Source organism: Janthinobacterium sp. 1_2014MBL_MicDiv (genome assembly GCF_001865675.1).
Lineage (GTDB): Bacteria > Pseudomonadota > Gammaproteobacteria > Burkholderiales > Burkholderiaceae_D > Janthinobacterium.
In genome coordinates, this window is the sequence record NZ_CP011319.1 from 228705 (window position 1) to 285238 (window position 56534).

Consider the following 56534-nt stretch of genomic DNA (forward strand, 5'->3'; position numbering starts at 1 on the left):
TGTCAGAACTCGGTGCTTTCCCGATGGAAGCAAGGTACGCAATATTCACGCATATTCCAATAAGATGCTCTGTTTTTAGATTGGCTACAATTTCATTATTCATTGTTACCCGTTCCATTGTCGAGCTCGAGGCCGCGCGCGCGCTAGCCTTCACGCGCGCTTTCAAGGCCAAACGCGCTTCGGCGAATTCATTATAGGCTCCGACAACGTGGTTTTCATGGGTACGCTTCAGATGCTCCTGAAGTTCTCTCTTAACCGTTGCGTGGTCTAATCCTCTGTTGGCATGACTCTTTCTGAAACTATTCGACCCGAGGTCGCTTATCCCGATGGCCAAGAGTTCTTCCTCTGGCACTACAGCAAATAAGCCATAGGCTGTGCTGTAAAGCGAATCGCCTTTGTGTATCAACGACAGGCTGCATACTTCGTACCCAGTCTTACTGGCGATCAAATTAAGGTCATACTTCCATGCATCTTTTTTATCTCCTGGCAAACGCGGAATCATGTGCACCAATAGTTTGCCGCTTTTAAACGCATTGGAAACTGAAATACGGCCAGGGAGCGTTACCACAATTGTCGGCGCGGGTGGCGGACGCATGCGGCGCCGTATTTCATCCGCAGCCAACCGCGCAAAAAGGTACTTGTGCTCGACCGGACCTTCAACCATGTCCATGAAATGCTCAAAAGCGGTCACAATCGCCGGGCTGGATATGTCGCGCAACTCGTTGCGTACTAAGTGCCAAGCATCGAGATGGTCGATCTCTCCGATCCGCAGTACGCGTGCTACGACTACGTTCCTTGTGACTAAATTTACCGTCATGTACTTCCCCAAATATTGAGAACGATGTATGTTCGACCATACCGCTTTCGTATACGGGTCACGGGTTTCGTCTAAAGCAAGTTGTCCGACCAACTGCAATAACGGTTTTGTATTACGATACTGAATCGCTCTTGAGTAACACAAGTAACAATTATCGTAGCCGCGCTACCTTGGGTGAGAGATTGGTGCAATCAGTTAAGGCTGGCACTACCGAGACACTCAAGGTTGTTGCAAATGAAGTATTGAGTGCCCTGGTAAAGTCTGTCACCCTCCTGTAATTCGTCACTCCGAAGCTAGGGAAGTCGTCTCCGCCGGTTTCCAAGGTTCTTCGCTGTTCTCCCGAATGATTTCGCGCACTTCCTTTATGTGATCCGACGCCAGTTTCGCGGCCCGCTTGGTTCCGCTCTTGCTTTTGTAAAGATGCCCCAGCGTCTTGAGCGTACCCGTGGCACCTGCCTGCTCCTGCTCCGCCTTTTTCTTCTTCGCCGCCACGTCCTTCCACTTGGCCACTACGCCGGTAATGCCTTCGTCCGGGTCTTTCTCGTCCTCGCGCTCCGCCTCCACTGCTTCCGTCTTCGTTTCAAACTCCACCCGCGTGGTAAAGCCGTTGCCGCCCAGGCTGTGCGTGACCTTGACGGATAGCCACTCGGGGGCGTTGATTCAAGACGCGCATGGTCTTGATAGCCAAAAACATCATCCGCAAGGGCAGGCTGGAATTTGACGCCGGCTGGACGGACATCGCGCAGTCCTTCATGGCCATCCACAAGACCCTGACCCCCAGCGGGCGTAATGTCACTTACGTGGCAGGGCGCACCGATGAAACCGGCTACGCCGACCTGGCGTGGGCCTGCATGTACGCCCTCGACCACGAGCCATTCGAGGGCGCCACCGAAAACAACCAATCTCTCATGGAGATTTATTCTTGAGTAAAGCACGACACTTGCGCGCGTGCGGCCGCTAGGCCAGCTCCGTCCCAGCTTTCTCTGCCACGGCGCCGGCCGCCGACGGCATCGAGGCGTTTTCCTTCGGCGCCCCCATGCCAGTACTCGAGCACGCCGACATTCTCGACTGCTTCGAATACTGGAAGAATGGCCGCTGGTACGAGCCGCCCGTCAACCTGGCCGGCCTGGCCAAGTCCTTCAATGCCGGCGTGCATCACTCCAACGCGATCCACTTCAAGGCCAATGTGCTGGCGTTCACGCTGATGCCCAGCAAATACCTGTCGTGCGACGCCTTTAAACGCCTGGCGCTCGACTTCCTGACGTTTGGCAACTGCTATCTGGAAGACCGGCCCAGCCGCAGCGGGCGCCCGCTGACGTTCGCGCACGCGCTGGCCAAGTACATGCGGCGCGGCATCGACTGGGACACGTATTTTTTCGTGACCAATCACGGCACGGCGCACCAGTTCGAAACGGGCCGCGTGTTCCATTTGATGGAACCGGACGTGAATCAGGAGCTGTACGGCGTGCCGCAGTACCTGAGCGCGCTGCAATCGGCCTGGCTCAACGAGGTGGCCACCCTGTTCCGCCGCAAGTATTACAAGAACGGCTCTCACGCCGGTTTCGTGTTCTACATGACGGACGCGGCTGCCAACACGCAGGACGTGGACAAACTGCGCCAGGCCATGCGCGACAGCAAGGGGCCGGGCAACTTCCGCAACCTGTTCATGTATGCGCCGAACGGCAAGAAGGATGGCATCCAGATTCTGCCCGTGTCGGACGTGGCTGCCAAGGACGAGTTTTTCAACATCAAGAGCGTCACGCGCGACGACCAGCTGGCCGCCCACCGCGTGCCGCCGCAGCTCATGGGTATCCTGCCGAACAATGCCGGTGGCTTCGGCGCCGTCGAGCCTGCCGCGCGCGTTTTCGCCCGCAATGAGCTGGTGCCGCTGCAGGCGCAGTTCGAAGCGATCAACGAGTGGGCCGGCGTGGAAGTAGTGCGCTTCGCCCCGTATGACCTGGCCACAGGCGGGGAGGGCGCGCAATGAGCGATCACGTGGACAACACCGACAAGCTCATCTTTGCCGAAGTGGCGCGCGGCCTGGCCGCCGTGCGCGGACGGCCCGCCCTGGTGTCGCACGGCGCCTGCCACTACTGCGACGAGCCGCTGGCGCCCAGCCTGCCGTTCTGCAACGTCGATTGCCGCGACGACTACGAGAAGGAGCAGGCGGCGAAGGCGCGCGCCGGCCGTCCAGCATGACCGCCACGCCGCGTTGATCGGCAGGGCGGGGCTGCGACAGCCCAGCCGCGCCAGAGCGCCCCAGCCATCGCACAGGCCGCCCATGAGGCGGCTTTTTCACGTCCCGATGATTGGTATTGTCATGGAAGCAAGAAAAAGCCCCATTTCGGCCCGGCGCGCGCAGTTGTCCCCCCTCCACACCTGCCCGCTATATAGGGGTCTTTTGACTCAAATGTGCGCCATGGCCGAAGGCGCATGAGGACTGGCGCGGCGGGGCGAAGAGGGGGTATGCGATTTGACGCATTTTGACGCACTTTGTACAGCTTTCTGTGTGCGGCGGATTGCGTGGAAATTTGCCTTGCGATGTCTTCTTCAAGTGCTGAAGGAGGAACACAAAACGTGATGTTGGCAGCACACTTTTAAATTCATGTACAATAATTGTGCAGTGTGGCGTCAGGAGTAGCGATGAGCCACATCGCTGTGAGAATGCAAAAAACACTATTTTTTTAGCGTTTTTGTGCGATTTGTCACAATTTGATGCATCTTTTTTGCGCAGGAGAAGTTTTTTTTTATATACTTTCAGACGTAGCATGCATCGAAGTGTTGTCCCCATCGATTCGCTCACTCACTAGGACTAGGAGATTAATATGAAAAATTTACCACAAGAAGGCAAAGGTCTTGCTTAAGATTTGCTACCGTATATGTGGAAGACCCAGCTGGATGCTGGGTCTTTTTGCATTTTGGGACCGATTCTTTTTATGGCTGTTCAGTCCGCGTCGTTTGCTCCTGTTGATGCTGATCATGCTGCTACTTTGTTTCGGCGTTTTTGTTGCATTTGATAGAGGATCGTTCGACAACTATCCAGCGCTTAAGGCCCTCAAGCCTGGCATGGCTAAAGAGAACTGGTTAATTGCCTTGGGGATTTTAGCGGCTGCGACGGGCTGGATCGTATCTAGTATTGTGACTATCAGAAATTCAGTAAAGCAACATACCATCAATACTTTGCTTCAAACTCGCCTGTCCGTTACCTACATGAAGCAGGCAGAGCACGTGAATGACTTTTTGATTGGGCAAGGATACTCTTCCACCAAGCCAGCACCGATCACGTTAGTCACAGGAACCCCCGCAAACCTGGTTGCGGTTGACTACATATTGAATTTTCTTGAGTTCTTGGCTGTTGGAATCCGTCATGGAGACCTACACGAAAAAGTTCTTAAAGATTCGATGAGAGGCATTGTCGTAGGATTGGCTAAAACTGTCGAAGAATATCTGGACGACTGCCGTGGTGTGAAGAACGGCAAGGCGGCACATCCCAGGGTATACGAAAATCTGATCTGGCTACGTGACCGCTGGGATCACTGACGGATATTGCTCTTCCACGAAGAGCTTAAAACGTGGCGGGAAAAATCTTTACCGTGACCTTGAAAAGCTATTCTAGCGGGGGTAGGTTGTCGACCTACATGATTAGGCTACCCTCGCATTCTCATTGAGTGCCTATTCATGTGATAGGAACTTTCGCCCCACAAACGTAAAATACACCGCATGGATGGCCGCTTGTGCGGCTGCTATAATGTCAGCTTTGCGGAGCAGAAACGGGCCGTAAGCCCGCATGGTTGTTGAGTTCCTTGTCGAGCTTCCCAAGCTTACGACGAGGGTTCGATTCCCTTCACCCGCTCCATTTTCCTCTGGCGCCTGGCTTTGTATGGCGCGGCTATTTATTTCTTCACTTCCATGTCCTCTGATACCCCAGCAAACGGCCCGGTGCGGCCGATGATGTACGATCCGACCGAACACCGCATCCGCAGTTTCGTGACCCGCGCGGGACGGCTGTCCGTGGCGCAGGCGCGCGCGCTTGAGACGCTGGGGCCGCAATTCCTGTTGCCTTTCGCCAAAGAATCCATGGATTTCGAGCAGGTCTTCGGCCGCAAGGCGCCTGTCATCCTGGAAATCGGCTTTGGCATGGGCGCGACCACGGCGCATATCGCCAAGGCCATGCCGGAGAAGGATTTCATCGGCGTCGAGGTGCATACGCCCGGCGTGGGCAGTTTGCTCAAGCTGATCGGCGAAGAGTCGCTGACGAACCTGTGCTTGCTGCAGCACGATGCCGTGGAAGTGCTCACGCACATGATTCCCGCCAATTCGCTGGCTGGTATCCACGTCTTCTTCCCCGATCCATGGCACAAGGCGCGTCACAACAAGCGCCGGCTGATCCAGTCGCCATTCGTCAAGCAATTGACCGATCGCCTGGCGCCGGGCGGCTACCTGCATTGCGCGACCGACTGGGAAGACTACGCGGTGCAGATGCTGGAAGTGCTGGGTGCCGAGCCGCAATTGCAGAACAGCGCGGAAGGCTATGCGCCCCAGCCAGCGTATCGTCCGCTGACCAAGTTCGAGAACCGCGGCTTGAAGCTGGGCCATGGCGTGTGGGACCTGGTGTTCATCAAGAAATAAACCGCCGACTGCCGGCCCGGTTACCCGCGCCGTTTGTCCGGGAATCAGCCTGCTGCGGTGACGTTGCAGGCTGTTTTCATTCCTGCGGCGTATATTTCCTGTGCCAACCGTGTGCCGGCTTGGCAAGGCAGGCGAATTCGGGTAGTCTTGTATTTTTTGCATTGATTGACATTATGACCAAGAAAATACTCGTGACGGGGGCGTCCGGCTTCATCGGTTCGCATACCTGTGTCGAATTGCTGGCCGCGGGCTTTGACGTGGTCGCAGTGGACAATCTGTGCAACAGCGCGCGCGAAGCGATGACGCGGGTCGAGCGCATTTCCGGCAAGAGCATTCCATTTTATGAAGCAGACGTGCGCGACCGTGCCGCCATGGCCGCCGTCCTGCGCGAGCATGCGATCGATGCCGTGATCCATTTCGCGGGGCTGAAGGCGGTAGGTGAATCGGTCGCCCAGCCATTGATGTACATGGACAACAACGTGACGGGCACAGTGGCCCTGCTCGAAGTGCTGGCGGCCGCGAATGTGAAGCGTTTTGTCTTCAGCTCGTCGGCCACCGTGTATGGCGATCCGGAAGCCTTGCCTATCCTGGAAACGTCGCGCCTGTCCGTGACCAACCCGTATGGACGCTCGAAGCTGATGGTCGAGCAGATCCTGGCCGACCTCGTGCATGCCGATGCGCAGTGGCAGGTGGGCGTGCTGCGCTATTTCAACCCGGTGGGGGCGCATGCCAGCGGCCTGATCGGCGAGGATCCTGCCGGCATTCCGAACAACCTGATGCCGTTCATCGCGCAGGTGGCCGTCGGCCGCCGCGAGCGCCTGGCCGTCTTCGGCAACGACTACCCGACGCCGGACGGCACGGGCGTGCGCGATTACATCCACGTGGTCGACCTGGCGCTGGGCCATGTGGCCGCGCTGAACCGCCTGTTTTCCACCGAGGGCGGCTTCACCGTCAACCTGGGCACGGGCCACGGCTACAGTGTGCTCGATACCGTGCGCGCCTTCGAGGCCGCCAGCGGCCGCGCGGTGCCGTACGACATCGTGCCGCGCCGCCCTGGCGACATCGCCAGCTGCTACGCCTCGGCCGACAAGGCGCGCGAGCTGCTGGGCTGGCAAGCGCAAAAGAACATCGACGACATGTGCGCCGACCACTGGCGCTGGCAACACCAGAATCCGCAGGGCTATGGGGCTTGACGGTGACTGGGCGGCGCGAGCTGGCCGCCTGCGGTTTGTCGACGAAGTGACGGGATGGGACGATGCTGGCACCGCCGTTCAAATGGAATGGCGGGCAGTCATGCCTGCATTGTCAATCCAATATGGAGTCCTGGCACAACCATAGCGCATCTTGCCATTGCGGCAAGCCACAGAAGGTGTCGAGCAGGCGTTGCGATGACAGCTGCGAATTGGCAGGACGTTTCGCCGGCGCGGCGTAGTCTTGCGCCAGTATCGCCCGTAAACGGGGCTTTTTTATGACCGACGGGTGCGCCATGATCGCTTCGGCAAAGCCGAACCATGTGGTTGTCCCCTGTGCCGTCAAATGATACAGGCCCGAGCGGGCGTCCCACCAGCTGCGCTGGTCGGCAGCGGCCAGCGACTGGGCCACGATGCGGGCCGTGGTATCGGCGATCGTGCGGCTCCAGGTCGGCGCGCCATGCTGGTCCGAGACGATGGCCAGTTCTTCGCGCTCCTGTGCCAGGCGGCACATGGTCAACAGGAAGTTTTTGCCATGCGTGCCGTAGACCCAGCTGGTGCGCAGGATCAGATGGGGAATGCCCGCTGCCTGGATGGCTATTTCCCCCGCCAATTTGCTGCTGCCGTAGACATTGATCGGGCACGCCGGATCGGTTTCTGTGTAGGGTCCTGCTTTTGAGCCATCGAAGACATAGTCGGTGCTGTAATGTATCAATGCGGCGCCCAGCCTTCCGGCTTCTGCCGCCATCACGCCAGGTGCTTCGCCATTGACGCGCAGTGCAAGGGCCGGCTCGCTTTCGGCCTGGTCGACCGCGGTGTATGCCGCGGCGTTGACGATCAGGGTCGGCTGGATGCGCCGGATCGCATCGCGCACCTGGTCGAGGTCGGCCAGATCCATCTGCTGGCGGTCGAGGGCGATGACTTCTCCCAGGCCTTGCAAGCTACGCTCAAGTTCGTAGCCGACCTGGCCGGTTTTTCCGGATATGAGAATGCGGCTCATGCAATGTTTTCATTCATGTTGAAACAGCCAGTGGTGCACCGGTGTGCCTGGCGTCAGGCGAATACATCGGCGTCGGCCAGCAAGGTTCCCAGCTTGTCTTTGTTCGACAGCAAGGGCTCGCCATCGAGCGGCCAGTCTATGCCGATTTGCGGATCGTTCCACAGGATGCTGCGCTCAAATTCCGGTGCCCAATAGTCCGCCGTCTTGTACTGGAATTCGGCGCTGTCGCTGGTGACAAGATAGCCGTGGGCGAAGCCTTCCGGTATCCATAACTGGCGCTTGTTGGCAGCGGACAATTCAACACCGACCCATTGACCGAAGCTGGGCGAGCCTTTGCGCAAGTCGACGCTGACGTCGAATACGGCACCGACAGTGCAATGCACGAGCTTGCCCTGCGCCTGCTGGATCTGGTAATGCATGCCGCGCAACACGCCCTTACTGGACCTGGAATGGTTGTCCTGGACGAATGTACGGTCAATTCCGGTGAGTTCCGTAAAGCGTTTCTGGTTGTAGCTTTCATAGAAAAAGCCACGTTCATCACCGAACACCGTTGGTTCGATGATCAGGACATCCGGTATGGCGGTGGAGTGGATTTTCATGGCATTGTTTCAGCTAAGTAATGAACAGATTGGCATGCTAGAAAACGGTGTCATCGAGCAAGCGCAGCAAGTATTGTCCATAGGTGTTTTTTTTCAAGGGCTGCGCCAGGCTTTCCAGTTTTTCCGCGTCAATATAGCCTTTGCGATAGGCGATCTCTTCCGGACAAGCGATTTTCAAGCCCTGGCGTTTTTCGATGGTGGAGATGAATTGTCCCGCCTCCAGCAAGGATTCATGCGTGCCGGTATCGAGCCAGGCCATGCCGCGGCACATGATCTCGACGTTTAACTGATTGCGCTCAAGATAAGTGCGATTGACGTCGGTAATTTCCAGTTCGCCGCGCGCGGAGGGCACGATGCCGGCGGCGATATCGCACACCTGATTATCGTAGAAATACAGGCCGGTCACGGCATAGTTGGATTTTGGGCTGAGGGGTTTTTCCTCGATGCTGACGGCGCGTCGCTGGGCATCGAATTCGACCACGCCGTAGCGTTCCGGCGATTGCACATGGTAGGCGAAAACGGTCGAGCCGCTGGTGCGCGTCGAGGCGAGGCGCAACTGCGCTTCGAAGTTGTTGCCGTAATAGATGTTATCGCCGAGGATCAGTGCCGATGGCGCATCGCCAAGAAAGGCGCGGCCGATGATGAACGCCTGTGCCAGGCCCTCCGGCGCCGCTTGCACGGCATAGCTCAATTTGATGCCCCATTGGCTGCCATCGCCGAGCAGTTCCTCGAAACGCGGCGTATCTTGCGGCGTTGAAATGATCAGGATGTCGCGTATCCCTGCCAGCATCAAGGTGGTCAGCGGATAGTAAATCATCGGCTTGTCATATACCGGCAACAATTGTTTCGATATCGACATGGTCACGGGATACAGGCGGGTACCCGAGCCACCGGCCAGGATGATGCCTTTGCGTTCAATCGGAAAGTTCATGCTGTCGTTCCCTTGGTATCGTTGCGTTCTGCATAGTTTTTCTGTACCCAGCTCAGGTAGTCACCGGACTGGACGTCGCGGACCCATGCTTGATTGTCCAGGTACCATTGAATCGTCTTGCGTATCCCCGTCTCGAATGTTTCGGCCGGTTTCCAGCCCAGTTCGCGTTCGAGCTTGCGCGCATCGATGGCATAGCGGCGGTCGTGGCCGGGGCGATCCTGCACGTGGATGATTTGCTCCCGGTAGCTGCCGGACGCCTTTGGATCGAGGGTGTCGAGGATATCGCATAAGGTGTATACGACATCGAGGTTGGTCATTTCGTTCCAGCCCCCCACGTTATAAACCTCGCCTGGACAGCCCGCTTCGAGTACGCGGCGGATCGCCGAGCAATGGTCGCCCACATACAGCCAGTCGCGTACCTGCAGGCCATCGCCATACACCGGCAGCGCCTTGCCGGCGCGCGCATTGCTGATGATGAGCGGAATCAGCTTTTCCGGGAAATGGAAGGGGCCATAGTTGTTCGAGCAATTTGTCGTCAGCACGGGCATGGCATAGGTATGGAAATAGGCGCGGACCAGATGGTCGGAGGCCGCTTTCGAGGCCGAGTACGGGCTATTTGGCGCATATGGCGTCATTTCGTGAAAGGGGGGATCCTGTGGCCCCAGGGTGCCATACACCTCATCGGTTGAGATGTGCAGGAAACGAAAATCGGCCTTGCGTTCGCCGCTCAGGCCGGACCAGTAGGCGCGTGCCGCTTCCAGCAGGCTGAAGGTGCCATTGACGTTGGTCGCAATGAATTCACCCGGGCTGTGGATGGAGCGGTCGACATGGCTTTCCGCCGCAAAATGCACGATGGCCCGCGGCTTGTATTCTGCCAGCAGGCGGGAGAGATGGTCGGTATCGCAAATGTCGCCACGCACAAAAATATGCCGCGGGTCGTGTTCCAGACTGGCCAGATTACTGAGATTGCCCGCATACGTCAGTTTGTCAAAGTTAATGACGGACTCATCGTTGAGCGCCAGCCAATCCCTTACAAAGTTGGAGCCGATGAACCCAGCTCCGCCAGTCACTACAATCATATCGCCATCCTATCGTTTGTTTCTTGGGCAGTGCTGAACTCGCTATTGCGCCTGGAGGAGCTCTGCAGGGGCATGGTGGATTTTTAGATATACCATTATTGTTCTTTTTTTTCGCTACGCAAGTAGTGCTTATGCGGCTTTGACCTGCCGCGTCATGCTGCCGGCAGGCGCCAGATTCAAGGACGACATCAGGTGGATGAATAATGCCGAACCCTGTTCAACGTGACGCGAGATGCTGAGTATAAACGACGGCTGGCATGCCGATAGGCTACTTGTGGGGATGGCCTTGCTGAGGCTTGCGCCCGCTGCACGGTCTCGCGTCGATGAAGGGAGGCGGGGAGAGCAGGTGGCGGGCGAAAGTGCCTAGTGGCGAGCTTGGCAAGCGCCCCTTGAAAAGGGCAATGCGGCGCAGACAAAAAAATCCCGCTCACACGAAATGTGGCGGGATTTTTTAAAGCGCCAGCAACCCAATGGCGCCTGAAAAATGCCCAGGGCCAGGCGCCGCCCCGAAGACAGTACGCGAGTACGGCGAGACGAAGCAACAACGCCCGGGACAATTTTTCAGGCAGCCATCGGGCGCAGACAAAAAAATCCCGCTCACACGCAGTGTGGCGGGATTTTTTAAAGCGCCAGCAACCCAATGGCGCCTGAAAAATGCCCAGGGCCAGGCGCCGCCCCGAAGACAGTACGCGAGTACGGCGAGACGAAGCAACAACGCCCGGGACAATTTTTCAGGCAGCCATCGGGCGCAGACAAAAAAATCCCGCTCACACGAAATGTGGCGGGATTTTTTAAAGCGCCAGCAACCCAATGGCGCCTGAAAAATGCCCAGGGCCAGGCGTCGCCCCGACGACAGTACGCGAGTACGGCGAGACGAAGCAACAACGCCCGGGACAATTTTTCAGGTAGCCATCGGGCGCAGACAAAAAAAAACCCGCTCACACGAAATGTGGCGGGATTTTTTAAAGCGCCAGCAACCCAATGGCGCCTGAAAAATGCCCAGGGCTAGGCGCCGCCCCGACGACAGTACGCGAGTACGGCGAGGGGCAGGCAACAACGCCCTGGGCTTTTTCTCAGGCAGCCATTATGGGTACAGGCCGCGCACTTCGCGGGCTTGCAGCACGCGCGTGCACGCCAGGATGAAGGTGGCGGTACGCATCGAGACTTTCTTCTCTTGCGACACTTGCCATACCGCGTCGAAGGCTTCGCGCATGATGCGGGTCAGGCGGCTGTTGATTTCCTCTTCCGTCCAGAAGAAGCTCGAGAAGTTCTGCGCCCATTCGAAGTAGCTGACGGTCACGCCGCCGGCGTTGGCCAGCACGTCCGGCACGATCAATACGCCGCGGTCGGTCAGGATATCGTCCGCTGCCGGCAGGGTCGGGCCGTTGGCGCCTTCCAGGATGATCTTGGCGCGGATCACTTGTGCGCGCTCGGCCGTGATCTGCTGTTCCAGTGCGGCCGGGATCAGGATGTCGCAATCGATGCCCCAGAAATCTTCGCGTGGCACGAATGCCTCGGCGCCCGGGAAGCCTTCGACGCTGCCCACTTCGGCCACGTGTGCCAGCAGTTGCGGGATGTTCAGGCCGCCGGCGTGCACGACGGTGGTCTTGTGGTCCTGTACCGCGACGACTTTCGAGCCGGCTTCAGCGAACATGCGGGCAGCGACGCCGCCCACGTTGCCGAAACCTTGCACGATGACTTTCGCGCCTTCGAGCGACATGCCGACCTTGGCGGCCGCATCGCAACCGACGACGAACACGCCGCGGCCCGTCGCATCGCGGCGACCCAGGCTGCCGCCCAGCGAAATCGGCTTGCCCGTCACTACGCCGGTCGACATATTGCCGCCGATCATGGCATAGCTGTCCATCATCCACGCCATGACTTGTTCATTCGTGTTGACGTCCGGCGCCGGAATATCCTTGTTCGGTCCGATGATCATGCTGATCTCGCTCGTGTAGCGGCGCGTCAGGCGCTGCAGCTCGTTGCGCGACAGGGTCTTCGGATCGACACGGATACCACCCTTGGCGCCGCCGTATGGCACGTTGACCGCCGCGTTCTTGACCGTCATCCAGGCCGACAGGGCCATCACTTCCGACAGGGTCACGTCCTGGTGGAAGCGCACGCCGCCCTTGCCCGGGCCGCGCGACAGGTTGTGCTGCACGCGGTAGCCTTCGTAGTGGGCAATGGTGCCGTCGTCGCGCTCGATAGGCACGTCGACCGTCAGGATGCGCTTTGGACGCTTCAGCGTTTCCACCCAGCGCGACAGGTTGCCCAGGTACGGCGTAACGCGGTCGATCTGCTCGAGGTAGACGCCCCATGGGCCAAGGTCTTCAGGATTCAGGTAGGAAGGAAGTGCGTGCTTGCTGGTCATGCTTGATAAGCTCCTGGACAAAACGGTGATGTAACGCCAAAAAATCTGCAGAGCATCGCGATGATTTTTCGGCGTTCAAAAATGCTGTGGTAGGCGCACCTTGAGGTTGCGCGCAGCGGAACCGCATCGTAGGCGATAGCCTCATGCCCCGGCCAATGCTTTGTGCGCATCCGGTTATGCATTTATTGCATAGTTGTATTATCAGGATTGCCAGTCAGGATTTGACGGCTTCGATGGCGCGCCTGCGGCGCTTGCCGGTGCGGGCCTTGCCTTCCTGCGACTGCACCAGGTATTGCCACAGGCTTTCGACGATCTGCTTGCCGGGACGCAGGCTGGACGGACGCTCGCGGTACAAACGGATTTCCAGCTCGATTTCCCAGCCTGGCGCACCGCCGTCGGCGCGCGCCAGGTGCTTGTACTTGACGTCGCGCATGACGGCCGATTCCGGCAGGAAGGCGATGCCGCGCCCTTCCAGTGCCATCATTTTCAGCCCTTCGGCCATGTCCGTCTCGTAGCAGGTGTCGAGGAACAGGGGAGCCTTGGCATCGGCCACCAGCAATTCCACCATGCGTCCCAGGTAGGCATTGTTGGTATAGGAGAGGAAGGGCAGCGGCTCCTTGGCGCTGCCGGGCAGGACGAAATCCGGCACCCGGTCCTGGCCGCAGCGCGCATACGCGCGCAGGGTTTCGCGGCCCATCACCAGCATGTCGTAGCGGCCCGGGTCCAGCTGCACCGGCTGGCGCGGATGGTGGTAGCACAGCAGCAGGTCGCAGCCGCCGTCGACCAGTTGCAGCACGGCGTCGTGCACGTTCAGCGCCATCAGGCGGCTGTTGATCGGCGCAAAGCCCTCTTCCAGCGCCGTCAGCCATTTCGGCATGAAGGTCAGCGACAGGGTGTGGGGCACGGCGAAGTCGACGCTCGTCTGCGTGGCCGCCCGCTTGCCGCGCAACAGGGCGCGCACGCCGTTGATCTGCCCCAGCATTTCCAGCGCCTGTTCGTAGAACACGGCGCCGGCCGGCGTCAGCCGCGTGGGATACGAGGTGCGGTCGACCAGGTCGATGCCGAGCCAGTTTTCCAGCGACTGGATGCGCCGCGAAAAGGCGGGCTGGGTGACGTGGCGCAGGGCCGCGGAACGGCTGAAATTATGCGTTTCAGCAAGCGAGATGAAGTCTTCCAGCCATTTGGTTTCCATCGCGGGACCGTTCTCTGATCAAGGGCGCATGCAAGGTAGGGAGGTCAGGCCGTGCCCGTCGATGCCGCCGGCTGGTACAGGGCGGCGGGCAGGCCAAAGAAGGATGGCGGGCCCAGAGTCGTCCCCTTGAGCGAGCCGCCCGCATTCAAGCCCTTGTTGATGGCCGACAGCAGGGAGCTGCGGTCGGCCAGGTTTTGCATCAGCGCGCGCGGGCCGTTGTGGAAGGTGTGCTGGGCGATGTCCACGGCGACGACAAAGATCGGTTCGCGGCGCATGGGGAACTCCACCCACTCGCCGTCCTCGTCCTGGGCGCAGAAGGTATCGGGCAGGGTCATGGTATCGGCGTCGGGCAGGTGCGACGCCAGCACCAGGCCGAAGGCTTCCGGCACCACGTCGGCCAGGCGGCGCACGGTGAGGTCGTCCTGCACCAGTAACCGTACTTGCGCTTCCACCGCGTCTTCGGCGTCGGGCTGGGCGCCGAGGATTTTCACGGCCTGGTAAATCAGGTCGGACGAGAGTGCTTCCATCAAATCTTGCATCAAATCATCTCCAGGATCATGGCGACGATTTCGTCGCCGTACGAGGCCAGTTTTTTCTCGCCCACGCCGCTCACGCCGCGCATCTGCTCGAGCGAAGTGGGCTTGGCCTTGGCGATTTCGCGCAGGGTGGCGTCGACGAAAATCACGTAGGCCGGCACGTTGTGCGTGCGTGCCGTCTCCACGCGCCACCAGCGCAGCTTGTCGAAGATCGCTTGCTCGCTGGTCGACAGGTCCGTCTCGACATAGCCTTTCGCCACGCTGGTGCTGCGCTTGCTGGTTTTCACCGGTTTCTGGTACTGGCGCAGCTGCACTTTCTGGCCGCCCTTGAGCACGGGGCGCGAGGCGTCCGTCAGTTTCAGCGAGCTGTATTGTTCATGGTCAACCGAGACGAGGCCCAGCGCGATGGCCTGGCGCAGGATCGACTTCCACTCCGCTTCGCCCAGGTCCGAGCCGATGCCGAACACGGACAGCGTATCGTGGTGCCAGGTCTTGATGCGTTCGGACTCCACGCCGCGCAGCACGTCGATCACGTGGCCGCCGGCGAAGCGCTGGTCGACGCGGTAGATGGCCGACAGCAGTTTTTGCACTGGCACCGTGCCGTCGAACGACACGGGCGGCACCAGGCAGGTGTCGCAATTGCCGCAGGGCGAAGCCGGTTCGCCGAAGTATTCGAGCAGGCGCATGCGGCGGCAGCTCAGCGTTTCGCACAGGCCCAGCATGGCATCGAGCTTGACGCCGAGCACGCGCTTGAAGGTGTCGTCCGCTTCCGATTCGTCGATCATGCGCCGCTGCAGCACCACGTCCTGCAAACCATACGCCATCCAGGCGTTGGCGGCCATGCCGTCGCGTCCCGCGCGTCCCGTTTCCTGATAATAGCCCTCGATGCTTTTCGGCAGATCCAGATGCGCGACGAAGCGCACGTCGGGCTTGTCGATGCCCATGCCGAAGGCGATGGTGGCGACCATGACGATGTTTTCCTCACGCAGGAAGCGTGCCTGGTTGGCGCTGCGCTTGGCGTACTCCATGCCGGCGTGATAGGGCAGGGCGCGGATGCCGCTCTGGTTCAGGAATTCCGCCGTTTCCTCGACTTTTTTGCGCGACAGGCAGTAGACGATGCCGCAGTCGCCCGTGTGTTCCGTGTTGATGAAGTCGAGCAGCTGCTTGCGGCCGTTGGCCTTTTCCACGATCTGGTAGCGGATGTTCGGACGGTCGAACGACGAGACGAACTGGCGCGCATCGTCGAGCTGCAGGCGCAGGGCGATTTCGGCGCGCGTCTGCGGGTCGGCGGTGGCCGTCAGGGCGATGCGCGGCACGTCGGGGAACTGCTCGTGCAGCACCGACAGCTTGATGTATTCGGGACGGAAGTCGTGGCCCCACTGGGCCACGCAATGGGCTTCGTCGATGGCGAACAGGGCGATCTTGGAGGCCTGGAACAGGTCCAGGCAGCGCTGCGTCATCAGCCGCTCCGGCGCCACGTAGACCAGGTCGATCTGGCCCGTGCGTACCAGGCGCTCGATGCGGCTGGCCTCTTCGTAGGTCTGGGTGGAATTGAGGAAGGCGGCGCGCACGCCGACTTCGGCCAGCGCGTCGACCTGGTCCTGCATCAGCGCGATCAGCGGCGAGATGACGACGCCGACGCCATCGCGCAGCAGCGCGGGTATCTGATAGCACAGCGACTTGCCGCCGCCGGTGGGCATCAGTACCAGCGCGTCGCCGCCGTGGCTGACGTGGTCGACGATGTCGGCTTGCTGGCCACGGAAGGCCGGGTAGCCGAAAACGGTCTGCAGCAGGTCGAGCGCGCGCTGGTTAAGATCTTGATTCATAGTGCCTTATTCTGCCCAAACAACCCAGCCGTAGTGGGCGCTGGCCAACACCAGCAGGCCAAACACGATGCGGTACCAGGCAAAAAACGTGAAGTCGTGCGAGCTGATGTAGCGCAACAGCCAGCGCACGCACAGGAAGGCGGAGACAAAGGCGGCCACGGTGCCCAGGCCAAACAGGGGCACGTCGGTGGCCGACAGGATGTCGCGCGCTTTGTATAGCGAATAGAAGGTGGCGGCCAGCAGGGTGGGGATCGCCAGGAAGAACGAGAATTCGGTGGCCGTCTTGCGCGACAGGCCCAGCAGCATGCCGCCGATGATGGTCGAACCGGAGCGGCTGGTGCCGGGTATCAGCGCGAACGCCTGCGCGCAGCCCACTTTCAGGGCGTCGAACGGCGTCATTTCATCGACCGAGTTGACGCGCACGGTGACCGGGTTGGTGCGCGCGCGGCGTTCCACCAGCAAAATCACGATGCCGCCGATGATGAAGGCCATGGCGACGGGCACGGGCTTGAACAGCGCGTGCTTGATCATCTTGCCGATGGCCAGGCCGATGATGGCCAGCGGAAGGAAGGCGATGGCGACGTTCAGCACGAACTTGCGCGATTTTGCCTCGCTGCCGAAGGTGGTCAGCACGCTGCCGATGCGCTGGCGGTATTCCCAGCAGACGGCCAGGATGGCGCCGGCCTGGATGGCGATCTCGAAGACATCCATGACCTCTTTCGATACATCCTTGGTAAAGTCGAGCAGGCTGCCGGCCAGGATCAGGTGTCCGGTGGAAGAAATCGGCAAGAATTCGGTAAAGCCTTCGACCAGCCCCATGATGATGGCTTTTAACGCAAGAATGAGATCCATAGATGTATAAATGGGTATAAGTGACAGGATGGGGTGACCGCGTGACGCCAGCAATGCGCGCGGGGTCGAAGCTTACCACGAGAGAGGCCCGTGCTCCGGGTTTGGCTGCTGGCGGGCGGCGGTTTTTTAGCGTCGCCGCCAGGCGAGGGGAGGGGTCAGGCGCTCTGTTTGGCAGGCGCGGCCAGGCGCGCGCTGGCGGCCACCAGCAGCAGGGCGGCGCCCAGCATGCTGAAGGCGATATTCAGGCTGGTGGCATGGGCGACGAAGCCGATCACGGCCGGACCGGCCAGGATGCCCGCATAGCCGATGGTGGTGATGGCCGCCACGGCCAGGCTGGCCGGCATGGCGCTCTGGTTGCCGGCCGCCGTAAACAGGATGGGCACGATGTTCGCCGCGCCCAGGCCGATCAGCACGAAGCCGGCCATGGCCAGGCTGGCATGCGGCGCCAGCACGGCCAGGAAGAAGCCGCTGGCCGCGCACAGGCCGCCGAAAGTAAGCACACGCTTGCCGCCAAAGCGGCTGACTACCTTGTCGCCCGTGAAGCGGCCCACCGTCATGGCGATGGCGAAGGCGGCGTAGCCGAGACCGCCCTTGGCTTCTTCCACGCCGCGCGTGGTGGTGAGGAACAGGGCGCTCCAGTCGAGGATGGCGCCTTCGGCCAGGAAGACGATAAAGCACAGCAGGCCGATGAAGATGACGGCGCCGTGCGGCATGACGAACAGCGGCGTCTTTTCGCCCGTGGCCGAGGCGGTCGGCAGCAAGTGGCCCTGGGCCGCGCCCAGCACGCCGCACAGCAGCAGCATCACCACCACGCACGACCAGGCGGGCGTCAGGCCCAGCCACAGCAGCAGGGCCATGCAGGCGGCGCCGGCGAAGCCGCCCACGCTGAACAGCGCATGAAAGCCCGACATCATGGCGCCGCCATTGGCTTTTTCGATGATCACGGCCTGGATATTGATGGCCACGTCGAAGGTGCCCATGGCCGCGCCGAAGACCAGCAGCACCAGGCCCAGTTGCAGCGGGCTGGCGGCCAGCGCCAGGCCGGGCAGGATGGCGGTCAGGAGCAGGCCGGCGCTGACGATGACCTTGCGGCAGCCGAAGCGCGCCGACAGCATGCCCGTAAACGGCATCGCGCACAGCGAGCCGGCGCCCAGGCACAGCAGCAAGATGCCCAAGGTGGCTTCATCGAGGCCCAGGCGCGACTTGGCGTAGGGCACCAGCGGCGCCCAGGCGGCCATGCCGAGGCCGGCGGCAAAGAAGACCAGGCGCGTGGCGCGTTGTTGCAGGGTACCGGTAAGGTGCATGGGAGTGTTTCCAGAGTCAGGTGTGAATAAATGTCAGGCGCGGGCGCGCAGTACCTGCACGCCCAGCCGCTCAAAGGCGGCCGCGTGGGCCGCGTCGGCATCCGCTTCCAGCACCAGGTGCTGCAGCAAGCCCGTGGCCAGCACGCCAAATGGCGCGGCCGTGCCCAGCTTGTCGCTGGTGACGGCCACGACGACGGCCTTGCTGGCGCCGGCGATGCTGCGCTTGAATTCGGCCTCGTCGTAATTGAACGCCGTCACGCCCGCGCCCGCATCGGCGCCGCAAGCACCGAGGAAGCACAGGTCGGGATGCATGCGCTCCACGGTGCGCAGTGCCTGCGGACCCAGGCTGGCGCCGGCGCGGCGGTCGACGCGGCCGCCAGCCATGATCAGCTCGATCTCGGGGCGCTCCATCAGCAGCATGGCGATGGCCGGAGCGTTGGTGACGACAGTGAGCGCCAACTCTGGCAAGGCGCCGGCGATGGCCAGGTTGGTCGACCCCGCATCCAGGAACAGCACCTGGCCGGCGCGCACGAGGGACACGGCGGCCTGCGCCAGCCGTTCCTTGCGCTCGGGCGCTGCCTGCTTGCGCTGCGTCAGGCTGCCGCCGTCGGGCGCCAGTGGCAGGGCGCCGCCATACACGCGCTGGCACAGGCCGGCCGCCGCCATGTCGCGCAAGTCGCGCCGTATCGTGTCTTCGGACACGTCGAGCTGGCGCGCCAGGTCCAGCGCCAGCACGCGCCCATCGGCCTGCAATTGTTGCTGGATCAGCGCATGGCGTTGTTTGAGGAGCAGGGTGGTGGACATGGGTTTGGTTTAAAACGTGCAGGAATGTGCATAAATATACGCAAACGTGCATTCCGGGTCAACGTTTTTCGTCGTTGGCGGCGAGATTACCTTCCTTCAGGGGCCACATAGTTGGCTATCGCTGCATCTCTACGGCTTACACTGGCTGGGGAATGAACAGCTATGGCGGGAAATGCTCAAATGAAATACTCGGGAAAAATAGTGCTGCTATCGCGTACGGCGTACCTGCCAGGTCGCGACGACGGTTTTCTGCGCCAGTTGTGCGACGCGCGGATAGAACTCTTCTGCGTCCTCGGTGTCGATGCCCAGGCATGGGAAGACGCGCTCGACTGGATGTGCATCGGCGAAGACGGCCAGGGCCGGCACTGCATCGTCACGACGTCGCATCGGGATGAGTCGCTCGCGCAGGTGATTGACTTTGCGCAGCGTTTTGACACCCGCATGGCGCATGCCGTGCAAGTGATCGAACGTTGAGTTGTTGTTCTGGCGCCTGCCAGGAGGGCACTTTGCGCGCTCAGGCTGGCGCGGTCGCCCGTTCGAGTGCGTCGAGCCAGCGGATGGCGTGTGCGCGGCTGCTGCCGCACATCTCCTCGGACGGCTGCAAGCCGCCGCAAAACGCGGGCCGTTCCGGCTGGCCGAAGATGCGGCAGCGGTTGTCGTCGGCCAGTTGCACGCAGCGCACGCCCGCCGGCTTTCCATTCGGCATGCCGGGAATCGGGCTGGTGATGGACGGTGCGGTGCAGCAGGCGCCGCAGGACGGGCGGCATGCCAGGGAGACGGCGGGGGACGGCATGGCGGTGGGCTGAGTAGGGATAGAGGCCGACAGTATAGCAAGCCGGCCCCGGTGCGCCGCCGGGAACGCCTTTAGCGCACGATGCTGACGCGCTTGCCCGACAGGGTGCGGCGGGCCGGATCGCCATGCACGGTGATGCGGCCGGAACCGCTGGCGCGGGCATTGACTTCATTCTGGACGGTGACATCGATGTCGCCGGAACCGTTGCTCGCCAGATAGGCAACGTCGCTGCGCAGGGCAGCCAGGTTGATGTCACCGGAGCCATTCACGTTGGCGTCGAGGCGCTGCACGGCGCCGCTGGCGCTGATGCTGCCCGAGCCGTTGACGGCCACGTTGATGCGTTCGCCGCGCATGTTGCCCAACTGGATGCTGCCCGAACCGTTCTGGACCGCGTCCGTGTTGCCGCTGGCGAGGGCCGCCGCATTGATGCTGCCTGAGCCATTATTGGCCACGTCGAAGCGCCCCACCGTGCCCGACAATTCGCTCTTCATCGAACCGCGCTGCTCCAGGCTGAAGTCTTCTCCATTGAAACCGCTGGCCACCAGACGGCCAGAGCCGGAGATGCTGATCTTCTTCAATTGCGGCGTCGTGTAAATGACGTGGATGCCATTGCTGCTGCGAATGTTCGTGTCGCTCCAGATGCGCAGGGTATTGCCGCTCACTTCGCTATGGATGCGCGGCTGCAGATTGCTGTCCGCCTCGATCACCAGCGACGTTGCCGGCCCGACGCGCACGTCGATCTTGAGATCGATGCGCTTCATGCTGTCGATGTCGAGCGTGTTGATGTTGCTGACCTGGCGCACGTCGCGGCTTACTTGTTCGTTGCCCTGGATGGCATTGCCACCGGAATCGGCGTAGCGTACTTCGCCGTCGTTCGGGTTGATGACGATGGCGCAGCCGCCAAGGGCAACGGCACAGCACAGGGCCAGCAAAGTACGCATGGTGTTTCCTTTTTGATTGTTTTAACCGCGGAATAAGAAAAAGCCGGCTGCCGCGCCGCGGCTGCCGTGCTGTCGATGAGAAGATAGCAAAGCCGATATGTTTGCTAAGGGGAAATGCGATGAACTGCGCAAAACGCGGGTTGAACTGCATGCAGGCCTGTCCGAAGCCATGCCTGTCCTTGCCTGGTGTGGCCGGTGGACGCGGCCGGTGGCGGCCCGGAGGGTACAATGCAGTCACTTCGATGCCAGGCGAGGTGTCCCGTGCGGCCGTTGCAGGCCGGCGCTTGACCTTCCCTGTAGACAAGTCTAATATTAATGACTCAAAAGTAAGTTACCCGGAATGACACATGCACGCCCCGATTGATACCAAGCCCCGCTGGGAGCGGCGCAAGGATGCCCGCCCACAGGAGTTGCTCGCCGCCGCCCTCGACCTGTTCGTCGAACGCGGCTTCGCGTCGACGCGCCTGGAGGATGTGGCCAAGCGGGCCGGCGTGTCGAAGGGGACCTTGTATCTGTACTTTGAGAATAAGCAAGAGCTGTTCAAGGCCGTGGTGCGCGACAATATCGTGCATTCCATCGGCGAGGCGGAAGACAGCCTGGCCGCTTCCGACAGCAGCAGTGCCGAGTTGTTGCGCAGCATGATGATGCAGTGGTGGGAAGAGTTTGGCGCCACCAAGCTGGCCGGCTTGACCAAGCTGATGCTGGCCGAGGCGAACAATTTCCCGGAACTGGCGCAGTTTTACAACGAAGAAGTGGTCGCGCGCGGCAATGCGCTGATCACCACCCTGCTGGAACGGGGCATGCGCCGCGGCGAATTCCGCCAGGTCGATCCCGTGCTGGTCAGCGCCATCCTGAGCGCGCCCGTCACCATGCTGATGATGTGGACGCATTCCTTCCTGCCGTGCGAGGTCAAGAATATTGATCCTGTCGCGTACATGGATGCCTTTCTCGACATGAGCTTGCGCAGCCTGCAGGTGGAGGCGCCCGGGAAAAGCTGATGCGCGGGGCCGGCCGCTACCGTTCAGTTGCCCCTTTCCAAGGTTCGCCCCCCCAAATCTGCAGATCGTCGCAAATTTCCTCCATCCCCCGTCTTTATGGTTAACATGTGCTTTCAGCCAGTTCAACGATAAAATGGCGGATTATTACTTCACTTACCGAGTCCAAAGATGAATATCGAACAAGCCCGCTTCAATATGATCGAACAGCAAATCCGTCCATGGGACGTACTGGATCTCGACGTGCTGGAGCTGTTGAACGTGGTCAAGCGTGAAGATTTCGTGCCGGCCGCCTATAAAAACCTGGCCTTCGTCGATACTGAAATCCCACTGGGCGGCGGCGAAAGCATGTTCACGCCGAAGCTGGAAGCGCGTATTTTGCAGGACGTTGCCGTTAAAAAGCACGAAAATGTGCTGGAAATCGGCACCGGCAGCGGCTACATGGCGGCGTTGCTGGCGCACAAGGCGCGTCACGTGACGAGCGTGGAAATCGTGCCCCAATTGAAAACCCTGGCCGAGCAGAACCTGGCCGCCAACGGCGTCACGAATGTCACCGTGGAGCTGGGCGATGGCGCCCAGGGCTGGAGCAAGGGTGCGCCCTACGATGTGATCGTCGTTTCCGGCGCCCTGTCCGTGTTGCCGGAAGCACTGTTGCAACAAGTAAAAGTGGGCGGCCGCATCCTGGCCATCATCGGCGAAGCACCGATCATGTCGGCACACCTGATCACCCGCAGCTCGGACAAGGCCTACGATACGCGCAAGCTGTTCGAGACCAATGTGACGCCGCTGCAAGCCGTCGCGCCGTCGCACTTCCAGTTCTGAGACGACGGAGATTCGATGGAGCATTTGAGCGCACCGCAGCTGGCCGCCTGGCTGGCTGATACCACCCGCCCGCGTCCCTTCCTGCTGGATGTGCGCGAGCAGTGGGAGTTTGAGCTGTGCCACCTCGACGGCGCCACCCTGATGCAGATGAATTCGATTCCGGCGCGCATCGACGACCTCGATGAAGATGCCGAGATCGTCTGCATCTGCCACCACGGCGCGCGCAGCATGCAAGTGGCCGCCTTCCTGGAACGCAATGGTTTTGGCAAGATCAGTAATTTGACGGGCGGCGTTCATGCCTGGGCTGTGCAAGTCGACAGCGCAATGCCTAAATACTAAGTTATTTTGCAGTAGATGCACCCAGGCATGCTTTCCCGCATGCCTGCGGATGCCTGTACCCCGCTCCTACCCGGACGGGCGCAAGGCAAGCTGTAGCAGATTTTTGATTCCATCAACTTTTGACGACTCCAACGGAGAAATGCAATGCGGAAACCCCTTATCGCCGTGCTGATGACCAGCGCTTTTTTCTCGCTCAACACACAGGCGGCCGATCTCATCCAGGTGTACCAGCAGGCGCTGGCCAACGACGCGCAGTATGCCAGCGCGCGCGCGGCCCTGTCGGCCGGGATGGAGCGGGTACCGCAGGGGCTGTCAGGCTTGCTGCCGCAAATCTCCGCATCGGGCACGAATACGCGCGGCAACCAGGAACCCATTGCCCTGATCAATGGCAACAAGATCACCATGCCGACCGTCAGCGTGCACACGAATACCTACAACCTGACCCTGGCGCAACCGCTGTTCCGCTGGGATCGCTGGGAAACCTATCAGCAAAGCAAGCTGGCGCAGGCCATCGCCGAAGCGCAATTTGCACAAGTGCAGCAAGACCTGATCACGCGCGTGGCGCAAGCGTATTTCGACGTGCTCAGCGCACAAGACAACCTGGGCGCGACGCAGGCGCAAAAGGTGGCCACGACGGAGCAGCTGGCATCGGCCAAGCGCAACTTCGAAGTCGGCACGCAAACGATTACCGACACGCATGAAGCGCAAGCGGCCTACGACCTGGTGGTGGCGCAGGAATTTGCCGCCATCAATGACCTGGCCAACAAGCGCAGCGCCCTGCAAACCATCATCGGCGAAGCGCCGACCGCGCTGGCGCCGATGCGCACGGGCGTGGTCATCAGCGCGCCGGAACCGGCCGCCATCGAGCCGTGGGTATCGTCCGCCGAAGAGCAGAACTATGGCGTCGTCACGGCCCAGTTCAACGTGGAATCGGCCAAGCGCGATATCGGCCGCAACCGTGCCGGCCACTATCCGACCCTGGACCTGATCGCCAACACGGGCCACACCTACACCACGGGCGGCGGCGGCGGCGCCAACAACAACGCCATCGGCGTGCAGTGGAGCATCCCGATCTTCAGCGGCTTCGCCGTCACCAGCAAGGTGCGCGAATCGATCGCGCTGGAAAACAAGGCCCGCAACGACCTGGAAACGGCACGCCGCACGGCATCGCAGGGCGCGCGCCAGGCTTTCCTCGGCGTCAACAGCGGCCTGGCCCAGGTGAAGGCGCTGGAAGCGGCGGAAGTGTCGAGCAAATCGGCGCTGGAATCGAACCAGCTTGGCTATCAAGTGGGCGTGCGCATCAATATCGACGTCTTGAATGCGCAGAAACAACTGTTTTCGACGCAAAAAGACCTGTCGAAAGCCCGCTACGACACCATCATGAACGGCTTGCGCCTGAAGTCGGCGGCCGGCACCCTGAAGGAAACGGATCTGTTGCCAGTGAACGCCTTGCTGGACAAGTAATCCTTTTCTCCAGAGTCAGATCAAAACCAGCCCCGGCAACGGCGCTGGTTTTTTTTCGTCCAATCAGGCGTATTCAGGCCGCGCGGCTGTTGGCCACTTGCGTGAGGACCACGCCCGCCACCACCAGGCACGCGCCCGCCCAGTGCAGCGGCGAAATGTGCTTGACGGCAAAACCCAGCAAGCCGTAGCGGTCGATGGCCAGCGCGGCCAGCATCTGTCCGCCGATGACGGCCGCCATGAAGGGGCCGGAGCCCATGCGCGGCGCCAGCATCAGCGCGGCCGTAATATAAAACACGCCGGCTGCGCCACCCAGCCAGGACCAGCCAGGGCCGCGCACGGCCAGCGCGACATCGGGCGCCGGTACGCGCCAGAACAGCATCAGCAGCGAAGCGAGCACGGCGCTGACGCCCAGCGAGGCGACAGTGGCCCACAGCGGGTGTCCCAGGTTGCGGCCCAGCGCGGCATTCGCGCCCGCCTGGAAAGGGACGACGGCGCCGGCCAGCATGGCCAGCGGGGCAAACAAGGTGATCCATCCATGCATAGGTGACTCCATCTTTGTTGAGTTGATGGCCCCATCGTATTATGCTGTGATGATTAAATCCAATTCGTAGTTTGTCATTAAACTATGCATCAAATGAATAATCTGCGCGCCGTCGATTTGAACTTGCTGGTGATCCTGGAGGCGCTGCTCAGCGAGCGCCATTTGTCGCGCGCGGCCGAACGCCTGCATATGAGCCAGCCTGCCGTCAGCCATGCGCTGGCGCGCCTGCGCCACCTGCTCGATGATCCATTGCTGTTGCGTGGCAAGGGCGGCTTCCAGCCGACGGCGCGCGCGCTGGCCCTCGCGCGGCCGCTGGCCGAGGCCTTGCAAAGCGTGCGTTCCGTGCTCGGTGGCGCCATCTTCGAGGCGGCCACGGCGCAGCGCACGTTTCGCCTGGCGATGTCCGACTATGGCGCGGCCCTGATCCTGCCGCGCTTGCTGCGCCGCTTGCGCGTGGAAGCGCCCGGCATCGACCTGGCCGTCAGTTATGCCAGCCGGCCGGCCGTCGTGGCCGGCGTGCAGGATGGCGAAATCGACCTGGCGCTGGGCGTGTTCCCGCAATTGCCCGAGCAGTTACATCGAGAAACCTTATTCGAGGAAACCTTCATGTGCGCGCTGGACCCGGCCAGCCTGGCCGACGGCGAAACATTGAACCTGGAAACGTATCTGGCGCGGCCGCATGTGCTGGTAGCGTCCAGCGAGGGCGGCATGGCGGCCGAAGTCGATGCGGCGCTGGCCCGGCTGGGCCAGGCGCGCCGCATCGCCGTGCGCTTGCCGCACTGGACGGTTGCGCCCGATATCGTGCTGGGGACGGATTTGATACTGACGGTGGCGCAGCGCGCCGTGCAGGGAAGCGTAGCGCAGGGGCTGGCGCTGCATGCGCCGCCATTTGCCATCGCGCCGTTTGCATTTGAAGCGATACGCCACCACCGCACGGATGGCGATGCGGGCATCGCCTGGCTGCGCGCGGCCATTGCCGCGGCAACCATCTGAATCACCTTACAGGCCGCCGCCCTGGCCGTCGAACTTGCGTTCGATCAATTCGATCTTGTAGCCGTCCGGATCGGTGATGAAGGCGATGACGGTATTGCCGCCCTTGACCGGGCCCGGTTCGCGCGTGACGTTGCCGCCATTCGCCCGCGCCGCATCGCAGGCGGCGACGATGTCGTCGGCCGAGATGGCGATGTGGCCATAGGCCGTGCCCAGCTCGTAGCTGGTGGTGCCATAGTTATACGTCAGTTCCAGTTCCGCGTGGTCGGGATTCGCGCCGTAGCCGACGAAGGCCAGCGTGTATTGGTATTCCGGGTTGTCGCTGGTGCGCAGTAGCTTCATGCCCAGGACGTTGGTGTAAAAATCGATGGAGCGCTGCAGGTCGCCGACCCGCAACATGGTGTGCAAAATACGCATCGTAAATCCTTGATGGTGATAGGGGGAATGGCAGGATTTTATGCGTTTTACGGCTTTTGTGCCGAGACCGCCCCTGCCGCCCGCTTGCACAGGGGGCGGCGGACGGTGGCGTGCTTACTCCAGATGGGCGTCCAGCGTGATGTCCGTGGCCAGCAATTTGGACACGGGGCAACCGAGCTTGGCGCGCAGGGCCGCATCCTGGAAGGCTTCCTCGGTGGCGCCAGGTATGGTCGCCACGAGGGTCAGGTGGACGGCCGTGATGGCATAGCTGCCATCGATCTTTTCCAGGGTGACATCGGCCGTGGTTTTCAGGGCCGTGGCGCGCATGCCCGCCTCGCCCAGCTGGCCGGACAGGGCCATGGTGAAGCAGGCCGCATGGGCGGCGCCGATCAGCTCTTCCGGATTGCTGCCGGGGCCATCCTCGAAGCGCGTGTTGAAGCCGTAAGCCACATTGTCGAGCGCGCCGCTTTGGGTGGAAATAAATCCTTTGCCATCTTTGAGGCCGCCACTCCAGACGGCCGATCCTGTTTTTTTCATGATGTACTCCTTGCGTGGTTCGAGCGTCCATCATGCGCGCCAGCGCTTGCCGCTTCCGTTCGTTGCGCCACACAGGGGGCGCATGCAGGGGCGCAAATAGGTTCAGGGCGCCGGCGCCACGCGCCAGATGACGTTGCCCACGTCGTCCGCCACCAGCAGCGCGCCCGCCTTGTCGATGGCCACGCCGACGGGACGCCCCTGCGCCTTGCCGCTCTTGTCGAGGAAGCCGGCGACGACATCCTGCGGCGGGCCATTCGGCACGCCATTGGCAAACGGCACGAATATGACCTTGTAGCCGCTGAACGGCTTGCGGTTCCACGAGCCGTGCTGGCCGATGAAGGCGCCGCCGCGGTAGCGCTCGGGCAGCAAGGTGCCGTCATAGAACGCCAGTCCCAGCGAGGCCGTGTGCGCGCCGAGCGCGTAGTCGGGCGAGACGGCCGTGGCGACCAGTTCGGGACGCGGCGGCTTGACGCGCGCATCGACATGCTGGCCGAAATAACTGTAGGGCCAGCCATAGAAGCCGCCGTCTTTGACCGAGGTCATATAGTCCGGCACGAGGTCGTTGCCCAGTTCGTCGCGTTCATTGACGGCCGTCCAGAGCGCCCCCGTCTGCGGCTGCCAGGCCATGCCGTTCGGGTTGCGCAAGCCCGTCGCGTACACGCGCGCCTTGCCCGTGGCCCGCGTGAATTGCCAGATGGCGGCGCGGCCGTCTTCGGCCGACATGCCGTTCTCGCCCACATTGCTGTTCGAGCCGACGGACACGTATAAAAACTTGCCGTCGGGGCTGGCGATGACGTTCTTGGTCCAGTGGTGATTGATGGGGCCGCCAGGCAAGTCCATCACCTTGACCCCCGGGGCCGCGATGCTGGTCTGCCCCGTTGCATAGGGAAAGCGCACGAGGGCGTCGGCATTGGCGATATACAGGTCGTTGCCTACCAGTGCCATGCCGAATGGCGAGTTCAAGCCTTGCAGGAAGACGCTGCGGGTCTGCGCCACGCCGTTCGCATCGATGCCACGCAGCAAGGTGATGCGGTTGGCGCTGGGCGTGGCGGCGCCCGCCTTTTTCATCTGCATCTGCATGATGGCGCCCCTGATGCCCTGGCTGTCTTCGGGTTTCGGCGGCGCATTCGTTTCCGCCACGAGCACGTCGCCATTCGGCAAGACATACAGCCAGCGCGGATGGTCGAGGTCGCGTGCATACGCGCGGATGACCAGGCCGGCCGCCACCGCGGGGCGTTGCCCGGCCGTCCACCTTTGCACGGGCGCAACATTGACAGTGGGAATCCATTGCTTGTCGGGCGCGGGCAACGCGGGCTGGGGGCCGAAGCCGACGGGCATGGCTGGCGCCTGCGCCTGGGCGAGGCCGGCGCAGCAGCTGGCAAGCAACAGGATGGAGCGAACAGAGGTGTGCATGGCGTACTCCTGTAACGCAGCGGTGCAGTGGAGTTGGACTCAGCGCGCCTTCTTCGGTTCCGCTTGCGCATCGGGGCGGGCCTGCTGCGGGGCGGCCGGCTTGACCTTTTCCACGCCCGGCTGGGCGCGCCGGTCCGTGTCGACCAGGCCTTGCTCGAGGTCGCTGGCCGCCTGCTGCATGACCTTGCGCGGGCGCATGTTTTGCGCGTCGGGCGATTCGTCGCGTTCGTGCGGCAAGCGGTCGACGCCGTCGTTGCTGACCTTGGCATCGGTATTGATCTTGCGCTCGCTATGTGGGGTAACCATATGGCCTCCTGGGGCGAAAAGAATGACTGATGCCAGTGTCCCGTTGCCACAGGCCGCATGCAAGCGGATTTGTTCGTGCTGGGAGCGCTGGCGCACGCATGGCGAATTCTTTTTCTGCGCTACACTGCGGCAACACTTATAAACGCCCCTTGCCGGCACACGGCAGCCGCACTATACTGTGCATATATACAGTATCATGCGATGCCGGCGTGCAGTGCGACAGCCAGGGGCAACTTGCCACCGAATTTATTTGCCGAGATTTTTATGCCCGCCGAAAAACACGCCGAAGCGCCAGCAGCCAGTTCGCCAGCCCCGGGACATCCGTTCAACCTGGGGGCCAAGACCATTGCCCTGGTCGTGCGCCAGAATACGGATGGCATTGCCGAGCCCGTGAAAAGCATCGTCGATTTCTTGCAGGTGCTGGGTCATACCGTTGTCTTTGAAGCGGAGACGGCCGCGCACCTGAACCTGGCATTTCCCGGCGTGCGCGCCATGTCGCCCGCCGAGATCGGCGCCGCCGCCGATTGCGCCATCGTCATGGGCGGCGACGGCACCATGCTGGGTATTGCGCGTCAGCTGGCGCCATTCGACGTTCCTTTGATCGGTATCAATCAAGGGCGATTGGGCTTCATGACCGATATTCCGCTCGAGCGTATGCTGCCCGTACTGGCGCAAATTCTCGGCGGCCGTTTCAAGGCCGAGCGCCGCACCTTGCTCGAAGGCAGCGTGCTGCGCGACGGCCAGTCGATCCACGTGGGCATGGCCGTCAATGACGTCGTCGTCTCGCGCGGCGCTGGCGCCGGCATGGCGGAATTGCGCGTCGAGGTTGACGGGCACTTCATGTACAACCAGCGTTCGGATGGCTTGATTATTTCCACGCCCACGGGCTCGACCGCGTATTCGCTGTCGGCCGGCGGCCCGCTGCTGCACCCGACCCTGGGCGGCATCGTGCTCGTGCCGATCGCCCCGCATGCGCTGTCGAATCGCCCTATCGTCTTGCCCGATTCCAGCCAGATCGTCGTGGAAATCGTGCGCGGGCGCGATATCAGCGTCAATTTCGACATGCAGACGTTTGCCAGCCTGATCCAGCAAGACCGCATCATCATTCGCCGTTCGCCGCACACGATTACCTTCCTGCATCCGGAGGGGTGGAGTTACTACAACACCCTGCGTGAAAAACTGCACTGGAACGAGTATCCGTCGGGCGAGGGCAAGCTCAGCTAACCAGTTTCTTCACGCTAACCCGCGGTGCGCCGCCTAACTACAGAAGCCATGCTCCATACACTGTCCATCCGCGATTTTGTCATTGTCGATACCATTGAACTGGAATTTTCCGCTGGCTTCAGCGTGCTGACGGGCGAGACGGGCGCCGGCAAGTCCATCCTCATCGATGCGCTGACGCTGGCGCTGGGCGGCCGCGGCGACGCCAGCGTGGTGCGCGAGGGAGCGGCCAAGGCCGACATCACGGCCGACTTCTCCGTCAGCGAGGTGGCGCAGGCGTGGCTGGCGGCCAATGAATTTGCCAACGACGAGGGCGGCGCCCTGCTGCGCCGCGTGATCGACAATGCGGGCCGCTCGAAAGCCTACATCAACGGCATCCCCGCCACGGCCGCGCAGCTGCGCGAGCTCGGCGACATGCTGGTCGACATCCACGGCCAGCACGCGCACCAGTCCTTGCTGAAAAGCGAGGCGCAGCGCGCCCTGCTCGACGGCCAGGCGACGGCGCGCGAGGCGGGCGCGGAACAGGATGCGCGGCAGGTGGCGGCGCTGCACAAGCGCTGGCGCGCGCTGGTGCGTCAGCGCGAGGAATTCGAAACGAATGCCGCCAACGTGCTGTACGAGCGCGAACGCCTCGAATGGCAAGTGGGCGAACTGGAAAAACTGGCGGCCAAGCCAGGCGAATGGACGGAGATCACGAACGAGCACAGCCGCCTGTCGCACGCGGCCAGCCTGCTGGAAGGGGCGCAGGAAGCGCTGGCGATTATTTCCGAGCAGGAAGACCACCCGATCGTCTCGCAACTGTCGGCCCTGAACCAGAAACTGGGCAAGCTGGTGTCCGTCGATGCGGAACTGCAGCCTATCGTCGACCTGATCGAATCGTCGCGCATCCAGCTGCAGGAATCCGTGTATGCGCTGAACAATTACCTGGACCGCGTGGAACTGGACCCGGACCGCCTGCACCAGCTCGATGCACGCATGGAAGCGATGCACAGCACGGCGCGCAAGTTCCGCGTCACGCCCGAGGAATTGCCCGACGAACACGCCAAGCTGTCGGAAAAGCTCCAGCACCTGGCCGACGCTTCCGATATCGAAGGCTTGCTGCGTCAGGAAGCGAAGATCGAGGCCGAGTACCGCAGCGTGGCCGAACGGTTGTCAGGCACGCGCCGCGCCGCCGCCCTGGAGCTGGGTCACGCCGTCACGCGCGCCATGCAGGAGCTGAGCATGACGGGGGGCAGCTTCGAGATTGCCTTGAATCCGTGCGAGCCGGCCGCCCACGGCCTGGAACAAGTCGAGTTTCTCGTCGCCGGCCATGCGGGCACGGCGCCCCGCTCGCTGGCCAAGGTGGCGTCCGGCGGCGAGCTGGCGCGCATCGCGCTGGCCATCTCCGTCATCACCTCGCATGCCACCACCACGCCGACCCTGATCTTCGACGAAGTCGACAGCGGCATCGGCGGCGCCGTCGCCGAAGTGGTGGGGCGTCTGTTGAAACGCCTGGGGCAAGGGCGACAAGTGCTGTGCGTGACCCATTTGCCGCAAGTGGCCAGCCAGGCCAACCAGCATTTCCAGGTGGCAAAAAGCACCCTGGACAATGGCAAGACGGCGTCGCGCATCGACATGCTCGATGCCAAGGCCAGGGTGGAAGAGGTGGCGCGCATGCTGGGCGGCCTGGAAATCACGGCCACCACGCGCAAGCATGCACGCGAATTGCTGGCCATCTAGTACACCCAAGCCAAATTGCTGCGCGTCGCGATTGCGGCCTGCGAGGCCCACTGCCTCGGCGGCCCCGTGCTTCGCACAGCTGCGCTGCTCGGGCCAACGGGGCGCCGAGCCTCGCTGCCGCTCGCGACGGTTTTGTTGGGCGTTGTGAGCGTAAACCGGTCTGGCGAAAATGGCAGTTGGCCTGATGCCGTTCCTTTCCAGCTTTCCGATGTTGATGCAATGTAACTATAATGGTTGGCTAATCCGTCCAACGTCTTCGAAGAGCCTTCATGTCATTTCAAGCAGAACCTCCGTACACGCATGGCAGCATCGACCGCAGCGCCGTGGTGCTGGTCAACCTGGGCACGCCCGATGCGCCGACCTCGTCGGCAGTGCGACGCTATCTGAAGCAATTCCTGTCCGACCCGCGCGTGGTGGAGATTCCCCGCATCGTCTGGTGGTTCATCCTGCATCTGATCATCCTGCCGTTTCGTTCTGGCCAGTCGGCCAAGAAATACGCGTCGATCTGGACGCGCGACGGCTCGCCCCTGAAGGTGCACACGCAGAAGCAGGCGAAATTGCTGGCCGGCGCCCTGGCCGAGCGCGGCCATGATGGCGTCACCGTCGCCATGGCCATGCGCTACGGTTCGCCATCGTTGCCCGAGGTGCTGGCGCAACTGAAAAGCGCGGGCTGCGAGCGCATCGCCATCCTGCCGGCCTATCCGCAATACTCGGGCACGACGACGGGCTCCATCTATGACGCCGTGTTTGCCCACTACGCCACGGTGCGTAATGTGCCGGAATTGCGCTTCATCAAGCAATACCACGAGCACGACACGTATATCGACGCCCTGCGCGACTCCGTGCTGAACCACTGGGAAGCGCATGGCCGGCCGGAAAAGCTGGTGATGAGCTTTCATGGCGTGCCGAAGCGCACCTTGCTGCTGGGCGACCCCTATCACTGCCAATGCCTGAAAACGGCGCGCCTGCTGGCGGAAAAGTTGAAACTGACCAAAGAGCAATATGTGGTGACCTTCCAGTCGCGCTTTGGCAAGGCCGAATGGCTGCAGCCATACACGGCGCCCACCCTGGTGGCGCTGGCGCAGCAGGGCGTCAAGCGCGTCGATCTGCTGTGTCCGGGTTTTACCAGCGATTGCCTGGAGACGCTGGAAGAGATCGCCATGGAAGCCAAGCATGATTTCGAGGCGGCCGGCGGCCAGCACTTCCATTACATCGCGTGCCTGAATGAAACGCCCGCCTGGATCGCCGGGCTGGCGGAAATTGCCGAACAGCATATGATCGGCTGGCCGACGATGAAGACGGCGGCGCAGCGCGAAGCGGACAAGAAGCATGGCGAGCAGGCGCGCACGGCGGCCCTGGCCCTGGGCGCCGCCAACTAGAAATAGTTGCTTTTATTGAATGTAAAGCCGCGCTTGCGCGGCTTTGTCATCTCTGGCGCAAGCATGAGGTTTTCCAAATAGCAACACCAGCAGTGGTAATGGCCTTGGGCGGGCTGGTAGAATGCCGGCTTTGCTGGGGGGAACCAGGCTGTATCAGAGGGAGCGCACGGCTTGTTGCCCGAAATGGGAAGCGATTTGTAATAAGCTGTAACATTAGCCGACGTAAAGCTTGGCGTTGACGCCAATACCCCTTGAAACAGTAGGATATAGCCCCATCTGCCGGTTAGTGTTGTAAAGATGTATAGCCTAACCCATTTAACGACGCCAAACAGAACCGTAGCGCGGATGTGATTCGTCGCTGAAAGGCGTAGCTGTGCGAATGCACGGAGACGCCGAGTCAGTGAAGCTCGGAAGCCGCGTATCGCGACGCGCAACAGGTTTTGGCAGGCGTTACAAGCCATTGATTGTAGGAGCTTTTAGATGCAAGATCAGGAAAACCAAGCTGTACCTAATCCGCAAGCGGACGCCGCGGCGACTGCCCCATCGACTCCCGCAGAGCCAACTTTGGAAGAGCAGCTGGCGAGTACCGAAGCGCGTCTTGCAGAGATGCACGATGCCTTCATGCGTGCCAAGGCCGATGGCGAAAATATCCGCCGCCGCGCGCAGGAAGATGTTGCTAAAGCGCATAAATTTGCAGTGGAAAGCTTTGCCGAAGCCATGGTGCCGGTGAAAGACAGCCTGGAAACGGCGCTGACGGTGGAAGCACCGACGATCGAGTCCTTGAAAGAGGGCGTCGAGCTGACCTTGAAGCAATTGAATGCCGCGTTCGAGCGCAACCGCCTGGTGGAAGTCTTGCCAGTGCAGGGCGAAAAGCTCGATCCGATGAAACACCAGGCTGTTGCCGTGGTGCCAGCGGAGCAGGAAGCCAATACCATCGTGTCCGTCCTGCAAAAGGGCTATATGATTGCGGACCGCCTGCTGCGTCCAGCCATTGTAACGACCGCGCAAGCAAAATAATCAGAGGGCGGCATCAAGCAAGCCTTGAAACCATGCCGCTTTTCCACATATAAGAACCATCTGAAATCTAGCAAATAAAAGGAAAAAAATCATGGGTAGAATTATCGGTATCGATCTGGGAACCACGAATTCCTGCGTTTCCATCATGGAAAACGGTCAACCAAAGGTAATCGAAAACGCTGAAGGCGCACGCACGACGCCGTCGATTATTGCTTATCAAGAAGATGGCGAAATTCTCGTCGGCGCGCCAGCGAAACGCCAGGCCGTGACCAATCCGAAAAACACGCTGTACGCAGTGAAGCGTTTGATCGGTCGCAAGTTCGACGAAAAAGAAGTACAAAAAGACATCGCGCTGATGCCGTACCAAATCATGAAAGCCGACAACGGCGATGCATGGATCGGCGTACGCGACAAAAAACTGGCGCCGCCGCAAATTTCGGCTGAAGTGCTGCGCAAGATGAAGAAAACGGCAGAAGACTACCTCGGTGAAGAAGTCACCGAAGCCGTCATCACCGTGCCTGCGTACTTCAACGACTCGCAGCGTCAGGCGACCAAGGATGCCGGCCGTATCGCCGGTCTGGACGTCAAGCGCATCATCAACGAGCCAACCGCGGCAGCGCTGGCGTTCGGCCTGGACAAGGCTGAAAAAGGCGACCGTAAAATCGCCGTGTATGACTTGGGTGGCGGTACGTTCGACGTGTCGATCATCGAAATCGCGGATGTTGATGGCGAGAAACAATTTGAAGTGCTGTCGACCAACGGCGACACCTTCCTGGGAGGCGAAGATTTCGACCAACGCGTCATCGATTACATCATCGACGAGTTCAAGAAGATCAACGGCATCGACCTGAAAAAAGATCCGATCGCCCTGCAGCGCATCAAGGCTTCGGCCGAGCGCGCGAAGATCGAATTGTCGTCGTCGCAACAAACCGAGATCAACGAGCCGTACATCGCCATGGCGAATGGCGCACCGGTCCACTTGAACCTGAAGATGACCCGCGCCAAGCTGGAATCGCTGGTGGAAGAGCTGATCACGGCCACGATGGAGCCTTGCCGCACCGCTATCAAAGATGCAGGCGTGAAAGTGTCCGACATCGACGACATCATCCTGGTCGGCGGTATGACCCGCATGCCGAAGGTGCAGGAAAAAGTGAAGGAATTCTTTGGCAAGGATCCACGCAAGGACGTGAATCCGGACGAAGCCGTCGCCGTGGGCGCAGCAATTCAAGGTTCGGTCCTGTCGGGCGAACGCAAGGACTTGCTGTTGCTGGACGTCACTCCTCTGTCCCTGGGTATCGAAACCCTGGGCGGCGTGATGACCAAGATGATCCACAAAAACACGACGATTCCGACCAAGTTCAGCCAGGTGTTCTCGACGGCCGACGACAACCAGCCTGCGGTGACCATCAAGGTCTTCCAGGGTGAGCGCGAAATCGCCGCCGGCAACAAGGGCCTGGGCGAGTTCAATCTGGAAGGCATCCCGCCAGCATCGCGTGGTACGCCACAGATCGAAGTGACCTTCGATATCGACGCCAACGGCATCTTGCATGTCGGCGCGAAAGACAAGGCCACCGGCAAGGAAAACAAGATCACGATCAAGGCCAATTCCGGCTTGACCGAGGCTGAAATCCAGAAGATGGTGAAAGACGCCGAGTTGAACGCGGAAGAAGACAAGAAGGTCAAAGAATTGGCCGAGTCGCGCAACCAGGCCGATGCTCTGGTACACTCGACCCGGAAATCCTTGACCGAATACGGCGACAAGCTGGAAGCGGGCGAGAAAGAGAAGATCGAAGCGGCAATCACCGACCTGGAAGCAAGCATCAAGGCCGGCGACAAGGCTGAGATCGACGCCAAGGTGGAAGCACTGTCGAGCGCATCGCAGAAAATGGGCGAAAAAATGTATGCCGACATGCAAGCTCAGCAAGCTGCCGGCGGCGCGGAAGGTGCACAGCAAGCTGCTGGCGCATCCGATGCAGGCGCCAAGCAAGACGACGTCGTTGACGCTGACTTCAAAGAAGTCAAAGACAGCAAGTAATTGTCTTGCGCTCCCATAAGCTGGGGGCAGCCGGGCTGAACGCTACATCGCGGGATTAGCCGCGAAGACCGGCCGAGCCGAGTCGTTGCCCAGTGCAGCACTCGACTCGGCTTTTTCGTGTAATTTTTACATCAGTAGATAGACTGCAAGGTGCCGACAACATGGCAAAGCGTGATTTTTACGAGACACTCGGTGTCGCAAAAAATGCTTCGGAAGAAGAGATCAAAAAGTCTTACCGTAAACTGGCGATGAAATACCATCCGGACCGCAATCCGGATAGCAAGGAATCGGAAGAAAAGTTTAAGGAAGTCAAAGAAGCCTACGAGATGCTGACCAATCCGGAAAAGCGCGATGCGTATGACCGTTACGGTCACGCTGGCGTGGACCCGAACATGGGCGGCGGTGGCGGCTTCGGCGGCGGTGCTGGCGGCTTTGCCGACAGCTTCGGCGATATCTTCGGCGACATCTTTGGCGGTGGCGGTGGACGCAGCCGCAATGCGGGTCCACAAGTGTACCGTGGCGCCGATTTGCGCTATAACCTGGAAATTACACTGGAGCAAGCTGCTCACGGCTTCGACACGACCATTCGCGTGCCGAGCTGGGACAAGTGCGACACTTGCCACGGCAGCGGCGCCAAGCCAGGCACGTCGCCGACCACCTGCGGTACCTGCGGTGGCCACGGCCAGGTGCGCATGCAGCAAGGTTTCTTCAGCATCCAGCAAACCTGCCCGAAATGCCATGGCAGCGGCAAGGTCATCACCGACCCCTGCACGCCATGCGGCGGCGCGGGCCGTATCAAGCGCAACAAGACCCTGGAAGTCAAAATTCCAGTCGGTATCGACAACGGCATGCGTATCCGTTCGTCCGGCAACGGCGAACCGGGCACGAATGGCGGTCCGTCGGGCGACCTGTATGTGGAAATCCACATCAAGCCGCACGCCGTGTTCCAGCGCGAAGGCGACGATCTGCATTGCGAAATGCCGATTTCCTTCACCAAGGCGGCCCTGGGCGGTGAAATCGAAGTGCCGACCCTGAACGGCAAAGTGTCGTTCACGATCCCGGAAGGCACCCAGTCGGGCAAGACTTTCCGCCTGAAAGGCAAGGGCATCAAGGGCGTGCGCTCCGGTTACGCGGGCGACCTGTTCTGCCACGTGGCCATCGAAACGCCGGTGAAACTGACGGAAAAACAGAAAGACCTGTTGCGCGACTTTGAAAAATCGACGACCGAGGGCGGCGCCAAGCACAGCCCTCAAAGCAAGACCTGGAAAGACAAGGTCAAGGATTTTTTTGAGTAAGCACACGTAACACCATGCGCCGGGATGCTCACACATCCCGGCGTTTTTTTACCCAGGTTGACGCAGCATCTGCGCGCATCGCACGCCAACGCAGGCGATCGGCGCGCTGCTCAACCGAACTTACAGAATGGGAGCGATATGACCGAACAGAAAAGCGGCCTGGCCCTGGCGGAACTGCTGCAGCGTAACCGCCGCTGGGCCGACTCGATGGTGGCGAAAGATCCGAACTTCTTCAAGAACCTGGAAGCGCAGACCTCGCCCGAATACCTGTGGATCGGCTGTTCCGACAGCCGCGTTCCCGCCAACGAACTGCTGGGCATGGCGCCTGGCGACGTGTTTGTGCACCGTAATATTGCCAATGTGGTCGTGCATTCCGACCTCAATTGCCTGTCCGTCCTGCAATTTGCCGTGGACGTGCTGAAAGTCAAACATATCATCATCGTCGGCCACTACGGCTGCAAGGGCGTGCATGCGGCCATGACGGGCACGCGCATCGGCCTCGTCGACAACTGGCTGCGCCACGTGCAGGACGTGGGCCAGAAGCACGAGCGCTACCTGGGCGACGTGCTGACCAGCCGCCAGCGCGGCGACCGCCTGTGCGAACTGAACGTGGTCGAACAAGTGCTGAACGTGTGCCAGACCACCATCGTGCAAGATGCGTGGGAACGGGGCCAGGAACTCAGCGTCCATGGCTGGGTCTATGGTTTGAAAGACGGCTTGCTGAACGACCTGGAAGTGACGGTCACGGCCGGTCACGAGCTGGCGCCGCGCATGGCGGCCCGCCTGGCCCGCTACGAAGCAATAGCGTAAGCGATGCCGGCGCCGTGCCTACGGCGCCGCATGCTCCAGGCGGACGAGATACTCGGCCGCCTCGCGCACGCCCTCCTGCGCGGCCTGGCGCAGCCAGGTTCGGGCCTGGGGAATATCCTGCGGCGTGCCGCGGCCTTCGGCCAGCGCCACGCCGTAGTGATAGCGGGCCAGCCGCGCATAGGCGGCGTCATCGTTCGTGTGGGCGCCGCGCCGCATCAGCGCCGTCGCCTGCGCCTCATCCTTCATCACGCCGACGCCCGTTTCATACAGCTGGGCCAGCCAAATCATCGAGTACACATCGTTCCAGCGCCGGATGCAATCTTCAAAGATGGCGACGGCCGCCGCATGGTCGCCCGTCTTGTCCGCCGCATAGCCGTACAGACACTTGATGCGCTTGTCGCTGTGCACATAGGCTTTGTAGCTGAGGTCGCTTTCGCCCTGGCTGTCCTGCGCGTGGACGGGAATGGCGAACAGCAGGGCGAGCAGCAGGAGAACGATGGGCATGGCGGTCCTGTCGGCAGAGGGGAAATTGGTCAATAAGCAAGTTGCGTGCTAGCACCATTCAAGGGCGCAACCGCTCGTGGCGGCGCCGCCCCTGTGCCATGGCGTGACAGGCGCTGTTGCAACATGGCGCAACGGGCCGCGCATATCCATATAGTAAATGCTTCGTTTGCAAGGCGCGCCGGCCGGCATACAGTGGACTTCCCTTGTTCACTGATGAAGCCATCATGTCGGCCGTCCTCAAATCGTCGCTACCCGCCAGCCCGTTCCGTATCGAGACTTTCGATGCGCCGCTCGGCGCGCAGGTGCTGGGGCTGGACCTGGCGCAGCCGCTGTCGCTGGGCGACTTCCAGCGCCTGCACCACGCCCACCTCGACCATCACGTGCTGGTGTTCCGCGAGCAGCACATCACGCCGCAGCAGCAGGTCGATTTCAGCCGCCGCTTCGGCCCCCTGCAAATCCACGTCCTGCGCCAGTTCCAGCTGCCATCGCAGCCGGAAGTGCTGATCATTTCGAACATCGTCGAGGACGGCCAGCCCATCGGCCTGGGCGATGCGGGACACTTTTGGCATTCCGATCTGTCGTACAAGGAAGTGCCCAGCCTTGGTTCCATGTTGCACGCGCAGGAATTGCCGGACGAGGGCGGCGACACCGTGTTTGCCAACATGCACCTGGCCTGGGAAAGCCTGCCGGCCGCGCTGCGCCACGCCGTGCGCGGCGCCCGTGCCGAGCACAGTTACCTGAGCCAGTACGAGGAATTGCGCCGTCGTAATCCCTGGCGCCCCGCGTTGACGCAGGCGCAGGTCGATGAAGTCAAGCCCGTCACCCATCCCGTCGTGCGCGTGCATCCGGAAACGGGACGGCGCGCCCTGTTCGTCAGCGAGCATTTCACCACGCGCATCGTCGGCCTGCCCGACGATGAAAGCCGCGCCCTGCTCGATGAACTGTTCGCGCACAGCGTGCGCCCGGAGCACCTGTATGTGCACCGCTGGCAGCCGCACGACCTCGTGTTCTGGGACAACCGTTCCCTGATGCACCTGGCCACCGGTTGTCCGCCCGGACAGCGCCGCAAACTCTACCGCACCACCATCGAAGGCGATGCGCCGTACTGACTTTGACTGTTGACCTGACCCAAGGAGTGTCCATGCTGCCGTTCTTTTCCCTCGCCCGCCACCGCCGTGTTATCGCCGCCATTGCCCTGCTGGGCGCCGCATGCCTGGCGATGCCCATGGCCCGGGCCGAAGGACAGATCCGCATCGCGGGCCAGCATGGCATCACCTTCTTGCTGCTCAACATTGCGCAGGAACACAAGCTGATTGAAAAGCATGGCAAGCAGCAGGGCGTGGACGTTAAAGTCGAGTGGATCACCCTGTCCGGCGGTCCCGCCATCAACGACGCTTTGTTGTCCGGCAATATCGATATCGCGGGGGCCGGGCTGGGTCCGCTGTTGACGATCTGGGACCGCACGAAAGGCCGGCAGAATGTGCGCGGCGTGGCGTCCTTGGGCAATTTTCCTTACTATTTGATCAGCATCAATCCCAAGGTGAAAACCCTGGCGGACTTGACGGACAAGGACCGCATCGCCTTGCCGGCCGTCTCCGTTTCCGTGCAGGCGCGGATATTGCAGATGGCGGTGGCGAAGCAGTGGGGCGACAAGGAATTCGCCCGCCTCGATAAAATCACGCAAACCTTGCCGCACCCGGATGCGGCGGCGGCCATCATCGCCGGCGGCACGGAGCTCAGCGGTCACTTCGGCAATTCACCTTTCCAGGAGCAGGAACTGGCGCAGAACCCGAACGCCCGCATCGTCCTGAACTCGTATGACGTGCAGGGCGGACCCAGTTCGTCGACCTTGCTGTATGCGACGGAAAAGTACCGCAAGGATAATCCCAAGACTTACCGCGCCTTCATCGCGGCGCTGGCGGAAGCGGCGCAGTATGCGAGCAGCAACCCGCAGGGCGCGGCCGACATCTATATCAAGGTCAACAAGAGCAAGGTGGACCGCAATCTGTTGCTGAAAATCTTTGCCAATCCGCAAGTGCAATTCAAGATCGCGCCGCAGAATACCTATGGCCTGGCGCAATTCCTGCACCGCGTCAACGCCATCCGCAACTTGCCCGACACCTGGCGCGATTATTTCTTCGACGATCCAGCCATCGCGCAAGGAGGCTGACATGAACGCGCCCGCTTTCCACCTCGTGCGCCCGCCTGTGGCGGTGCTGCCCTTGCTCAGCGTCCAGCATGTCAGCCTGGAATACCAGACGGAACGGCGCAGCGTGCGCGCCACGCATGACGTCAGTTTCGACGTGTTTCGCGGCGACCGCTTCGTATTGCTGGGGCCGTCCGGCTGCGGCAAGTCGTCGCTGCTGAAGGCCGTGGCTGGCTTCATCGCGCCGCGCGCGGGCAGCATCGCCATGCACGGTCAAGCGATTCACAAACCGGGGCCGGACCGTGTCGTCGTGTTCCAGGAATTCGACCAGTTGCCGCCGTGGAAAACAGTGCTGGAAAACGTGATGTTTCCCTTGCTGGCCAGCAAGCGGCTGGACAAGGCGGCGGCCCGCGAGCGCGCCCATCACTGGATCGCCAAGGTGGGGCTGGCCGGCTTCGAGGACGCCCACCCGCACACCTTGTCGGGCGGCATGAAGCAGCGCGTGGCCATCGCGCGGGCGCTGGCCATGCAGCCGGAAGTGCTGCTGATGGACGAACCGTTTGCCGCCCTCGACGCCTTGACGCGGCGCAAGATGCAGGAAGAGTTGAGCCGATTGTGGGAAGAGCTGCGCTTCACGCTCGTGTTCGTCACGCACTCGATCGAGGAAGCGCTGGTGGTGGGCAACCGCATCCTGTTGCTGTCGCCCCATCCGGGCAGGGTGCGCGCCGAACTGAACAGTCATCAATTCGGCTTGCACAGCGCCGGCAGCGCGGAATTCCAGGCCGCCAGCCGCCGCATCCACGGCCTGCTGTTCGACGAGGAAACTGCTGCCGCTGCGCCAAGCGGGACCGCGCACAGGGAGGCCGTATGAGCGCGCTGCTGGAACCGCCGATCCGCCAGGAGTTCGTGTATGCGGCGCCGCCGCCGGCCGGCGTGGCCGTCGAGCGGCCGTTGTCGCGCTGGCAGCGCCTGAGCCAGCAGGCGCTGTGGCGCAAGGTCTTGATTCTGCTCAGCCTGGCCCTGCTGTGGGAGGGCGCGGCGCGCTGGACGCACAACGATTTACTCTTGCCCGGCTTTCTGCAGACGGCGCAGGCGTTTATCGGCGGTATCGCCAGTGGGGAATTGCTCACGCGCACGGCCGCCTCGCTCGTCGTCTTGCTGCAGGGCTATGCCGTGGGCGTGCTGGTGGCCTTCGTGCTGACTTTGCTGGCCGTCTCCAGCCGCATCGGGCGCGACGTGCTGGAAACCCTGACGGCCATGCTCAATCCCTTGCCGGCCATCGCCCTGCTGCCATTGGCCCTGCTGTGGTTTGGCCTGGGTCGCGCCAGTTTGATCTTCGTCATTGTCCACTCCGTGATGTGGCCGCTGGCCTTGAATACGTATGCGGGTTTCCAGGGCGTGCCCGAGACCTTGCGCATGGCGGGCCGCAATTACGGGCTGAGCGGCCTGCGCCTGGTGTTGCATATCCTCGTGCCGGGCGCCCTGCCATCGATCGTCTCGGGCTTGAAGATAGGCTGGGCGTTTGCCTGGCGCACCCTGATCGCGGCCGAACTGGTGTTCGGCACCACGTCGGGGCAGGGCGGCCTGGGCTGGTACATTTTCCAGAACCGCAACGAGCTGTACACGGACAAGGTCTTCGCGGGCCTGGCGGCCGTCATCGTTATCGGCTTGCTGGTAGAAAACATCGGCTTTCGCAGCCTGGAGCGCGTGACTCTGAAGCGCTGGGGCATGCAGCGATAGCTACTTGAGGATCTTGCGCGCCGCCGCGATGATCTGCCGCGACAGCTGCTCCATGCGCGGCGACTGCACCTTCCACGTGTGCCAGTACAGGGCCACGTCGGCGGGGGTCTTGGGGGTGAGCATTTCCACCAGTTCGCCGTCCGCGTTCGCCTTCAGCAGCAGCTCGGGCACCATGCCGTAGCCGAGGCCATAGCGGATGGCGTTGAAGTGCGAGGTGGCACCCGGCACGTAATGGCAGGGGTAGGCGCCTTCGGGCAAGCCCAGCGCCTCTTGCAGGTACGACGACTGCAAGGTGTCCTTGCGCGTGTAGGCGACCACGGGCGCCGTGCGCGCCGCCTTGCGCGTCAGGCCGTGGGCGAACCATTGCTGGCGAAACGCCGGCGTGGCCACCAGCCAGTAGCGCATCACGCCCAGCGGCTCGGCCGTGCAGCCGCGCATGGCTTTTGCCTCCGTGCTGATGCAGCCGATCGCCATGCCCGTTTCCAGCAAGGTGTACGTGTGGTCCTGGTCTTCCACGGTCAGGTCCAGCAGCACGCGCTCGCGTATCAGCACCTCGGACAGGGCAGGGAAGAACCAGGTGCCCATCGAATCGGCGTTCAGCGCCAGCACCAGCGTCAGCGGCGCATCCTGCTGCACCGCCAGTTCCGCCTGCAGGTCCGCTTCCAGCAGCTTGGCGCGTTTCAGGTACTGCATCAGGCGTTGCCCCATGCGCGTGGCGCGCGCGGGGCGGCTGCGCACGATCAAGGCATTGCCCAGCTGGCTTTCCAGCGCCCGCACGCGCTGCGAAATGGCCGGTGACGTCAGGTGCAGCCGCAGCGCCGCCTGTTCGAAGCTGCCCGTTTCGACGACGGCGCGGAACGCTTCCGTATGTTTGGGATTGAGATCCATGGATACCGCCTAACATAAGAAAAATTTATCAATACTAAATAATACTTACTTTTGATAAGGATGGGTGTGTTGCAGTGCACAATGGCTCTTTGATGGAGTGCTGCGCGCCTGCGCGCGGTCTCCTGGCAGCAAAGGAATGACCATATGGAAACGCAAGATACGGCGCAAGATAGTGAAAAAGATGGCGCGAAAGCCAGCACCACCACCACTACCACCACCACCCGCAAGCCGCCCTCGAAGCTGGCGCGCAATCTGAAATTCGGCCTGGGATTGACCCTGGGCCTGGGCCTGTCCGCGGCCCTGGCGGGCGGCTACTGGCTGCGCCAGGCGTGGCAGGATTTGCCGGCCGTCGAACACCTGGCGCAATACAAGCCCGCGCTGCCGCTGCGCATCTTTTCCAGCGAAGGCGAGCTGCTGGCCGAATACGGCGAAGAGCGCCGCGAATTCCTGCCATTGAAAGAGATCCCGCTGCGCATGCGCCAGGCCTTGCTGGCCATCGAGGATGCGCGTTTCTATGAGCACGGCGCCGTCGATTTCTATGGCTTGACGCGCGCGACGCTCGCCAACGTCGTCACGGGCCACCACGCGCAGGGCGCCAGCACCATCACCATGCAGGTGGCGCGCGACTTTTTCCTGTCGCGCGAAAAGACCGTGCAGCGCAAGCTGACGGAGATGCTGCTCGCCTACAAGCTGGAGCAGCACTACGGCAAGGACAAGCTGCTGGAACTGTATATGAACCAGATTTACCTGGGCGAGCGTTCCTACGGCTTTTCCGCCGCCTCGAACATCTATTTCGACAAGCCGCTGGCCGACGTCAGCATCGCCGAAGCGGCCATGCTGGCCGGCTTGCCGAAGGCGCCATCGGCCTACAACCCCGTCGCCAATCCGCAGCGCGCCACCGTGCGCCAGCACTACATCCTGCAGCGCATGCGCGAACTCGGTTACATCACCGAGGCTGAATACGCCGCCGCCGTGGCGGAAAAGCTGGCCCTGAACAAGGACCGCAACAGCTCCGTGCATGCGGCCGCGTATGCGGTCGAGGAAGCGCGCCAGCTGATCCTGCAAAGCTATCCCGAGGGCGCCTACAGCATGGGCCTGGACGTGACGACGACCATCCGCATGGCGCCGCAGCTCGCGGCCGACAAGTCGCTGCGCGACGGCTTGCTGAACGCGCAGGCGCGCCGCGGCTACCGTGGTCCCGAAGCGCGCCTGACCGCCTCCGCGGACAGCGCGGCGCGCCAGCTGGCCGCCTATCCGGACAGCGGCGAACTGCGCGCAGCGCTCGTGCGCAAGGTCGAGACCGCCGGCAAGCGCCAGGTGACGGCGCAGCTGCGCAATGGCGAGGAAGTCGTGCTGGCCGCGTCGGATGCGCGCCTGGGCGGCAAGCTGCCGCTCGAGGGCAAGCGCGCCATCGCGGAAAACAGCGTGATCCGCGTGGTGCACGACGCGGCAAAGAACCGCTGGCTGGTGAGCCAGCTGCCCGAGATGGAAGGCGCGCTCATTTCCGTCGATGCGCACAGCGGCGAAATCGTCGCCATGGCGGGCGGCTTCGATTTCTATCGCAACCACTACAACCACGCCACGCAGGCCTACCGCCAGCCCGGTTCCAGCTTCAAGCCCTTCGTGTATTCGGCGGCGCTGGAAAAGGGCTACTTCCCCGGCACGGCCGTGGACGACACGCAGCGCTTGCTGCTGCCGCAGGAAACGGGCGCGCAGCCGTGGCGTCCGCGCAATTACGGCAACAACTATGAAGGCTTCATCAGCGTGCGGCGCGGCCTGGTGCGCTCGAAAAACCTGGTGGCCGTCAGCCTGATGCAGGCGGCCGGCCCCGGCTACGTGCAGCACTACGCCACGCGCTTCGGCTTCGAAGGCGCGCGCAACCCCGTTTCGCTGCCGCTGGCCTTGGGCGCGGGCGCCGTCACGCCGCTGCAGCTGGCGCAATCGTATGCCGTGTTTGCCAACGGCGGCGTGCAGATGCCGCCAAAGCTGATCAAGGAAGTGCGCAGCCGCAGCGGCGCGGTGCTGTTCAGCGATGCGGCGCCGCGCGCCAAGGATGCGCCGGCGCCCGGCACGCAGGTCATCTCCACGCGCAATGCCTACGTCATGGACAGCATGCTGCGCGACGTCGTCAAGAGCGGCACGGGGCGCGGCGCGCTGGCGCTGGGACGCGGCGACGCGGCCGGCAAGACGGGCACCTCGAACAATGCCTATGACGCCTGGTTCGCCGGCTATTCCTCGGGCCTCGTCTCCGTCGTCTGGCTCGGCTACGACCAGCCCAAGAGCCTGGGCAACGCCACGGGCGGGACGCTGGCGCTGCCCGTCTGGCGCGACTACATGCAGGTGGCCGTGCAGGGCCGCCGCGAACAGGTGCTGGCCGAGCCGCAAGGCCTGGCACTGCTCGATGGCGATTACGTGTATGCGGAATACCTGGCCGGCGACTGCCTGCGCGACAGCCACGCCTTCATCCACAGCAGCGTCAGCTGCGGCAGTGGCGGCCATAACGCCGATACGCGCCTGGCCAACGGCGAAGAGCGCGGCAGCAGCGGCGCCGGCCATGAGGCGCGCACCCTGAGCGAAGCGCGCGAACGCGAACAGATTCTCAAATCATTTTCGGAAGAGTAAGACCATGTTGTTATATACGATATACCTGGTGGCGATTGTCGCCGAAGCGATGTCCGGCGCCATCATGGGCATGCGGCGCGGCATGGATCTGTTCGGCATCTGCATGATCGGCACCGTCACGGCGCTCGGCGGCGGCACCATCCGCGACGTGCTGCTGGGGCACTATCCGCTGGGCTGGATCGCACACCCCGAGTATCTGCTGTTTACGGTGGGCGCGGCCGTCGTCACGGCCGTCGTGGCGCGCTACCTGCACCACTTGCGCACGGTATTCCTGCTGGTCGACGGACTGGGGCTGGTGGCGTTTTGCGTGATCGGCTGCGACATCGCCATGTCGGCCAAGATGCATCCGGCCATCGTCGTGCTGGCGGGGATGATCACGGGCGTCTTCGGCGGCCTGCTGCGCGATATCCTGTGCAACCAGATTCCGCTGGTGCTGCAGCGCGAAGTGTATGCCACCGTGGCCCTGTTTACGGGCAGCCTGTACGTGGGCCTGCTGTACTTCAAGGTCGACAGCGCGGTGGCGCAGCTGGCGTCCATCGGCGCCGGCTTCCTGTTCCGTTTCCTGGCCCTGCATTTCGAGTGGCGCCTGCCGAACTTCAATGGCGACCGCATACGCGGTTTCGAGTAGGGCGGCGGCCAGGTGAATATTTTCACGCGCATGTAACCCCTTTTTCTGCGCCGCTGCGTTTCATGGTTGACACCCCAGCCAACCGGAGAAGAAGCGATGCCCAGCGCCCTCAAGATCACATTGATACTGTCCCTGCTGCTGTCGGCAGGCAGCCATGCCGCCGACACGGCGCCGCGCAAGACCCTGGCGCCGTTTGCCAGCGAGCAGGCGCTGGGCAGCTACCTGCAACAGCTACAGGCGCGCCAGGCGGCGCTGGTGCTGAAACAGCAGAAACTGCAGCGCGCCACGGCGCAATACACGGCCGTGCCCCCGGCACCGCCGGCCGCGCCGATGGCGGCGGAGGCGGCGGCAAAATCGGCGGATGCGGCCGAATCGGTCACCAACGTGCAGACGGCGGGCGTGGACGAAGGCGGCATCGTCAAGCTGCACGGCAAGCACCTGGTGATGCTCCGGCGCGGCAAGCTGTTCACGGTGCAGGTGGGGGGCAATGCGCTGCAGCCCGTCGCCTCGCTCGATGCGTTCGCGCCTGGCAGCGACCCGTCGGGCAGCTGGTATGACGAGATGCTGATCGATGGCGACACGCTGGTGGTGATCGGCTACAGCTACAGCCGGGGCGGCACGGAGATCGGCCTGTTCGACATCGGTGCCGACGGCAAGCTGGCCTACCGTTCCACCTACCATTTGCGCTCCAACGACTATTATTCGTCGCGCAATTACGCCAGCCGCCTGGTCGGCAGCAAGCTGGTGTTCTACTCGCCCTTGTCGCTGGACTTGCGCCGTGGCGATCCGTTCGGCGGCTTTCCCGCGCTGCGCCGCTGGCGTCCCGACGCCGTGCCGTCCGACTTCAAGCGCATCGCGCCCGCCACGCGCATCTACCGCACCGATGAAGAGCCCGAACCCGGCGCCGGCCTGACCCTGCACACGGTCACCGTGTGCGACCTGGCCCGGCGCGACATGCGCTGCGAAGCGACCGCCGTCATGGGGCCGCAGGGCCGTGTGTTTTATGTCTCGGGCGAGTCCGTTTTCGTGTGGACGACACGCCGTGGCAGCGATTCGGGCGTGTTCCGCATTCCCCTCGACGGCAGCGCGCCCAGCGCCCTGAAGGTGGCTGGCGCGCCCGTCGACCAGTTCTCGTTCCTGGAAAGCCTTGACGGCCACCTGAACGTCCTGCTGCGCGCCGAAGGGCAGGGCGACGCCATGTGGGATGGCGCGCGCGGCCGGGGCGACATGGCCTTGCTGCGCGTGCCGCTGGCATCGTTTTCCGATGGCCGCGACAGCGCGCCGGCCGGCAGCTACAAGCCCTTGCCCGGTGGCGGCGGCTATGGTTTGCAGAACCGCTATGTGGGACCGTATCTGCTGTATGGAAACGCAGGCAATGGCGGACGCCGACAGGCGGACCAGGCCTGGCCGCGCCAGCCCCTGTATGCCGTGCGCTGGGCCGACGCGGGCAGCGTGCAGGCGCTGTCCCTGCCGCACGGCGTGGAGCGCATCGAGGCGCTGGGCAATGACGCCGTGGCGATCGGCGCGCAGGGCAGGGACCTGCATTTCAGCAGCATCCGCCTGGGGGCGCAGGCGGCGATTGCCACGCGCTACATCCGCGCCGACGCGGCGCAGGGCGAGTCGCGCAGCCACGGCTTTTTCTACAAGCCGCAAACGGCCAGCGAGGGCGTCATCGGCCTGCCCATCCTGGGCGCGGACGAGCGGCCAGGCTTGAACAGGCCTTCTGCATCCGTCCTGTACCTGCGCAACAGCGGCTTGCAACTGACGGAACTGGGCGCGCTGGCGGCGCGGCCCGGCCCGGCGCCGGACGATGGTTGCCGCGCATCGTGCGTGGACTGGTACGGCAATGCGCGGCCCCTGTTCCTGCAGGGTCGGGTCTTCGCCCTGCTGGGCTATGAATTGGTGGAAGGGGCGCTCAAGGAGGGGCAGGTCCGTGAAGTGCGCCGCCTCAGCTATGCGCCCGCCGCCCGCTGACGCGATGGTGAGCGACGCGCGGCATTTGTCGCTGCCGCGTAGTTCGGCTACACTGGTCCGCATGCCCGATACCTTGATCAACGCGACGGATGAAGAGCTGATGCTGCGCTACAGTGCCGGCGACCTGCCGTCGTTCCGCGAGCTGTACCGGCGCCATAGCCAGGGGCTGTACCGCTTCGTGGCCTGGCGTGCGCCGCGCCGCGCCTGGGTCGACGAGATCGTGCAGGACGCCTGGGCCAGCCTGCACGCGGCGCGCGCCGGCTACCGGCCGCAGGCGGCGTTTCGCACCTATCTGTACCAGATCGCGCGCAACCGCCTGATCGACATCCTGCGCCAGCGGGAAGGCCAGGCGCAGGATGGCGAAGCACCGGGCGAGCTGGCGTCCGAGGGCGCCTCGCCGCAGCAGTCGCTGGAACAGAAGCAGCAGCACGCGCTGCTGCATGCGGCCATCGCCGCCCTGCCGGCCGAGCAAAAAGAGGCGCTGGTGCTGCAGCAGTTCAGCGGCATGAGCATCCTGGATATCGCCGTGGTGACGGGGGCGGAAGCGGAAACCGTCAAGAGCCGGCTGCGCTACGCCATGCAGAAATTGCGCGCGGGGCTCGATAGCGCCGCGGGCGCGGGAGGACAGGCATGACTACGCACAGGACAGACCAAGATCAAGACCACGAAGCCGGCGACGATGCATTGCATGCGCTGCTGGCCAGCTTGCCGCAGCCCGCGCCTTCCAGCGCGCTCGATGCGGCCATCCTGGCAGACGCTGAAAAGGCGTTGGCAGCACCCGTGGCCGCCAACGACAGTGCCGATGGCGTGCTGCGCACCCTGCCGGCAAAAAAGGCGCCCGATTATCTGCAGCGCTGGCGCGTTCCGCTGGGGCTGGCCGCGGCCGTGCTGCTGACGGTGAACCTGATCGGCGTGGACTGGTTCGGCTCGAAGCCGGCGCAATTTCCCGTCGTCGGGGAGCCGCTCACGCAGGAGGTGATACCGGTGCCTGATACCGCACCGGCGCCGCTTGCCGATGCGGCATCGCAGCCAGCGCCACGCCCGCCGCCGGCGGTGCCGGCCCCGCGCGCGCAAGCCAAGATGGCGGCCAGGCCGGCGCCGCAGGCCGAACCGACGCCTGTACCTGCCGTACGGCCAGCGCCCCAGCTGACGGCGACGCTACCCCTGGCGCCGCCGGCGCCACCGCCCCCACCGCCGCCAGCCACGCCAATGCGCGAGGCGATGGAGCAGCAAGCGGCCATGCGGGCCGAATCGGGCCTGCAGCACCAGGCGCTGGCGATGCCCGCTCCCGTTGCTGCGCGCTCCGCACCGCTGCCGCCGCCGGCCAGGCTCGACGCGTCCGTGTGGCTGGTGAAGATCGACGCCCTGCTCAAGGCGGGCGAAGGTGCGCTGGCGCAGCAGGAGTGGGCCGCGTTCAGGCAGGCCTATCCCGATTATCCGGTGGCCGAAGAGCTGCGGCAGCGGCTGGAAAAGCTGAAACAGTAGCGCAGGCTACACGATCCCCTTCTTGCGCTCCCACACGGCGCTGCCGACGAAAATGGCGGCGCAGACCCACATCACGGCCGGCAGCGCGTTGACGCCCGCCGATTGCATCAAGACGCCCGTCAGCAGGGGGCCGCCGCCGCTGGTGACACCCCAGGTGGCGTTGACGATGGCGCTGGCGCTGGTCAGCGACAGGCCCGTGAAACGCTCGCCGCACGCCACCAGCGCCAGCATGTAGATGCCGCCCGCCGCGGCGCCCAGCAGCAACAGCAAGGTCCACCACAGCCACGGCGTGCCGACGGCGAACGGCAGCAACGGCAACAGCAGGCAGACGGCCACGCCGCAGCCCGCATGGACTTTGGCGCGGCCGAAGCGGTCGGCCATCCATCCCAAGGCGAATTGCAAGCCCGTGTCGCCCACCAGTACCACGGTGGCCGATAGCAGGGCCAGGTCCGTGCCGATGCCGTGTTCCATCGCATACAGGGGCAGCAGGCTCAATGCCAGCGTGTCGAACAGGGCGAAGAAGGCCGCGCCCAGCACGATCATCGGCATGCGCGGCAGGATCAAGGTCCATTTCACGCCATGCTCTTCCTGCTCCTTTTCCGGGCCGCTGTTCGAGATCAGCATCAGGCCCGGCACGGCGAGCAGGAATAGCAGGCCGCAGGCGGCGAAGCTCCACGTAATCCTGTCGTTGAACAGCGCCACCAGGGCGGGACCGATCAGCTGGAAGAAGGTAAAACTGGTGGTGTACATGGCCACCACCCTGCCCCGCGAATTGTCGGGCGCGAGCCGGTTCACCCACGCTTCGCCGATGGTAAACAACACGCCCATGGCGCCGCCAAACAGGAAGCGCAGCACGCTCCACGCCAGCAGGTGGTCGGTGAACTGCATGGCGATCGTTGCCAGCGAGGCCACCCAGACGGCGCCCAGCATGGTGGCGCGCGCGCCAAAGCGCCCCACCCAGCCAGAGACGAACGGCGAAGCGGCCAGGATGCCGAGGGCGCTGACGGCCGTGATCATGCCGATGATGTCCGTACTCACGCCGCGCTGGTGCAGTGTCAATGCGGTGAGCGGCATGGTCGCGCCCAGTCCCAGGCCGACCACGCCGATACTCACCACGAGGGCGAAGAAATCGCGCCACGGCATGTGCTTCATGGCAGCCTCCGCGCGAGGGAAAGCAAGGTCGGGATGGCGTGAAAGTGGTGTGGATGCATGGGAAAGAGGGGGACTTTGCCGGTGGCGCTGGCATTTGGCGCCGGACGGGCATATGATGATTTTACGAAAGACAATATGGCAAAGCCGTAGTGTAGCCGCAGGACGGTCCCGTTGGCCACGCCCATGGGTGTGGCCGCTGCCGCCGGCTCTGCTATACAGTGAAGCGAGCGGCAGCGCTGTTTGGCGCTGTCATTGGATCGTCACGCCAGCGAGGTAGCACTCTATGCGCCGTCCCATTGTTCTCGTTCCCGCCTGTCAGCGCCAGCTTGGCAACCACGCCTGGCATATGGCGCAGGACAAGTACCTGCACGCCGTGCTGCGCGGTGCAGACTGCATGCCGCTGCTGCTGCCCGCCCTGGCCGTTGACGCCGACCTGGAAGCGGCGCTGCGGATTGCCGACGGCGTCATGCTGACCGGTTCCGCCTCGAATGTCGATGCGCGCCTGTATGGCGAAGACATCCTGCACCCCGAACTGCCGCAAGACCCGGCGCGCGACGCCACCACCTTGCCCCTGGTCCGCGCCGCGCTGGCGCGCCAGTTGCCCTTGCTGGCCATCTGCCGCGGCTTCCAGGAAGTCAATGTGGCCCTGGGCGGCAGCCTGCACCAGGCCGTGCATGCGGTGCCGGGCATGCTCGATCATCGCGAGAACGTGCTCGATCCCCTCGAGCGCCAGTACGCGCCCGCGCACCGCGTCAAGCTCGCGCCCGAGGGCCTTTTGTCTCGCCTGCTTGGTGGCGAGGGCGAAATGATGGTCAACTCCCTGCATGGCCAGGGCATCGCCCGCCTGGCCGACGGCTTGCTGGTGGAAGCCCTGGCCGACGACGGACTGGTGGAAGCCTATACGGTGGCCAGCGCCGCCGGTTTCACGCTGGCGGTGCAGTGGCACCCGGAATGGCGGGTGGAAGACAACCCGCACGCCATGCGCCTGTTCGGCGGCTTTGGCCAGGCGTGCCGCGATTACCAGGAACAGCAGCGCAACAGAAAGGATGACGGCAACTAGCACGGGCGCGCCGCACCAGCACCATGCGGCGCCTGATCAAGACCAGAGAGAGGGAAACATGGCAATACGCGAAAATTTCACCTATACGGATATGGATTTGTGGCTCAATGAAAAGCGGGTCACGGAAATCGAATGCCTGGTCCCCGACTTGACGGGCGTGGCGCGCGGGAAGATTCTGCCGCGCGGGAAATTCACCCAGGAGCGCGGCATGCGCATCCCGGAAGCGGTGCTGGGCATGACGGTGACGGGCAATTATCCCATCGACGATGGCGGCTATGACCGCGCCATTTCCAGCACCGACCGCGACATGATTTTAAAGGCCGACCCCACCACCATCACCATGGTGCCGTGGGCCACCGATCCCACGGCGCAAGTCATCCATGACTGCTATTTCGCCGACGGCATGCTGGTCGATTTCGCCCCAAGATCCGTGCTGCGCCGCGTGCTGAAACTGTATGCGGACAAGGGCTGGAAACCGGTGGTGGCGCCGGAACTGGAGTTCTACCTGACGGCGAAAAACACGGACCCGGACCTGCCATTGAAGCCGCCCATCGGCCGCAGCGGCCGGGCCGAGACCAGCCGCCAGGTGTACAGCATCGACGCCGTCAACGAATTCGATCCGCTGTTCGAGGATATCTACGATTACTGCGAACTGATGAACCTTGACGTCGACACCCTGATCCACGAGATCGGCGCGGGGCAGATGGAAATCAACTTCCTGCACGGCGATCCGCTGGGTTTGGCCGACAAGGTGTTTTTCTTCAAGCGCACCCTGCGCGAAGCGGCGCTGAAACACGATATGTACGCCACCTTCATGGCCAAGCCGATGGCCGGCGAGCCGGGGTCCGCCATGCACGTGCACCAGAGCGTCGTCGATGCGAAGACGGGCCTGAACATATTCAGCAACGAGGACGGCTCGGCGGCGCCCATCTTCAAGCACTACATCGCCGGCCTGCAGCGCTACATGCCGTCGGCCATGGCCATCGTCGCACCGTATGTGAATTCCTACCGCCGCATCGTGCGTCACACGGCCGCGCCGATCAACATCCAGTGGGGCCTGGACAACCGCACGGTGGGCTTTCGCGTGCCCGAATCGGGCGTGCAGGACCGGCGCGTGGAGAACCGCATCATCGGCGCCGACGCCAATCCCTACCTGGCGCTGGCCGTGACTCTGGCATGCGGCTACCTGGGCATGACGGAGCAGCTGGAAGCGACGCCGATGATGGTAGGCAGCGCCTATGACATGAAGTTCGAACTGCCGCAAGGCTTGCCGGAAGCGTTGCAGCTGCTGCGCGCGGAAGACAAGCTGCGCACGGTGCTGGGCGAGCGTTTCATCGACGTGTATGCGGCCATCAAGGACCTCGAGCACCAGGAATTCATGACGGTGATCAGCCCCTGGGAACGCGAACATTTGTTATTGCACGTTTAAAAGGAGCACGCATGAGCACAACAAACAATCCGCTGGCGCCCGGCGCCGCGCTGGTCGCCTCCGTGGCGCAAAAGAATGCGGCGCCGCAGGTGTACGACACGGCCGCCATCCAGAAGATGGACTCGGCCCACTACCTGCACCCGTTCACCGATTTCCAGGACCTGGCGTCGAAAGGCGCGCGCGTGATGGTGCGCGGCGACGGCGTCTACCTGTGGGATAGCCAGGGCAAGAAAATCGTCGACGGCATGTCGGGCCTGTGGTGCGTCAACGTCGGCTATGGCCGCACGTCGATCTCGCAAGCCGTGTACCGGCAGATGGAAACGCTGCCGTTCTATAACAGCTTCTTTGGCACGACGAACGTGCCGGCCGCGCAATTGGCCGCCAAGCTGGCGCAGATCTCGCCGCCGCAGTTCCAGCACGTGTTTTTCACCAGCTCCGGTTCCGAAGGCAACGACACGAATTTGCGCATGGTGCGCCGCTACTGGGACATTCTCGGCTACAAGGAGCGCCATACCGTCATCAGCCGCCACAACGCCTATCACGGCAGCACGGTGGCGGGGGCATCCCTGGGCGGCATGGATGGCATGCATGCGCAGGGCGGCTTGCCCATCCCCGGCATCGCGCACATCGGCCAGCCGAATTATCTGGAAGCGGGCCATGGACTGAGTCCGGAAGCATTCGGCCTGAAGGCGGCGTCCTGGCTGGAAGACAAGATCCTGGAAATCGGCGCCGACAAGGTGGCCGCCTTTATCGGCGAGCCGGTGCAGGGCGCCGGCGGCGTCATCATCCCGTCCTCGACCTACTGGCCGGAAATCCAGCGCATCTGCGACAAGTACGGCATCCTTTTGATCGCCGATGAAGTCATCTGCGGCTTTGGCCGGCTGGGACGCTGGTTCGGCTCCGAGCTGTTCGGCATCAGGCCGGACCTCATTACCTTTGCCAAGGGCGTCACCTCGGGCTACGTGCCGCTGGGCGGCGTGCTGGTGGGTGACAGGGTGGCCAAGGTGCTGATCGAGCAGGGCGGCGAATTCACGCACGGGTTCACGTATTCGGGCCATCCCGTCGCCTGCGCCGCCGCGCTGGAAAACATCCGCATCATCGAGGAAGAGCAGCTGCTGGCGAAGGTGGCCGAGGATACGGGGCCGTACCTGAAGCAGTGCTTTGCCAGCCTGGGCCAGCATCCGCTCGTGGGCTATGCGGACAGCTGCGGCCTGGTCGCGGGCCTGAACCTGGTGCGCAAGAAGGGCACTACCGTGCACGAGAACGAACTGTTCGACGAGGAGCAGGGCGTGGGCATGATCTGCCGCGGCCACATGTTCGACAATGGCGTCATCATGCGCGCCGTGGGCGAGCGCATGATCGTCGCCCCGCCGCTGGTCATGACGCGGGCGCAGATCGACGAGATGGTGGGCTTGATACGCCTGTGCCTGGACAAGACGCATGCGGATGTGAAGGAGAAGGGCTGGGTGTAGGTTTTTGCCCCATTTTGCCGCCATCTGCGCAATTTTTGGACCGCAATGGCGGCAGTTCCGCTAAACTTCCATCCTGGTCGCTCTTTGTAGCGGCCAGTTTTTCATTTTGACACCCATTTACCCAGAAGCCACCCACACATGACGATAGCAACACCCGCCGCGTCGGCCAGCGACGCCCCAGCGCCTTTCCTGCTGATTGATCAACTGGTCAAGGAATTCGATGGCGTGCGCGCCGTCAATGATATTTCCGTGACGATCAACAAGGGCGAGATCTTCGCCCTGCTGGGCAGTTCAGGTTGCGGCAAGTCGACCCTGCTGCGCATGCTGGCGGGTTTCGAGACGCCGACCTCGGGGCGCATCACCCTGGCCGGCAACAGCATCGTCGATGTGCCGCCGCACCAGCGCCCCATCAACATGATGTTCCAGTCGTATGCGCTGTTCCCCCACCTGTCTGTGTGGGACAACATCGCCTTCGGCCTGCGCCGCGACGGCTTGCCGAAAGCGGAGATCGCCGCGCGCGTCGAGCAGATGCTGGCGCTGGTGCAGCTGGGGCAGTATGCGAAGCGCAAGCCGCACCAGCTGTCGGGCGGCCAGCAGCAGCGCGTGGCGCTGGCGCGCAGCCTGGCCAAGCGTCCGCAATTGCTGCTGCTCGACGAGCCGCTCGGCGCGCTGGACAAGAAACTGCGCGAACGCACGCAGATGGAGCTGGTGAACATCATCGAGCAGGTGGGCGTCACCTGCGTGATGGTCACGCACGACCAGGATGAAGCGATGAGCATGGCCACGCGCATCGCCGTCATGAGCGAGGGGCGCATCCTGCAGGTGGGCGCGCCGGGCGAAATCTACGAGACGCCGAATTGCCGCTTCGTCGCCGATTTCATCGGCAGCGTCAACCTGTTCGACGGCCGCATCGCGCAGGACGAACCCGACCACGTGGTGATCGCCACGCCCGATGGCGAACACTATGTCTCGCACGGCATCACGGGCAACCTGGGCATGGATGTCTCGGTGGCCGTGCGCCCCGAAAAAATCGGCATCCAGATCGAGCCGCCCACGTTGGACGAGCGGGCGTCGCCGGCGGAACATGGCTACAACTGCGCCCAGGGCGTGATCGTCGCCATGGCGTATTTTGGCAATGAAACCAGCTACCACGTGCGTCTCGACAGCGGCAATGTGGTGAAAGTCTCGCGCACCAACGCGGCCCGCCACGACGTCTCGCGCCTCGAGCGCGAGCAGCGCGTGTGGGTCTGGTGGGATGGCGCCGACATCG

General features: G+C 62.6%; 54 protein-coding genes and 1 pseudogene (2 of these 55 cut by a window edge). 32 read left to right on the forward strand and 23 right to left on the reverse strand.

What is annotated here, in order from left to right; translation table 11 throughout:
- Both YQ44_RS28585 and YQ44_RS00960 read right to left on the reverse strand, forming a co-directional pair.
- A protein-coding gene (locus YQ44_RS28585; protein WP_156894655.1) for a hypothetical protein crosses the window boundary here: on the reverse strand, positions 1-817 show its 5' portion. It extends 131 nt beyond the left edge of the window; only the first 817 of its 948 coding nucleotides appear in the window; its start codon is at positions 815-817; the stop codon falls past the left edge of the window.
- 282 nt (positions 818-1099) lie between these two features.
- A complete protein-coding gene (locus YQ44_RS00960) occupies positions 1100-1408 on the reverse strand; it encodes a hypothetical protein (RefSeq protein WP_156894656.1) in 309 nt (102 codons plus the stop codon).
- A 71-nt stretch (positions 1409-1479) separates the two neighbouring features.
- Between YQ44_RS00960 and YQ44_RS27995 the strand changes: the two are divergent.
- The 6 genes and pseudogenes from YQ44_RS27995 to galE all read left to right on the forward strand — a co-directional run.
- Positions 1480-1743, forward strand: a pseudogene (locus tag YQ44_RS27995) (phage terminase large subunit family protein); the annotation flags it as partial.
- Between the two features lie 110 nt (positions 1744-1853).
- The gene (locus YQ44_RS00965; protein WP_083411580.1) at positions 1854-2804 is read left to right on the forward strand and encodes a phage portal protein; all 951 of its coding nucleotides are present in this window, start codon (positions 1854-1856) and stop codon (positions 2802-2804) included.
- Positions 2801-3016: a hypothetical protein gene (locus YQ44_RS00970; protein WP_071321778.1), complete on the forward strand. Its 216-nt coding sequence runs from the start codon at positions 2801-2803 to the stop codon at positions 3014-3016. Before YQ44_RS00965 ends, YQ44_RS00970 begins: the two co-directional genes overlap by 4 nt.
- 699 nt (positions 3017-3715) lie before the next feature.
- Positions 3716-4357, forward strand: coding sequence for a DUF4760 domain-containing protein (locus YQ44_RS00975; RefSeq protein WP_071321779.1), 642 nt, complete (start codon positions 3716-3718; stop codon positions 4355-4357).
- A 408-nt stretch (positions 4358-4765) separates the two neighbouring features.
- Positions 4766-5446: a tRNA (guanosine(46)-N7)-methyltransferase TrmB gene (trmB, locus tag YQ44_RS00980; protein WP_071321780.1), complete on the forward strand. Its 681-nt coding sequence runs from the start codon at positions 4766-4768 to the stop codon at positions 5444-5446.
- 173 nt (positions 5447-5619) lie between these two features.
- Complete coding sequence (gene galE / locus YQ44_RS00985) at positions 5620-6639, forward strand: UDP-glucose 4-epimerase GalE (protein ID WP_071321781.1); 1020 nt, start codon at positions 5620-5622, stop codon at positions 6637-6639.
- 112 nt (positions 6640-6751) lie between these two features.
- Here galE and rfbD read toward each other — a convergent pair whose 3' ends face one another.
- The 11 genes from rfbD to YQ44_RS01040 all read right to left on the reverse strand — a co-directional run bounded on the left by rfbD (position 6752) and on the right by YQ44_RS01040 (position 19130).
- Positions 6752-7636 (reverse strand): dTDP-4-dehydrorhamnose reductase, encoded by an 885-nt coding sequence (rfbD, locus tag YQ44_RS00990; RefSeq protein WP_071321782.1) that lies wholly within the window; start codon positions 7634-7636, stop codon positions 6752-6754.
- Positions 7637-7689: 53 nt separating this feature from the next.
- Positions 7690-8235 carry a dTDP-4-dehydrorhamnose 3,5-epimerase gene (gene rfbC / locus YQ44_RS00995; protein WP_071321783.1) on the reverse strand — a complete coding sequence of 182 codons (546 nt, stop codon included), beginning with the start codon at positions 8233-8235 and terminating at the stop codon, positions 7690-7692.
- Between the two features lie 37 nt (positions 8236-8272).
- A complete protein-coding gene (gene rfbA, locus YQ44_RS01000) occupies positions 8273-9166 on the reverse strand; it encodes a glucose-1-phosphate thymidylyltransferase RfbA (RefSeq protein WP_071321784.1) in 894 nt (297 codons plus the stop codon).
- Positions 9163-10245, reverse strand: coding sequence for a dTDP-glucose 4,6-dehydratase (gene rfbB / locus YQ44_RS01005; RefSeq protein WP_071321785.1), 1083 nt, complete (start codon positions 10243-10245; stop codon positions 9163-9165). Before rfbB ends, rfbA begins: the two co-directional genes overlap by 4 nt.
- Before the next feature lie 1084 nt (positions 10246-11329).
- A complete protein-coding gene (locus YQ44_RS01010) occupies positions 11330-12616 on the reverse strand; it encodes a Glu/Leu/Phe/Val family dehydrogenase (RefSeq protein ID WP_034785857.1) in 1287 nt (428 codons plus the stop codon).
- A gap of 214 nt (positions 12617-12830) precedes the next feature.
- Positions 12831-13808 carry a LysR family transcriptional regulator gene (locus YQ44_RS01015; protein WP_071321786.1) on the reverse strand — a complete coding sequence of 326 codons (978 nt, stop codon included), beginning with the start codon at positions 13806-13808 and terminating at the stop codon, positions 12831-12833.
- A gap of 44 nt (positions 13809-13852) precedes the next feature.
- Entirely contained in the window at positions 13853-14347 is a 495-nt protein-coding gene (locus YQ44_RS01020) for a hypothetical protein (protein ID WP_071321787.1), read from the reverse strand.
- Positions 14347-16170, reverse strand: coding sequence for a DNA helicase RecQ (gene recQ, locus YQ44_RS01025; RefSeq protein WP_071321788.1), 1824 nt, complete (start codon positions 16168-16170; stop codon positions 14347-14349). Before recQ ends, YQ44_RS01020 begins: the two co-directional genes overlap by 1 nt.
- 6 nt (positions 16171-16176) lie before the next feature.
- Positions 16177-17022 (reverse strand): undecaprenyl-diphosphate phosphatase, encoded by an 846-nt coding sequence (locus YQ44_RS01030; protein WP_071321789.1) that lies wholly within the window; start codon positions 17020-17022, stop codon positions 16177-16179.
- Positions 17023-17177: 155 nt separating this feature from the next.
- Entirely contained in the window at positions 17178-18326 is a 1149-nt protein-coding gene (locus YQ44_RS01035; RefSeq protein ID WP_071321790.1) for an MFS transporter, read from the reverse strand.
- A gap of 33 nt (positions 18327-18359) precedes the next feature.
- Complete coding sequence (locus YQ44_RS01040; RefSeq protein ID WP_071321791.1) at positions 18360-19130, reverse strand: DeoR/GlpR family DNA-binding transcription regulator; 771 nt, start codon at positions 19128-19130, stop codon at positions 18360-18362.
- A 180-nt stretch (positions 19131-19310) separates the two neighbouring features.
- Here YQ44_RS01040 and YQ44_RS01045 point away from each other — a divergent pair, with 180 nt between their 5' ends.
- Positions 19311-19604, forward strand: coding sequence for a hypothetical protein (locus tag YQ44_RS01045; RefSeq protein WP_156894657.1), 294 nt, complete (start codon positions 19311-19313; stop codon positions 19602-19604).
- 40 nt (positions 19605-19644) lie between these two features.
- Here YQ44_RS01045 and YQ44_RS01050 read toward each other — a convergent pair whose 3' ends face one another.
- Both YQ44_RS01050 and YQ44_RS01055 read right to left on the reverse strand, forming a co-directional pair.
- Positions 19645-19923: a YkgJ family cysteine cluster protein gene (locus tag YQ44_RS01050; RefSeq protein WP_071321793.1), complete on the reverse strand. Its 279-nt coding sequence runs from the start codon at positions 19921-19923 to the stop codon at positions 19645-19647.
- A 71-nt stretch (positions 19924-19994) separates the two neighbouring features.
- Positions 19995-20864 carry a head GIN domain-containing protein gene (locus YQ44_RS01055; protein ID WP_071321794.1) on the reverse strand — a complete coding sequence of 290 codons (870 nt, stop codon included), beginning with the start codon at positions 20862-20864 and terminating at the stop codon, positions 19995-19997.
- 347 nt (positions 20865-21211) lie between these two features.
- On the opposite strand from YQ44_RS01055, the gene YQ44_RS01060 reads away from it, so the two are divergent.
- The 4 genes from YQ44_RS01060 to YQ44_RS01075 all read left to right on the forward strand — a co-directional run bounded on the left by YQ44_RS01060 (position 21212) and on the right by YQ44_RS01075 (position 24484).
- A complete protein-coding gene (locus YQ44_RS01060; RefSeq protein ID WP_071321795.1) occupies positions 21212-21862 on the forward strand; it encodes a TetR/AcrR family transcriptional regulator in 651 nt (216 codons plus the stop codon).
- A 168-nt stretch (positions 21863-22030) separates the two neighbouring features.
- On the forward strand, positions 22031-22681 hold the full coding sequence (locus YQ44_RS01065) for a protein-L-isoaspartate O-methyltransferase family protein (protein WP_071321796.1): 651 nt from the start codon (positions 22031-22033) through the stop codon (positions 22679-22681).
- Between the two features lie 15 nt (positions 22682-22696).
- Positions 22697-23020: a rhodanese-like domain-containing protein gene (locus tag YQ44_RS01070; protein WP_071321797.1), complete on the forward strand. Its 324-nt coding sequence runs from the start codon at positions 22697-22699 to the stop codon at positions 23018-23020.
- A 144-nt stretch (positions 23021-23164) separates the two neighbouring features.
- Positions 23165-24484, forward strand: coding sequence for a TolC family outer membrane protein (locus YQ44_RS01075; RefSeq protein WP_071321798.1), 1320 nt, complete (start codon positions 23165-23167; stop codon positions 24482-24484).
- Between the two features lie 73 nt (positions 24485-24557).
- Here YQ44_RS01075 and YQ44_RS01080 read toward each other — a convergent pair whose 3' ends face one another.
- Positions 24558-25025: a DMT family transporter gene (locus YQ44_RS01080; RefSeq protein WP_083411581.1), complete on the reverse strand. Its 468-nt coding sequence runs from the start codon at positions 25023-25025 to the stop codon at positions 24558-24560.
- 93 nt (positions 25026-25118) lie between these two features.
- Here YQ44_RS01080 and YQ44_RS01085 point away from each other — a divergent pair, with 93 nt between their 5' ends.
- Positions 25119-26018: a LysR substrate-binding domain-containing protein gene (locus tag YQ44_RS01085; protein WP_071321800.1), complete on the forward strand. Its 900-nt coding sequence runs from the start codon at positions 25119-25121 to the stop codon at positions 26016-26018.
- Between the two features lie 6 nt (positions 26019-26024).
- Here the strand turns inward: YQ44_RS01085 and gloA are convergent, their stop codons facing one another.
- The 4 genes from gloA to YQ44_RS01105 all read right to left on the reverse strand — a co-directional run bounded on the left by gloA (position 26025) and on the right by YQ44_RS01105 (position 28688).
- Positions 26025-26432 carry a lactoylglutathione lyase gene (gene gloA, locus YQ44_RS01090; RefSeq protein ID WP_070290874.1) on the reverse strand — a complete coding sequence of 136 codons (408 nt, stop codon included), beginning with the start codon at positions 26430-26432 and terminating at the stop codon, positions 26025-26027.
- 114 nt (positions 26433-26546) lie between these two features.
- The gene (locus YQ44_RS01095) at positions 26547-26969 is read right to left on the reverse strand and encodes an OsmC family protein (RefSeq protein WP_071321801.1); all 423 of its coding nucleotides are present in this window, start codon (positions 26967-26969) and stop codon (positions 26547-26549) included.
- Positions 26970-27071: 102 nt separating this feature from the next.
- Complete coding sequence (locus YQ44_RS01100; protein ID WP_071321802.1) at positions 27072-28382, reverse strand: PQQ-dependent sugar dehydrogenase; 1311 nt, start codon at positions 28380-28382, stop codon at positions 27072-27074.
- 39 nt (positions 28383-28421) lie between these two features.
- Positions 28422-28688: a hypothetical protein gene (locus tag YQ44_RS01105; protein ID WP_071321803.1), complete on the reverse strand. Its 267-nt coding sequence runs from the start codon at positions 28686-28688 to the stop codon at positions 28422-28424.
- A 264-nt stretch (positions 28689-28952) separates the two neighbouring features.
- Between YQ44_RS01105 and YQ44_RS01110 the strand changes: the two genes are divergently transcribed.
- From YQ44_RS01110 to can, 7 genes are all read left to right on the forward strand, one after another.
- Positions 28953-29912, forward strand: a complete 960-nt coding sequence (locus tag YQ44_RS01110) for an NAD kinase (RefSeq protein WP_232251024.1) — start codon at positions 28953-28955, stop codon at positions 29910-29912.
- A 48-nt stretch (positions 29913-29960) separates the two neighbouring features.
- Entirely contained in the window at positions 29961-31628 is a 1668-nt protein-coding gene (gene recN / locus YQ44_RS01115; RefSeq protein ID WP_071321804.1) for a DNA repair protein RecN, read from the forward strand.
- A 269-nt stretch (positions 31629-31897) separates the two neighbouring features.
- Positions 31898-33007: a ferrochelatase gene (hemH, locus tag YQ44_RS01120; RefSeq protein WP_071321805.1), complete on the forward strand. Its 1110-nt coding sequence runs from the start codon at positions 31898-31900 to the stop codon at positions 33005-33007.
- Positions 33008-33487: 480 nt separating this feature from the next.
- The gene (gene grpE / locus YQ44_RS01125; protein ID WP_071321806.1) at positions 33488-34024 is read left to right on the forward strand and encodes a nucleotide exchange factor GrpE; all 537 of its coding nucleotides are present in this window, start codon (positions 33488-33490) and stop codon (positions 34022-34024) included.
- Between the two features lie 91 nt (positions 34025-34115).
- The gene (dnaK, locus tag YQ44_RS01130; protein WP_071321807.1) at positions 34116-36059 is read left to right on the forward strand and encodes a molecular chaperone DnaK; all 1944 of its coding nucleotides are present in this window, start codon (positions 34116-34118) and stop codon (positions 36057-36059) included.
- Between the two features lie 161 nt (positions 36060-36220).
- The gene (dnaJ, locus tag YQ44_RS01135; protein ID WP_034745985.1) at positions 36221-37354 is read left to right on the forward strand and encodes a molecular chaperone DnaJ; all 1134 of its coding nucleotides are present in this window, start codon (positions 36221-36223) and stop codon (positions 37352-37354) included.
- A 138-nt stretch (positions 37355-37492) separates the two neighbouring features.
- Complete coding sequence (gene can / locus YQ44_RS01140; RefSeq protein ID WP_071321808.1) at positions 37493-38164, forward strand: carbonate dehydratase; 672 nt, start codon at positions 37493-37495, stop codon at positions 38162-38164.
- 18 nt (positions 38165-38182) lie between these two features.
- Here can and YQ44_RS01145 read toward each other — a convergent pair whose 3' ends face one another.
- Positions 38183-38668, reverse strand: coding sequence for a tetratricopeptide repeat protein (locus YQ44_RS01145; RefSeq protein WP_071326176.1), 486 nt, complete (start codon positions 38666-38668; stop codon positions 38183-38185).
- 224 nt (positions 38669-38892) lie between these two features.
- Between YQ44_RS01145 and YQ44_RS01150 the strand changes: the two genes are divergently transcribed.
- From YQ44_RS01150 to YQ44_RS01165, 4 genes are read left to right on the forward strand one after another with little or no spacing between them, the layout of a single operon-like run.
- Positions 38893-39777 carry a TauD/TfdA dioxygenase family protein gene (locus YQ44_RS01150; RefSeq protein WP_071326177.1) on the forward strand — a complete coding sequence of 295 codons (885 nt, stop codon included), beginning with the start codon at positions 38893-38895 and terminating at the stop codon, positions 39775-39777.
- A gap of 32 nt (positions 39778-39809) precedes the next feature.
- The gene (locus YQ44_RS01155; RefSeq protein ID WP_071321809.1) at positions 39810-40838 is read left to right on the forward strand and encodes an ABC transporter substrate-binding protein; all 1029 of its coding nucleotides are present in this window, start codon (positions 39810-39812) and stop codon (positions 40836-40838) included.
- A gap of 1 nt (position 40839) precedes the next feature.
- A complete protein-coding gene (locus YQ44_RS01160) occupies positions 40840-41685 on the forward strand; it encodes an ABC transporter ATP-binding protein (RefSeq protein WP_071321810.1) in 846 nt (281 codons plus the stop codon).
- Complete coding sequence (locus YQ44_RS01165) at positions 41682-42554, forward strand: ABC transporter permease (RefSeq protein ID WP_071321811.1); 873 nt, start codon at positions 41682-41684, stop codon at positions 42552-42554. Before YQ44_RS01160 ends, YQ44_RS01165 begins: the two co-directional genes overlap by 4 nt.
- Here the strand turns inward: YQ44_RS01165 and YQ44_RS01170 are convergent, their stop codons facing one another.
- Positions 42555-43442 carry an HTH-type transcriptional regulator ArgP gene (locus YQ44_RS01170; RefSeq protein WP_071321812.1) on the reverse strand — a complete coding sequence of 296 codons (888 nt, stop codon included), beginning with the start codon at positions 43440-43442 and terminating at the stop codon, positions 42555-42557.
- Between the two features lie 144 nt (positions 43443-43586).
- Here YQ44_RS01170 and YQ44_RS01175 point away from each other — a divergent pair, with 144 nt between their 5' ends.
- From YQ44_RS01175 to YQ44_RS01195, 5 genes are all read left to right on the forward strand, one after another.
- A complete protein-coding gene (locus YQ44_RS01175; protein ID WP_071321813.1) occupies positions 43587-46064 on the forward strand; it encodes a penicillin-binding protein 1A in 2478 nt (825 codons plus the stop codon).
- 4 nt (positions 46065-46068) lie between these two features.
- Positions 46069-46692, forward strand: a complete 624-nt coding sequence (locus YQ44_RS01180) for a trimeric intracellular cation channel family protein (protein ID WP_071321814.1) — start codon at positions 46069-46071, stop codon at positions 46690-46692.
- A 96-nt stretch (positions 46693-46788) separates the two neighbouring features.
- On the forward strand, positions 46789-48666 hold the full coding sequence (locus YQ44_RS01185; protein ID WP_071321815.1) for a beta-propeller domain-containing protein: 1878 nt from the start codon (positions 46789-46791) through the stop codon (positions 48664-48666).
- A 61-nt stretch (positions 48667-48727) separates the two neighbouring features.
- Positions 48728-49300, forward strand: coding sequence for a sigma-70 family RNA polymerase sigma factor (locus YQ44_RS01190; RefSeq protein WP_071326178.1), 573 nt, complete (start codon positions 48728-48730; stop codon positions 49298-49300).
- A complete protein-coding gene (locus YQ44_RS01195; RefSeq protein WP_071321816.1) occupies positions 49297-50151 on the forward strand; it encodes a hypothetical protein in 855 nt (284 codons plus the stop codon). Before YQ44_RS01190 ends, YQ44_RS01195 begins: the two co-directional genes overlap by 4 nt.
- Before the next feature lie 6 nt (positions 50152-50157).
- Here YQ44_RS01195 and YQ44_RS01200 read toward each other — a convergent pair whose 3' ends face one another.
- Complete coding sequence (locus tag YQ44_RS01200) at positions 50158-51303, reverse strand: MFS transporter (protein WP_071321817.1); 1146 nt, start codon at positions 51301-51303, stop codon at positions 50158-50160.
- Between the two features lie 283 nt (positions 51304-51586).
- Here YQ44_RS01200 and YQ44_RS01205 point away from each other — a divergent pair, with 283 nt between their 5' ends.
- From YQ44_RS01205 to YQ44_RS01220, 4 genes are all read left to right on the forward strand, one after another.
- Positions 51587-52363 (forward strand): gamma-glutamyl-gamma-aminobutyrate hydrolase family protein, encoded by a 777-nt coding sequence (locus YQ44_RS01205; protein ID WP_071321818.1) that lies wholly within the window; start codon positions 51587-51589, stop codon positions 52361-52363.
- 58 nt (positions 52364-52421) lie between these two features.
- Positions 52422-53792: a glutamine synthetase family protein gene (locus YQ44_RS01210; RefSeq protein ID WP_071321819.1), complete on the forward strand. Its 1371-nt coding sequence runs from the start codon at positions 52422-52424 to the stop codon at positions 53790-53792.
- An 11-nt stretch (positions 53793-53803) separates the two neighbouring features.
- Positions 53804-55264 (forward strand): aspartate aminotransferase family protein, encoded by a 1461-nt coding sequence (locus YQ44_RS01215; RefSeq protein ID WP_071321820.1) that lies wholly within the window; start codon positions 53804-53806, stop codon positions 55262-55264.
- A gap of 138 nt (positions 55265-55402) precedes the next feature.
- On the forward strand, positions 55403-56534 hold the 5' portion of the coding sequence (locus YQ44_RS01220) for an ABC transporter ATP-binding protein (protein WP_071321821.1). The gene runs 17 nt beyond the window's last position; only the first 1132 of its 1149 coding nucleotides appear in the window; its start codon is at positions 55403-55405; the stop codon falls past the right edge of the window.

Coding starts and splice junctions, on each gene's coding strand:
- YQ44_RS01160 (WP_071321810.1), top strand. CDS start 40,840: ATGAACGCGCCCGCTTTCCACCTCGTGCGCCCGCCTGTGGCGGTGCTG.
- YQ44_RS01195 (WP_071321816.1), top strand. CDS start 49,297: ATGACTACGCACAGGACAGACCAAGATCAAGACCACGAAGCCGGCGAC.
- YQ44_RS01180 (WP_071321814.1), top strand. CDS start 46,069: ATGTTGTTATATACGATATACCTGGTGGCGATTGTCGCCGAAGCGATG.
- YQ44_RS01175 (WP_071321813.1), top strand. CDS start 43,587: ATGGAAACGCAAGATACGGCGCAAGATAGTGAAAAAGATGGCGCGAAA.
- dnaK (WP_071321807.1), top strand. CDS start 34,116: ATGGGTAGAATTATCGGTATCGATCTGGGAACCACGAATTCCTGCGTT.
- YQ44_RS01055 (WP_071321794.1), bottom strand. CDS start 20,864: ATGCGTACTTTGCTGGCCCTGTGCTGTGCCGTTGCCCTTGGCGGCTGC.
- YQ44_RS01145 (WP_071326176.1), bottom strand. CDS start 38,668: ATGCCCATCGTTCTCCTGCTGCTCGCCCTGCTGTTCGCCATTCCCGTC.
- YQ44_RS01035 (WP_071321790.1), bottom strand. CDS start 18,326: ATGCACCTTACCGGTACCCTGCAACAACGCGCCACGCGCCTGGTCTTC.
- YQ44_RS00970 (WP_071321778.1), top strand. CDS start 2,801: ATGAGCGATCACGTGGACAACACCGACAAGCTCATCTTTGCCGAAGTG.
- YQ44_RS00975 (WP_071321779.1), top strand. CDS start 3,716: ATGCTGGGTCTTTTTGCATTTTGGGACCGATTCTTTTTATGGCTGTTC.
- rfbC (WP_071321783.1), bottom strand. CDS start 8,235: ATGAAAATCCACTCCACCGCCATACCGGATGTCCTGATCATCGAACCA.
- YQ44_RS01215 (WP_071321820.1), top strand. CDS start 53,804: ATGAGCACAACAAACAATCCGCTGGCGCCCGGCGCCGCGCTGGTCGCC.
- dnaJ (WP_034745985.1), top strand. CDS start 36,221: ATGGCAAAGCGTGATTTTTACGAGACACTCGGTGTCGCAAAAAATGCT.
- YQ44_RS01010 (WP_034785857.1), bottom strand. CDS start 12,616: ATGACCAGCAAGCACGCACTTCCTTCCTACCTGAATCCTGAAGACCTT.
- YQ44_RS01105 (WP_071321803.1), bottom strand. CDS start 28,688: ATGGTTACCCCACATAGCGAGCGCAAGATCAATACCGATGCCAAGGTC.
- grpE (WP_071321806.1), top strand. CDS start 33,488: ATGCAAGATCAGGAAAACCAAGCTGTACCTAATCCGCAAGCGGACGCC.
- rfbB (WP_071321785.1), bottom strand. CDS start 10,245: ATGATTGTAGTGACTGGCGGAGCTGGGTTCATCGGCTCCAACTTTGTA.
- YQ44_RS01070 (WP_071321797.1), top strand. CDS start 22,697: ATGGAGCATTTGAGCGCACCGCAGCTGGCCGCCTGGCTGGCTGATACC.
- YQ44_RS01015 (WP_071321786.1), bottom strand. CDS start 13,808: ATGGAAACCAAATGGCTGGAAGACTTCATCTCGCTTGCTGAAACGCAT.
- YQ44_RS01095 (WP_071321801.1), bottom strand. CDS start 26,969: ATGAAAAAAACAGGATCGGCCGTCTGGAGTGGCGGCCTCAAAGATGGC.
- YQ44_RS01100 (WP_071321802.1), bottom strand. CDS start 28,382: ATGCACACCTCTGTTCGCTCCATCCTGTTGCTTGCCAGCTGCTGCGCC.
- YQ44_RS01170 (WP_071321812.1), bottom strand. CDS start 43,442: ATGGATCTCAATCCCAAACATACGGAAGCGTTCCGCGCCGTCGTCGAA.
- rfbD (WP_071321782.1), bottom strand. CDS start 7,636: ATGAGCCGCATTCTCATATCCGGAAAAACCGGCCAGGTCGGCTACGAA.
- YQ44_RS01065 (WP_071321796.1), top strand. CDS start 22,031: ATGAATATCGAACAAGCCCGCTTCAATATGATCGAACAGCAAATCCGT.
- gloA (WP_070290874.1), bottom strand. CDS start 26,432: ATGCGTATTTTGCACACCATGTTGCGGGTCGGCGACCTGCAGCGCTCC.
- YQ44_RS01185 (WP_071321815.1), top strand. CDS start 46,789: ATGCCCAGCGCCCTCAAGATCACATTGATACTGTCCCTGCTGCTGTCG.
- YQ44_RS01060 (WP_071321795.1), top strand. CDS start 21,212: ATGCACGCCCCGATTGATACCAAGCCCCGCTGGGAGCGGCGCAAGGAT.
- YQ44_RS01085 (WP_071321800.1), top strand. CDS start 25,119: ATGAATAATCTGCGCGCCGTCGATTTGAACTTGCTGGTGATCCTGGAG.
- YQ44_RS01045 (WP_156894657.1), top strand. CDS start 19,311: ATGAAATACTCGGGAAAAATAGTGCTGCTATCGCGTACGGCGTACCTG.
- YQ44_RS01200 (WP_071321817.1), bottom strand. CDS start 51,303: ATGAAGCACATGCCGTGGCGCGATTTCTTCGCCCTCGTGGTGAGTATC.
- recN (WP_071321804.1), top strand. CDS start 29,961: ATGCTCCATACACTGTCCATCCGCGATTTTGTCATTGTCGATACCATT.
- galE (WP_071321781.1), top strand. CDS start 5,620: ATGACCAAGAAAATACTCGTGACGGGGGCGTCCGGCTTCATCGGTTCG.
- YQ44_RS01190 (WP_071326178.1), top strand. CDS start 48,728: ATGCCCGATACCTTGATCAACGCGACGGATGAAGAGCTGATGCTGCGC.
- YQ44_RS01075 (WP_071321798.1), top strand. CDS start 23,165: ATGCGGAAACCCCTTATCGCCGTGCTGATGACCAGCGCTTTTTTCTCG.
- YQ44_RS01210 (WP_071321819.1), top strand. CDS start 52,422: ATGGCAATACGCGAAAATTTCACCTATACGGATATGGATTTGTGGCTC.
- YQ44_RS01030 (WP_071321789.1), bottom strand. CDS start 17,022: ATGGATCTCATTCTTGCGTTAAAAGCCATCATCATGGGGCTGGTCGAA.
- YQ44_RS01080 (WP_083411581.1), bottom strand. CDS start 25,025: ATGCATGGATGGATCACCTTGTTTGCCCCGCTGGCCATGCTGGCCGGC.
- rfbA (WP_071321784.1), bottom strand. CDS start 9,166: ATGAACTTTCCGATTGAACGCAAAGGCATCATCCTGGCCGGTGGCTCG.
- can (WP_071321808.1), top strand. CDS start 37,493: ATGACCGAACAGAAAAGCGGCCTGGCCCTGGCGGAACTGCTGCAGCGT.
- hemH (WP_071321805.1), top strand. CDS start 31,898: ATGTCATTTCAAGCAGAACCTCCGTACACGCATGGCAGCATCGACCGC.
- trmB (WP_071321780.1), top strand. CDS start 4,766: ATGATGTACGATCCGACCGAACACCGCATCCGCAGTTTCGTGACCCGC.
- YQ44_RS01050 (WP_071321793.1), bottom strand. CDS start 19,923: ATGCCGTCCCCCGCCGTCTCCCTGGCATGCCGCCCGTCCTGCGGCGCC.
- YQ44_RS01165 (WP_071321811.1), top strand. CDS start 41,682: ATGAGCGCGCTGCTGGAACCGCCGATCCGCCAGGAGTTCGTGTATGCG.
- recQ (WP_071321788.1), bottom strand. CDS start 16,170: ATGAATCAAGATCTTAACCAGCGCGCGCTCGACCTGCTGCAGACCGTT.
- YQ44_RS01040 (WP_071321791.1), bottom strand. CDS start 19,130: ATGTCCACCACCCTGCTCCTCAAACAACGCCATGCGCTGATCCAGCAA.
- YQ44_RS01110 (WP_232251024.1), top strand. CDS start 28,953: ATGCCCGCCGAAAAACACGCCGAAGCGCCAGCAGCCAGTTCGCCAGCC.
- YQ44_RS00965 (WP_083411580.1), top strand. CDS start 1,854: ATGCCAGTACTCGAGCACGCCGACATTCTCGACTGCTTCGAATACTGG.
- YQ44_RS01155 (WP_071321809.1), top strand. CDS start 39,810: ATGCTGCCGTTCTTTTCCCTCGCCCGCCACCGCCGTGTTATCGCCGCC.
- YQ44_RS01205 (WP_071321818.1), top strand. CDS start 51,587: ATGCGCCGTCCCATTGTTCTCGTTCCCGCCTGTCAGCGCCAGCTTGGC.
- YQ44_RS01020 (WP_071321787.1), bottom strand. CDS start 14,347: ATGCAAGATTTGATGGAAGCACTCTCGTCCGACCTGATTTACCAGGCC.
- YQ44_RS01150 (WP_071326177.1), top strand. CDS start 38,893: ATGTCGGCCGTCCTCAAATCGTCGCTACCCGCCAGCCCGTTCCGTATC.